We start from the raw sequence: 54,440 nt of genomic DNA, 5'->3' as shown, positions 1-54,440 counted from the left end.
AACCAGTAAACGACGTAGGGCGTGTCGACCATCATAACATTGCCAAGGAAGTCGGTCCGCGTCGGATCCTCAACCTCGAACGAAATGCCAAACAGCATGTTCAGCGTAACCGCAATGAACGCGCCCATCATGAAAAGTGCGCCGTGGGCGAAGTTCACAACACCAAGCGTGCCGAAGATGAGCGTCAGGCCAAGTGCGATCAGCGCATAGGCCGACCCCTTGTCCAATCCGTTCAGCAACTGAAGGATGATCGATTCCATTGTCCCTGGATCCCCAAAAAGCTGCGCTGCACACAAGGCGCGCAGTGTCAGAGTAGATCCGGGCGCAGCATGGCGCCCGGATCGAATGGTTTGATAGCCCTGGGCTTACGCGCCCGGGTTACAGGAGCCGAGCTGGCCCTCGACGAAGTCGGGGTGGTCGACGGCATAGGTGACCTGGTCACGGGCCGTAACTTCCACGATTTCGAGAAGGTCATACTCGTTGTCCGGGTTCTCTTTACCACGCACAACCAGCACGTCTTTGAAGCACTGGTGGTCTTCGGCACGGTAAAGGGTCGGGCCGTTGCCCAGACCGTCGAACTCGAACCCTTCGAGCGCTTCGACAACCGCACAGGGGTTGAACGAACCGGCCCGCGTGACCGCGTCTGCATAAAGCAGCGTCTGCACGTAGCAGGTATGGGCGGCCTGCGACGGCGGGAAGCCGTACGCGGTGCCGAACGAGCGCGTGAAGGCCTGGCTGCCTTCGTCGGGCAGGGACCAGTGCCAGTTGGTCGAACCGTGGATGTTCGCAATCGCGGAGCCGGCACCCTGCGCCATCAGACGCGAGAAGAGCGGAACCACAACAGCGAAGTCCTTGCCGTTGGCCTGCATGTCGCGCAGACCAAACTGCACAGCCTGCGTCAGCGAGTTGACCATGTCGCCACCGTAGTGGTTCAGGATCAGCACGTCGGCGCCCGAGTTCGCGACCGGTGTGAGGTAGGACGAGAAGTCGCCCGCGCCCACGGGCGTGAGGACCGAGTTCACCGTCTCCCAGCCAAGGTTTTCGGTGTAGGTGCGGATCGACCGCTCCTGGCTCCAACCCCAGTTATAGTCGGCGGTCAGGTGGTAGGCGCGACGGTCCGAGCCGTAGAGGCCTTCGAGGATCGGCGCGAGCGCCGAGCCGGTCATCTCCGTGTTGAAGAAGTGACGGAAACCGTTGGCACGGCGGTCCTTACCGGTCGTGTCGTTGGCGTGGGTCAAACCCGCCATGAAGATCACGCCAGCATCCTGACACAGGCCCTGAACGGCCACAGCCACACCAGAGGACGAACCACCAGTGATCATGATCGCGCCATCACGCTCGATCATCGAACGCGCAGATGCACGTGCGGCGTCGGAGTTGGTTTGCGTGTCACCGGTCACAAATTCGACGCGGCGGCCAAGAATGCCGGTGCCGTCGAGGTTGCGCTCGGAGAAGGTGTTCAGCATGCCACCATCGCCTTCACCGTTCAGGTGCTGAACGGCCAGCTGATAAGCGCGCAGTTCGTCCGCACCCTCGTCAGCGTAGGCACCGGTCTGGGGCACGTTAAAGCCCAGAGTAACCGAGCTGTCGCCTGGTGCGTTGGTGAAACCGGTATGGCCGTCGGCCCAAACTGCTCCGGTAAACAGGGTCGGTGCTGCCAAAGCAACACCCGTTGCGGCGCCGGTCTTCATGACCCCGCGACGCGAGACTTTCGAAAAACTCATGTATTCCTCCCATGGTTTAAGCATTTGCGCATCCTCCCGCACAAAGGCTCGCGCAAACCATGGCGGACGAAACTTTTATAATCCACGACGCACCACTCGCGGAAGATCGTTTTGTGACAAAATTTACAAATCAGGGTGCGTGGCTGTAAATTTTCGTTACAGCCTGCCGCTTTTCTGGGCCATTGGACGGTGGGCCCTTTGAAGCTCCGCTCAAGTCTGGGTGAGCCACTTGGTTTTGCCTACAACCGCCTCGCTCACACAGAAAACCGAGGGTATCATCATAGGCAAAGTGGCCTGCGTTCGCGCGAAACAATGCATGCGCAAGCGGTTTGCAATGAATACGGCTTAGCGTGTTTGCGAAATTCACAATGCCAAAAAGCTTCAGATGTTACAGGGAAAATTGGCTCCGGCGGTAAAACGCATTTTTCTATCCGATCCGGTTTCAATAGGAACGATACCGTCCAAAATCACACATTATTTTCAATGTTCTGTAGTCCGCATTGGTAGCCATTAGTCCAAACTCGTGTTGACCGGTCCAAACCCAAAAGGTAGCCAAGAAAAGGTAGCCAAATTGCCTGAAAGGTAGCCAAGATGAAGCCCCGGAACTTGTTGCACGCAGTAGCTTTGAAGCACTTGCCGGACGGCAATCACCATGACGGCGGGGGCCTCTACTTCCGGCGGCGCGGCAATTCCGCATCATGGGTGCTGCGCTACACAAGCCCGACCACGAAGAAGCGGGCATGGCACTCGCTGGGCACGTTTCCCGATCTAGGCTTAAACGAAGCCCGCACGGCGGCAGGGCAACAGCGGGCCATCTTGATCGGCGGCGAAGACATTGCGGAGGTAAAGCGCGAGCAAGTTGCGCACTTTGCCCGGATCAACGTGACCTTCGAAGAACTGGCGTTGGATTTTTTCGAAAAGAACAAGGCCGGTTGGTCGAAGAAGAACCGGGAAGGTCGATGGCTGACGGAATTGAAGAACCACGTCTTTCCCAAAATCGGCCGCATGGCGCCGAAGGACGTGACGGCGGCAATTATACACGACACTCTGGCACCGATTTGGAACGAGATGCACCCAACTGCGGAAAAGGCGCTCACCAAGACTGGCATGGTGTTGCGGCACGGCGAAGCGCATCGCCTCGAATGCAGCCAACGGGAAGCGCAGTTGGCCCGTGACCTTCTGGGCGCACCGGATCATTTTGAACGCCAACACGCTTCCATGGCATTTTGGGACGTCCCTAAATTCTACGCAACGCTGGGCGACTCGATCACGCATTTGGGATTGCGGTTCCTGATCCTCACGCTCGGTGGTCGTGCAAGCAACGTTCGGTTGGCCACATGGGACCAGATCAAAGGCGACACTTGGGAAATCCCGCGCACTGCCATGAAGACAAAGAAACGCCGCACCCGTGGGAAGACCGCTCCGCACGTCATTCCTCTGTCTGACCATGCACAAGAGGTTTTGGACATGGCCGCGCGTTGGCGCACAGATGAAAGCAATCTGATTTTTCCGCGTCGGTCTCAGTATCGTCTTCGTGGTGAATTCCGCGTTATCCCAATCTCGGATGGCACGTGGTCCAAATTCATTCGCGACAACGGTTGGCTTGAAGAACGCAACCCGGATGAAACAGCGATGGACCTTGATATTCGCGCGCCGACGCCGCACGGATTTAGACACACGTTCGCAAATTGGTGCGGCAACGGAAAAATTCATGACCGCTTCCTTGCCGAGACATTGCTGGATCATGTGGTGCGCGGTGGCGACATGGGCACCTACTGGACCAGCCAAATTGCCGACCAACTTCGTCCGTTGTTGGACGATTGGGGTGCGTTTGTAAGCGGTGGAGAACCCGCTTCCAACGTGACGCGCTTGCCGATTGTAAATAGCAATTAATCCACAACTTTCTGTAACGCACCGCATTGAACCTTCCCGGCCTAAACGGCACGCTGGTCGGGAAGGGGCAGAACCTGTAACCCCAGCGCAAAAGAAAACTGTAGGTGGCCAAAGGCGTCGGGTGGGGAACTATCCGCACACCAGTGTTTGGGCGCGAACGAACACTTTCCTAACATAGCTAGTTTGAATGCACGCGTGCGCGTGTTGGAGGAGGTTCCGCCATGAACGATATTAACCCCAACGACCGTTACATTGATCTGCGTGGCCTGTCGGCGATGCTGGGCGGTCGCGCAAAGAGCACGATCTACAACGATCTGCGTCAGGGTAATCTGCCCCAGCCATTCAGGATCGGGCGCTCAGTCATGTGGCGCGAAAAGGAAATCCACGATTTTCTTGCGCAGCGCCGTGACAGCCAAGGGGTGCGCAGTGATGGCTGACGGCAAGTATTTGATTGGGCGCTACGGCTTTCGTGTCACCACCATTTTGGCGGCTGCGCTCAACAGTGTGACCAAGCGGAAGCTGAAAAAAGGTTATGGCCCGCGCCTCCAGGCCATGGCGCACCCTCAAAATCAAGAACTGATGGACGATGCCATGGACCTTTACAGCAAGGTTGAGCCTGAAACACGACAAGAGCGCGCGGCAGGGGTCAAAATCGTGCGTGATTTCATGCGGAAGATGGATGGAAGCAACTGTGCCCAGCGAATCGCTGGCCGCGCTGTAAACGGACAGCAGGCCATTGACGAAGCGCGCGAGTCGGGCGACGTCGCAGTCCTTCGTCACCCCGTGGAAGCATTCCGTGAGGCCGTGGAAGCCGTAGAAAATGGGCACACAAAAGCCCTGCACCATGACATTGTGCTATGGCTGAGTGGTTGGGCGGATGAACACGGCATTCCAGTATCGGACAGCAATGGGTCGGTCTTCGTGACGGCCCTTGCCGGTCTATACGAGGTGTATGACGTCGAAACGCAGGCCGAAAGCGGCGCTCGTTGGATTGTCAGGCAGCGCTGGGACAAAAGCGCCTAAAAAAACCGTGTTTTGTCCCGGTGACAGGGGGCAAAATATGCACATGCTAGGGGGCAACCTTTTGACCACAGGGTTGCCACGATGCCTGCCAAAGACCCCGAAATTGAAATCTGGAACGCCGCCGATCTGGCGCGGCTTCTGGGCGTGTCCGTGGCCACGATCAACCGCTACGTCGACTCGGGAAGTTTGCCGAAGCCCTTGAAGCTGGGACGGGACCGACTGTGGATCAAGTCTGAGGTGATTGCCCACATTCTGGCCAAGGCCAAGCGCGATGAAGAGTGAGGTTGTCCTTCACCCTGCCGCCACGGCCTTCAACGACGCGCTCGTCCGCTGGAAGTGGTGCGAACTGCGCGACGTTTTGGAAGCCGATCTGACGGAAGATCAGCGTGGCCTGTTGCTGACGGCCACGGCGCTACGGTGCCACCCGGATACAGTCCAAACCGTCATTGGCGCGATTGAGGAAGGGGTTTGTGGGCCTCTGCCCGTCTTGTGGGACCGTATGGGCGAGTTTCGGTGGTGGGCGTCCACAGCGTCCCGTCAGGACTTGAAGGCGTGCGCCGCCGCCTGTGCCGAGCATCTGACCCGAAAGGACCGCGACGGTCTCTCCAATTATCTGCGGAAACTTGGCCATGACCAACTTTGAGATTGAACGCGCGGCGCATTACTGGCCCGCCGTTGTGGATCGGGCCAAGCCCGGATGGGAACGCGATTTCGCCACCGGCATGGCGCAACAACTGCGCCGCCGGAATTGGCGTCCTTCGCCCCGCCAATGGGAAGTGATGGAACGCATGGTGGCCGAGGTGGCCCCGTGCATGGACGACGAAGCGTCCCTTATCGAAGACTGGTTTTAGAAGGCGTGACCCCGCGCACGTAACGCGGGGCCAAACTGGTGGACGGCAGCTTTAGCGGGCGAACGGTGGCACCAGTGAGGAAAGGCCTACCACGGGGTGGGACCACAGGCCAAGCGCAGACCGAAAGAGCGAAGCGCGGTCCCTAGGGCACGATCCAGCCCGAAAAGTAGCGCTCAACTCTGACGGCCAAGGATCACACGACCGGCACGTCAGAGGCCCAAAAGCGGGGGCTGGCTCCGAAGAGCAGGTCAACATGCGGCGGGTATAGGGTCTAGCCTCTGGCGTTCCACGTGAATTGCCGGGGGTTAGTCGACCTATGCCCGTCCACAAGGGCTTCACCAAAGAGCAGATACAAGGGTTACTTCATGCGAGACGACACTGGAAACGATTACCCGGCTGACACGATCATGCAGACGTTGGTCGTTATGGCCTGCGCAAAGGCGAACTTCGTGGCGGCGCAGCGTCTCGGTGACCCCACCATGATCCAGCGCACGCGTGAGCATCTGGATTACGTGGAACAGGCGCGCGCGCTTCACACCCCCAACGTCCCGGCCTTGGGTGCCTTGGAGGGATGGGACACCTTGAAGGTGGACGCATGAGCCGGGGCTGGGGACGGGATACGCACAAGGTCTACGGCACGGCCAAGTGGCAGAGGCTACGGCGCTACAAGCGCAGCCTCAACCCGCTGTGCCAACTGTGTGAGCGGCGTGGGATATGGGAAGCGGCCACGCAGGTGGACCACCTCATTCCGTTGTCCAAAAGTGGAGGCTGGTATCCGCATCCTGACCAGCTTCTAAGCCTTTGCAACGCCTGCCACGCGGACAAGACAGCACGTGAGCGCAGCGGTGATAGCACACGGTCCAACTTCCGTGGGTCTGACGTCTCAGGTGCGCCTCTGGACCCGCACGACCCGTGGAATTCTGACCCGCCGTGACCAAGGGGGGCTTCGCATCACCGGCCTCGACGCGGCTACAGCGACCACACCCACTCTCCACAGATTTATTTAACCAAAAGGTGAAATACTTATGGCTCAACGCGGCGCAGGCGCATTGTCACGGGAAGCCCGCGCGGAACTGCGCGCGGAAGCCCCGGACGTGTTTGCGTGGCAGGCCGAAGGGCTTTCACGAGCCGAGCGTGTCATCGCGTTTCTTGAAGAACTGCCGATTTCGCAAGGATCGCTGGCCGGGTCCACCCTTTGGCTGCGGGATTGGCAACGGGAATGGATTGAAACGGTCTATCGCACCGATGACGACGGCCACAGGCCCGTGCGAACGGCGCTTCTGTCAGTGGCGCGGAAGAATGGGAAAACCCAACTCTGCGCAGGTTTGGCGTTGTGTCACCTTTTGGGGCCGGAAGCCGAAACCCGTGGCGAGGTCTACAGCGCGGCCAACGACGTGGCCCAGGCGGGCAAGCTGTTTTCCGAAATGGAAGCAATCATTCGGCTGCGCCCGGACATGCAGTGGCGCACGAACGTCACCCGGTTCCGGCGTATGATCGAGGTTATGGAAGGGTACGGCGCGGGAAGCGTCTTCGCGGCCCTGTCGGCAGACGCCACCACGAAGCACGGTCTCAGCCCGTCATTCTGCGTTGTGGACGAATACGGACAGGCCAAGGGGTCGGCACTCTTTGAAGCCTTGGACACGGCCATGGGCGCACGTGACGAGCCGCTAATGGTGGTTATCAGCACACAGGCCGCGTCTGACGTCGCCCCTATGTCTCAGCTTGTGGACTACTGCGAAAAGATCAACGCGAGTGAGGTGGTGGACCCGTCATTCGCTGGGGCGGTCTACAGCGCGCCTCTGGACGCAGACATTTACGACCCTGTGACATGGGCCATGGCCAACCCTGCGCTGGGGGACTTCCGGTCTCTCTCGGACGTGGAACGGCAGGCGGAACAAGCGCGGCGGATACCGGCGAAGGAACACGCGTTCCGTAACCTTTTGCTCAATCAACGGGTGGACGCGCACGTGCGCTTCCTCTCGGCCAGCGAATGGGACGCAAATGGGGGGGAGATCGACGCAGCCCTTGGCGGCAAATGCTTCGCAGCACTGGACCTGTCCGCGAGCCGTGACCTTACGGCCTTCGTGATGGTCTTCCCGGACCAGTCGGGCGGCTTTGACGTCCTGAGCCGGTTCTTCCTGCCCGAGGCCAACCTGCGTGAGAGGGCCGAACAAGACCGGGTTCCCTATGACGTCTGGGCGCGTGAGGGGCACCTGACAGCCATTCCCGGCCCGGTGGTTGATCCCGCCTTCGTGGCCGAGGCCATGGCAGAGGCAGCGGACGACTATGACATTCAATTGGTGGCCTATGACCGGTGGCGCATGGACCTGTTGCAGAAGGAACTGGACGCGATTGGCGTTAGGCTCACTCTCGAACCGTACGGGCAGGGTTTCAGGGATATGGCACCGGCGGTGGACACTCTGGAACGGCTGGTGGTGGAACGGAAGTTGCGCCACGGGATGAACCCCGTTCTTCGCATGTGCGCCGCCAACGCAGTGGTCACAACGGACCCGGCGGGCAACCGGAAGCTGGACAAGTCGAAGGCCAACGGGCGCATTGACGGGCTTGTTGCGTTGGCCATGGCGCTGGCCGTCGCGGATCGGGCAAAGCCGAAACCGGAACCCAAACTCTATATCCTTTGATGCACTGGGTAGTCGTTTTCTTTCAATGCGTTGCAGTATTTTCCTCATGTTCTAAATGAACACGAAATCTCTATCCTGTCTGGCACATTTTCAAATGAAAGGTTGCCAGTATGGGCATTCACGACACCATGGAACAGCGGAACGCCCTGCTAAGCGATATGCAGGCGATCCTCGACAAGGCCGATAGCGAAAAGCGCGATCTGAACCCGGAAGAGAAATCCCGGTTCGACAAGCTGGACGGCGATATGAAGACGTTGGATGAGCGCCGGGTCCGCGAACAGCGCGTGCGCGAATATGAACGCCGCACCGAAGAGGCCGAACACGTTACCGGCCCCCGCACGGACCAGCCCGAACTGCGCGGCTATTCGTTGGCCAAGGCAATCCGTCAGGGCAAGGACGAAAAGCTGGACGGTTTGGAAGCCGAATGGCACCAGCACCTTGTGGAAGAGCGCGGCGGTTCCAATGGCGTCATGGTTCCGACTGAATACTTGCTCGGCGGTGAAACCCGCGCTGTAACCACCACGACCCCCGGCACCGGCCCAGGTTCCAACATGGTGGCCACCGATTTGGCAGCTATGACCGACCGCCGCCGTCCCGCGCTGCGCGTTCAACAGCTTGGCGCGTCCGTTCTTCGCAATCTCAACGGCGATATGGACCTTCCACGTCTTGCCGGGTCCGGCACCTCCCACTGGGTAAGCGAACACAACAACACTACGCGTTCCGATGCCTCTTTCTCGAAGAAGACGGCCAGCCCCAAGACCGTGAGCGGCGAATACGAAATGTCCCGCCGCATGATCCTGCAAAGCCAACAGGCGATTGAGCCGATTTTGCAGCGCGATCTGGCCCTTATCCTTGCTCAGGCCGTGGACGCGGCTGCAATCAAGGGCGGTGGAGCGAACGAGCCGACCGGCATTCTTGTGGACGGTGACGTGACCGCAACGGCTAGCGCAGGTGCAGACATTGGCACGGATACGTCCTTGCTAATGCAAGAGTTGGAAATTGATGACGTCTTTGACGAGGCGGCGTTCCTGACCAACCCCAAAATCGCCCATGAAGCGCGCGTGACCCGTGACACCACCGGCCAGCCTCTTCCGACCGGATGGTTCTGGCACGGACGCCCCTTCGCCCTGTCTTCGCAGGTGGGCGATACCGGCACCGCCAACGAGTATCCGATCATTTACGGCGCGTGGTCCAACCTGTTCCTGTCCTACTGGTCGGGCGTGGACATTCTGCAAAACCCGTATCACGCGGACGTCTCTTCCAAGGGCGGTCTTCTGTTGCAGGCGTTCCTTGATATGGACGTGACCGTGCGCCACCCGGAAGCCTTTGCCTACGTCAATCGGGCGCTCTAATGGAACGCCGGGACGCCCCACTAGAAGTCCGCGCCAAGGACCGCAAGCTGGAAGGTTATGCGGCGGTCTTCAACGTGGAAGCCCGTATTCAACCGGGCATGATCGAGCGCATTGCGCCGGGGGCGTTCACGTCAACTCTTTCGCGGGGGCGGGACGTTCTTGCCCTTGCGGACCACGACCCCAAACAGGTCTTGGGTCGGACTAAATCCGGCACCCTGCGCCTCGGCCAAGATACGCATGGGCTGGCGTTTGAACTGGACGTGCCCAACACGCGCACTGGCCGGGACATTCTGGAACTAAGTGAGCGCGGCGATCTGGGCGGCATGTCTTTCGGTTTCAGCGTGGTCGATGACGATTGGCAAGACGAACTGCGCGAGGTGCGCGACGTCATCCTGCATGAAATCAGCGTGGTCTCGTCCTTCCCGGCATACGCACAGACCACTGTGACCAGCCGCGCCGCCTTTGATCTGGCCGAACGCCGGTTGCGGCTTCTGAGGTTGCGCGCATGAGTTTCTTTGACCGCTTCCGCCGGGGCGAAAAACGCCGCGCCGTGAAAGCCTCTGACCCATACCTTCACCAGTTTCTCGGCAATCGTGGCGGCATGGTGAGCCACGTCGATGCCAGCCGGGCGTCCGGGCTGGCCGTGGCGCACGCCTGCATTTCGCTGATTTCCCAAAACCTCTCGGCGGTCCCGTTGAACGTCTACCGGACGGGCCGGGATGGGGGCCGGGAACTGGCCACGGAACACCCCGTTTACAGCCTGTTGCAGAATGAAGCCTGCGACGGGATGACGGCATACGAAGCGCGCGAGGCGTTGATTGCGGACCTACTCATTCACGGGAACGCCTACGCCAAGCTGCAATGGAACGGGCGCGGTCAAGTGGTCACCCTGACACCGCTCGCACCCGGTAGCGTTGCTATCCAACGTCTGACGTCCCGAGACGGGCTACGCTACCGGGTGACCCATCCAGACGGACGCACGGAAACGCTATTGAACGACGAGATCCTGCACATTCGCTACCGGCTGGACCATGAACGCATTCTCGGCCTGTCACCGCTGGCAATCGCCCGTGAGACGTTCAACGTGGCGCTGGAACAATCCCGCCAAGCCTACAAACAGGCGCAGCACTCTATGCGGTCTGAGGGTGTCCTTACGTTTGAACACGAAATGGCCGACGACGCGATTGATCGGGCAATTGCCCAAGCCTCTGCCACCATCGACAACGCCAGCAGCGGTCGCCCAGGTATCATGGTGTTTTCAGGCTCGGGCAAATACAGCCCCATGAGTTTCAGCCCCAAGGACGCGGAATTTCTGGAAAGCCGGAAGCTGACCAATCTGGACGTCTGCCGGGTCTTCAACGTCCCGCCTTCGTCAGTCGGCATTCCCGACTCGATGACCTACAGCAACGCCGCCGAAGAGGGGCGCACGCTGGTGAGCCGGTGTTTCTCACCTATGGCCCGCCGGGTGGAAGCCGCCATGAACAACGCGCTTCTGACAGCCACAGGTCGCAAGACCTTCCACATTGAACACGACATGTCCGGTCTCATGCGCGGCGATCTGCAAGCGCGGTATGAAGCGTTCGGTCTGGCCCGGACCAACGGTTGGCTATCGGTCAACGAAATCCGCGAACTGGAAGGCTACGGACGGATTGAGGGCGGCGACCGCTACCTTGAACCGCTCAACATGACGGGGGCAGGTGAAGCCGATGCCAATTCGCTGGAATGAGGTCGACAACCGATGGGAAGGCGATGGGAAGACGGACGCAATCGTCGTTCTGACTTACGCGGACCTACCGAGCCCCACTACTGTGGAACCCGGAACGCTGGCCTTTGTGGTTTCTGACCCGGTGGAGGGCTTGAACGGCCCCACACGGCGCTTGGGCGCGCGCTTGGCGGATCGGCGCAGTATTGGCGTGGCACCTGAGTTGGAAGTGCTGTTTCTCTATGCGGTCTGCGCGTGGGCCGTCTGGGCCACGCTTTGAAGAATAAGCCACTGGGCACGTGACCGGTGGCGAATGGGCAACCCAAGGGCTGCGTTTGAATTGGACGCGTAAGGGTTCTCGGCCACTGCCCGCCGCTGGCCCCGTTCATGTAACCGGCCCATGACTGGGGGCGGGGCCGGTGGTAACCGACGTCAATCTAGGTCGCGTAAATCCGTCATGATGTAGGAAACGCTTATTGTTCCGTCAGGCTTTCGTATCGTCGCGATATCAAGGCTGGCCATGAATTTGTTGCCCAGCACTATGCCGTCTCGCTGTTCAATTCTTTCGAGATAGTCTTGGCTGATCTGTTCGCCGAACTTGCCGGTCACTACAGAGGCGTCGCCGGTCCGGCGGAATTCAAACGTTCTCTTGATCGGTGACAATCCGACCAAAACGCCAGTCCAAACCTCTTCATCGACTTGGACGTTAGCGTTCGCGATGCGCTCTCTCGCCCTCTTTATTGCCTGTTGTCCGAAGCTGAGTGATTTGTCTGGCAGATTGGTCTTAAAGGTCGCGTCGTTCTTGCCTAGGAGGTCAAAGAATTTGCCAACAGCATTGAACACGCGCGGATCAACCCGCTCAATGTCGACAAGAAACTCGTCATCGTCGGCTTGCGTAAGTTCCTCGAACAATGACGTCGCTTGATCCAAGACTTCGCGAAGCTGCGTCTTCACCACGCTTGCCTGACTTGCATTCTGTTCTTCCAAGACAAACCCAAACGAGCCGGTCGCAAGCCCGCGAACGTTCAAGCTGGCATATTCTGCATCCCGGACCTTACCACGCGCCTTCAAAGCGCCTTTTCCAGCGGCAAAGAGTCCTGTCACGATTGCTTGGAACCTGATCAACGCCTTTCCCGCGAATTCGGCGTCGATTGCTTCAGTTCCGACTACTGGTCCGCCGTCAAAAAGAACGGCCACCTCTGCAACATGCGTGTCTGCCTCTTCGGCAAGCTTGAGTTGTGCGCTGACGTCATCAAGGCGCGCGGCAAAGCTCAGGCTTCTCCAACGACGTCGTCGTCTTCGCGCGCCTCAACCACCAGCGTCTTCAATTCGGCCTGTTGGCGACGGAGAAACGCAATATCCATGATGTCAGACATCAAACAGCCTCCGTATTTCAGCCTCAACAGCGGCAAATTCCATTGGGTCAGTTGCTAGAGGGATATCAAGCAATCCTTTCTTTTCGGTGGATCGCTTGATGTCGCTAAACAGCCCAAACCAATACGTCACGCCACGCACAATGGTACGTGCAACAGCGTCTAGGTCTATAGCATATGTGTCGCAACCGAACTGGGCTTTCATTAGATCGGCGCGAAAGTAGGTGGGTTCAAGCTTAGATCGATAGTCGGCTTTCCACTGGTCAGGTTTGTTTGAGTAAGCCATTGGGCGGTTAAACAAAGTGACAATGTCGATGTCGCTAGGTGGACGTCCACGGGTCACTTCGGCGTGTTCGACGAAACTACCATCCAACCATTGTGATCCGGACACAAAGCCGCCATCGAAAAGGTGTTTCCTGTAGGCATTTAGTCCCAGTAGCAGTCGGGCGCGTTCGCTGGATGTGCAAAATCGTTCTACAACATCCGACATTTCCGCGCGGTACGGTGAACGCGCTGACGGTAGGGTCGGATCGTCACCAACGAACGGTGGCAAGGTCCCGTTCGAAGCAAATGGTGGGATTCGCATTGATAATCCTAGCTTTTTCCCAACGTGGCCGCGCTTTGGTTACGAATTCAAGCCAGTTGCCCGGAATTTCACGTTTTTTTGCGAAGTTTGGTCGCACACCATCCACTGGGAAGTGAAATTCTGGTATCCAAAGTGGTATCCAAAAAATCCTACGGATGGGCAAGCAATTGAAATTGCGTCATAAATTAGGATTGTTTGGCTCCGGCGGTAGGGATCGAACCTACGACCAATTGATTAACAGTCAACTGCTCTACCGCTGAGCTACGCCGGAACTGAGGGCGCGTATAGCAAGGCGATTTTGGGCCGTCCAGTAGGTGAAACCGGAAAATTTCACTCGCGCGTAAAAGTGGTGTCCGCGGCGATGGGACCGTCACTTGCGATCAAGGAGCGTTCGGAAAGATCGATCAGGTGTGCAAGGACGTTTCGGGCTGCGGCAGGCAAGAGGGCGGGAGCCACGTCGGTGTAGATGTGCGCGGCGAGGGTTTGGGCATTTGACGGACCTATCTCCGACAACGCTGCGAGAATCTGCGCCTCCCGGCCCTTGCGGTGCGTCATCAACTCTTTGCAGCGGGCAATCGGGTCCAAGATCGGGTCGCCGTGGCCCGGATAGTAGACCGTGTCGCCCTCCCGCATGATGAGCCGTTTCAAGGACCCCATGAATTGGGTCATGTCGCCGTCCGGGGGCGAAACAAGCGATGTTGACCACCCCATCACCAAATCACCTGAAAACAACGCACCGTCCCAGGCGAAACTCAAATGGTTGGCCATGTGCCCGGGCGTTGGGATCACGTCGATCCGGCCCCACGGCCCATCAATCTCGCTCCAGGCTGCGAGCGGCTCATCAGGTGCAAATGAAAGGTCCACGCCTTCTCCACCGCCAACAAGCCCCCCATCGGCAAGCCCCTGCATCACCGGGCTGCGCCCCCAGTCGGAGGGGCCAGCCGCATAGATCGGCGCGCCGGTTGTCTCGGACAGAGGGCGTGCCAGCGGTGAATGATCCAGGTGCGAATGGGTGACAAGGACCTGCACGATCCGCTCTCCCGGGGATAATGCAGCAAGAATTGCATCGTGATGGGCCGGGATGGCCGGGCCGGGGTCAATGACCACCACGTCGCCCTCGCCAACCAAATAGGTTTGTGTGCCGGTATATGTCATGGGCGACGGGTTCGGTGCCGTGACGCGACGCAAACCGGGCTTCAAGCGATCATGGGGCAGGGGCCGGGCCTCCGGTCTGATGGGCGGGAACGCCGTTTCGGACGACTATATTGGTGCGGTCGGGCGCGTCAAACCTGTCACGTCCTGCACAGACCGGTTATAGGCAAGCCATGCGGATTGAGCGTTGGATCAAACAGTTTCTGCCCCGTGGCCTTTATGGGCGCGCGGCGCTCATCCTGATCGTCCCTGTTGTTACCATTCAGCTTGTCGTCAGCTCCGTCTTCTTGCAGCGCCATTTCGAAGATGTGGCCGAGCAATTGTCGCGCGCGCTCAGCCTTGATCTGAACCTCATTTTGCAGACCTGGGACAGCCAGGGGCCCGATGCCGCAGCGGACGTGGCCGAGGCCTTGGAGATTGAGATCGGAGAGCCGCGTTTTGAGGGCGGCACCCAGCGGTATTTCTACGATATCTCAGGGATAACCGTGGGTGACGTGATAGAGGCCATGGTGCCGGGAACGGTTGGGATCGACCTGCGCAGCAATCAAAGCGAAGTGCAGATCCTCGTCGATCGCGGTGCTGCCGCGCCTGTCGCGTTTACCACAGCACGGCGGCGGGCATCATCCCCGGCGCCACACCAATTGCTGGTGATCATGGTGGCAACCGGCATCTTGATGACGCTTGTGGCCTACTTGTTCTTGCGCAACCAGTTGCGACCGATCCGAAGGCTTTCCGGGGCGGCGGAAGCGTTCGGCAAGGGACGGTCGGTTGATTATCACCCCTCCGGCGCGACCGAAGTACGCTCTGCCGGTCATGCGTTTCTTGACATGCGCGCCCGCATCGAAGGGCATATGGAACAGCGTACGTTGATGTTGTCTGGCGTCAGCCATGATCTGCGCACCCCTCTGACCCGCATGCGCCTCGCATTGGGCATGATGGAGGAGGGGCCTGACCGCGAAGATCTGATCCAGGACGTTGAAGAGATGGAGGCACTGCTCAACACCTTCCTCGATTTCGTTCGGGGTGAGGCACTGGATGACCCGGAGCCGAGCGACCCTGTCGCTGTTGCAACAAAGGTCGTCGAAAATGCGCGCCGCGGTGGGAATGAGGTGGACTTTGCGGCGTCTGAAGACGCGCAGACCGTACTGATGCGCCCGATGGCCGTTCAACGTGCGCTGATGAACCTCGTCTCCAACGCATTGCGCTATGGAAACCGTGCTAAAGTGGGAGTGACGCTTCTGGACCGCGCATTACAATTCACGGTGGAGGATGACGGCCCTGGTATCCCCGAAGAACGCCGCGCCGACGCCTTGCGACCCTTCATTCGCCTCGATGAAGCGCGCAACCAAAACAAAGGCTCTGGGGTTGGTTTGGGGCTTGCGATTGCCGACGATATTGCACGCAGGCACGGCGGTCGGCTTGCTCTCGGCCAGAGCGCGTCCATGGGCGGGCTGAAGGTGGAGCTGACGCTGCCGCGCTGACCTATCCTTTTCGCTATGCTTTCTGCGCAGCACCCTTGCGGTCCCAATGGCAATCGCACGGATGCCCTTGACGCATCTGCTCAAAACTCTCGACTATTCAATCTGTTACCTGCTCACACGCTTCGCAAAAGGAAATTTGGAATGCACATCAAGACCCTTGCTCTTGCCTCATTGGTCACGCTGGCCGGAACGGTCGCCGCTTCGGCGCAGCAATGCCCCGCCCTCGGGTCCACCGGCAGTGTCGTGGACGTGGATGGATCGTCGTTGAACCGTGGCATCCGCACCGAAGTGATCGCTGGCACGCAAATCGACGCTTGGGACTGTGAAGCGTTCTATATGGTGGGCTACGTGAACGTGGCGCCGACCCTGACCCTGCGTCTGACCAATGCGGCGGCTCGCGGGTTGGAAGTGGTTGCGGAAAGCGATTGTGATCCGACCCTGTTGATCGAGCTTCCAACAGGCCAGATCGCATTCGATGATGACAATTCCACCATAGGACGCGGCCTTGACCCAGCGATCCCGCTTCCAGCGATGGATGATGGCACGTACAACATCTGGGTAGGCTCGTACCGCAACAGCTATTGCCTGACGACGCTGCGCATTCGCTACCGCTGAGAACGAAAGCGGACGCGCCGGACAGCCCTAGGTTCGGCGCGTTTGCAGTAAGGCGCGCGTGGCCTCAGCGGCCAATCTCTCGTGCGCGTCGGCCCGCGCGCGGCGGGTTTCGCCGCCAATCCAATCCGCGCCCGCACGATCAACCGCCCGTGCGGAGGCATGGTTGAGCATGAATAAGAAAAGCTTCAATCGATCCATCGGCACCCTCTTGGTGACGTGAGGGTCGTTCAACGAGCTTAATTTTCGGTGAAAGTCCAAGCGCCGTCTACAATTTTCTCCAAGCGATCGAGCGTCAGTTTTTTTGTCATGCACCGAAAGAGGGGAGGTTTGGTAGGCCCGGCAGGACTTGAACCCGCAACCAAAGCGTTATGAGCGCTCTGCTCTAACCAATTGAGCTACAGGCCCCCTGATATGGTCGAACTGGTAGCAGAGCATTTCTCGGGTTGGAAGCGGCTGTGTGACCGGCCGCGCACCCGTTCGGATCAGTTCAATCTGCACTCGCCGCAGCCGCAGCTTTCTGTGCGTCTTCTCGCATCGCCCAAAGGTGATGTTTCATGCGCTTTCGTTTCGCAATTGCGCCGAACACTTCCAGGAATTCTTCAGGCGCGCCCGGACCGCGCATGGCGACCAGCCGGTCGAGCGCCTGCCGCCCGTGGTGTTGGTGCGCCCACAAAATGCCCAGGCGATGATAGTGTACAATGCTCTGCCGCTCCCCTTCGCCTTGTCCAAAGCTTTGAATGTTGAAGTTCATGTGCTTCGGCAGGCTCTTGACGGGGTCATCACGCAGATAGCCGAGGATGGGCAGCGTGAACTGGTCGATATTGGGCCGCGAATAGTCCCGCTTCACCTCGCGTTCAAAGTGCAAGGCAGCGTCCAACCAGTCAGAGCCGACATTGGTTGGCGTCCCGTCATCTTCGCGTTCCCGAAACAGGATCACGCCCGCATTGTAGTAGGGAAATGAGGTGATCCTACGCCCGGCATTGTACTGGACACGGTCGGTCGTGGGCTCCATCCCGAAGGCCGCGTAGTAGGCGGCCCAATCCTCGTCACTGCCGGCGGAGGCTGCATAATCCGAAACACAGGCTGCAATCAGCGCATCACCCAATTCGGCCTCAAAATCCACTGGGGCTGCCAGCACGGTGTCTGTATCGATGAACACCGAGATATCGCATTCACGCGGAGCGGCGGCTGCCAGGATCTTGTTGCCATGGGGGTAGGGCGCGCGCCATGGCGAATGACCGCCATCGGTGTTCGGGATCGATCGCAATTCGATGCTGGACGCCTCCAGTATCTCCTTGGTCAATTGGCACAGCTGATCCCGGTAATCCTCACGCACATAGGCAACGCCTGTCTGATGAGGCGCGAGATTCCCTTTCAGACTGGGTGCCAAAAGGCAGGCCTGAGCCTCCAGCCGCTGGCCATCGACGATGAAGAACAGCTCGGTCTTGCGTTTGGTCGCCATCTGGTGCCTCGGGACGTCTTTTTCTGCTTGCCCCATGCTATGCACGTTTTTTGTCCAAAATACGATGCGGTTTGCGAAACCGGCAGGGTGGCGCATGGACCTCTTGCCGAGGTCCTGCTAACGCACGCCCAAAGGCTGCTACGTAGGGATCCTTGGCCATGACCGACAACAGCAAATCCGCGCTGACCTATGCGCAGGCAGGCGTAGACATTGATGCCGGCAATGCGCTGGTGGATCGGATCAAGCCTGCAGCGGCGGCCACAAATCGCTCCGGCGTGATGGCAGGTTTGGGGGGTTCGGCGCGTTGTTCGATCTCAAAGCCGCGGGATACGACGATCCGATCCTGGTGGCCGCGACAGACGGTGTCGGCACCAAGCTCAAGATCGCCATCGATACCGGACATTTCGACACGATCGGTGTCGACCTTGTCGCCATGTGCGTGAACGATCTGGTCTGCCAGGGGGCGGAGCCCTTGTTTTTCCTGGACTATTTCGCCACCGGCAAGCTTGAGGTCGAAGCGGCCGCAACCATTGTGGAAGGCATCGCCAAAGGCTGCGCGGACAGCGGCTGTGCCCTGATCGGCGGCGAAACGGCTGAGATGCCGGGCATGTATGCCCCCGGCGATTTCGATCTGGCGGGCTTTGCGGTTGGTGCGTTGGATCGGGGTGCGGCGTTGCCCGCAGGGGTGACCGAGGGGGACGTTTTGCTTGGGCTTGGGTCCGACGGCGTGCATTCCAATGGCTATTCCCTTGTACGTCGTGTGGTGGAGCGGACGGGCCTGGGTTGGGACGCACCTGCGCCCTTTGCGCAGGCCTCTCTTGGTGCGGCGCTGCTTGCGCCGACGCGGCTCTATGTCAAACCGGCACTCACCGCGATCCGCAGCGGTGGGGTGCACGCCTTGGCCCACATCACGGGCGGCGGGCTGACCGAGAATGTGCCGCGCATTCTGCCGGATGGATTAGGGGTCGACATAGATCTGGACGCTTGGCCTTTGCCCCCGGTTTTCGGCTGGCTCGCACAAGAAGGTGCGCTGGATCAGGCCGAACTGCTCAAGACGTTCAACGCGGGCATCGGTATGGTGTTGGTTGTGGCTGCAGATCGGGCAGATGCCCTGGCCGCAGAGCTGACAGATGCGGGCGAGAGCGTTCACCGCATCGGTACCGTCTCAGAGGGTGAAGGCGTGCGCTATTCTGGGCAGCTTGCGTGAGCAAACGGGTCGCAATCCTGATTTCAGGGGGCGGCTCCAATATGGTGGCGCTAGCCCAATCCATGACGGGCGATCACCCGGCGCGGCCTTGCGTTGTGGTGTCGAACCGACCTGATGCCAAGGGATTGCAGCGCGCTGAAACGCTTGGAATTCCAGCAGTTTGCGTGGATCATCGTCCCTTTGTCGGGGACCGCGCCGCGTTCGAGGCTGCGCTTCACAAAACGCTCGATACCCACGCTCCTGACATCTTGTGCCTTGCCGGGTTCATGCGCATCTTAACCGCTGAGTTCGTTGGCAAATGGGCCGGACGCATGCTCAACATCCACCCCTCGCTGCTTCCAAAATACAAGGGCCTCAACACCCATGCGCGCGCGATCGAAGCAGGCGATGCGGAGGCAGGGTGTACGGTGCACGAGGTCACGGCAGAGCTTGATGACGGCCCGATCTTGGGTCAGGCCCGCGTGCCAATCTTGCCTGGTGACACGCCAGATCGTCTGGCGAAGCGGATTCTCCCGTATGAACACCAACTCTACCGTGAGGCCTTGCGGCGGTTCGTGATGGGCGACCGAACACCGGTTTTGCTTCCGAAATAGCCGGCCCGCGACGCAACGACCGGGATTTTACACCAAAGTCATGGGCGTGCCGCCACACTCTTGGCCGCGTTCACGCCCGCTCTCTTCCCTTCCGGATGATCCTCCTCTATCACCGCGCAACGGCTCCCCTTCGCAAAGAAACATATAAAACGCCCGTGCCCACAACACTGACCACCACCGATGAACTCGCAGCCTTCTGCGCCCGCGCGGCCGAGGTTCCATACGTCACCGTAGACACCGAATTCCTGCGCGAACGGACCTATTTCGCACAGCTCTGTCTGGTGCAGGTCGCGCTGCCGGGCGATGATGAAAGCGATGCGGTTCTGATCGACCCGCTGGCCGACGGAATGTCGCTGGACCCGCTCTATGAGCTGTTCAAAAACACCAATGTTGTCAAAGTTTTCCACGCCGCGCGGCAAGATCTTGAGATCTTTCACGTTGAAGGCAATGTGGTCCCGACCCCTCTGTTTGACACCCAGGTTGCGGCGATGGTCTGCGGCTTTGGCGACCAGGTCGGGTACGAAACGCTGGTGCGCAAGATTGCGAAGGCGTCGCTTGATAAATCGAGCCGCTTTACCGATTGGTCGCGCCGTCCGCTGAGCGATGCGCAGAAGACCTACGCCATCGCGGATGTCACGCATCTGCGGCAGATCTACGAATACCTGTCTGCCGAACTGGCGAAAACCGGGCGCACCCATTGGCTGGAAGAGGAGCTCGCACAGCTCACCGATGCCGCGAATTATGTGGTGAAACCAGAAGAGGCGTGGCGTCGATTGAAGCTGCGTTCCAACTCCGGTCGCATGGTTGCCATCGCGCGCGAATTGGCCGCGTTCCGGGAGACTTACGCGCAAGAGCGCAACATCCCGCGCAACCGCGTTCTGAAAGACGACGCTCTGATGGAGATTGCGGGGACGAAACCCAAGTCTCTGAAAGACCTAGGAAAATCGCGACTTCTGCTGCGCGATGCGCGCAAAGGTGCGATTGCTGAGGGCTTGATTGATGCCGTTGCACGTGGCCTTGCAGTGCCGAATTCCGACGTGCCGAAACCGGTGCAAGGCAAGGATCGGTCCAACCTGAACCCGGCGCTGGCCGACCTTTTGCGCGTTCTTCTGAAAGCCAAGGCGGAAGAGGCCGGTGTTGCCCCCAAATTGATCGCATCGTCCAGTGATTTGGATGATATCGCCTCGGGTCATACGGAGGGCGTCTGGTCCTCGGGATGGCGGCACGAGGTGTTTGGGGCCGATGCGGAGCGGTTGCTGAACAGCGAAATTGCGCTGTCGGCAAAGGGCCAAAAGGTCAAGATCGTAGCGGTCTAATCTCTATTTAAATCAGTCTGTTGCGCGTCGTTGTTCAAGTTAGCGGCGCGACACCGAGCGGCGGTTTTGCGCAGCGATCACCGTAATAGTGCGCACGCCGGCAAGCTCTCCATTCGTCAACGTGACGCCTGCGACGATGGTCTGCAGGCCGGGCGTGGGTTGCCCGACCGGCGGCGCCGCGCGAAATTCGAACACGATGGATCCATTGTTGATTTCGGCCAGCACCAGTTCGGCGTCGAAATAGCCCTGTGCAGGGGTCACAGCGGTGGCGCGCAGGATCGCGCCGGAGGTCGTTTGTTCAACAGAAAGTTGTGTGATTTCAGCGACTAAGCTGCGTGGATCTGCCGGAGTGCCGGCGACCGCATTCGGGTCAACGCTCACACGTTGTTCGCGATCATTTCCAAACCAGTTGAACGGGTTCAAGCGGCTGTCACCACAGGCCGCGACGGAAAAAGTCAGCGTAATCAGTAGTATGGCGCGAAAAAGCATCAAGTGACCCTTTGGGCAGTCGGTTTCACCCCTGCCTAGCGGATCAGGTGCGGCTTGAAAAGCAAAGCCACCCGGTCGCGGGCCTTTACCTTGCCGGGTGCAGCCCCTAGGTCACGGGTGACACAGCGCGCAGGAGCATTGGCATGGCCAGCGAAGCCTTTGAAGAAATCGCGGAAACCTTTGAATTCCTTGACGATTGGGAAGAGCGCTACCGCCATGTGATTGAGCTTGGCAAGGCGATGGAACCGCTGGATGACGCGGTGAAAGTGCCTGCGACAAAGGTCGATGGATGTGCGAGCCAGGTCTGGATTTTGCCCAGGATTGACGGTGAAACCTTTGATTTTCAAGGGGATAGCGATGCGATCATCGTGCGCGGGCTGATTGCAGTTCTCCACGCGCTCTATGGTGGGTTGCAAAAAGGCGAGGTTTTACAAGTGGATGCGGCGGCTGAGCTGGGTCGGTTGGGCCTGGACGAGCATCTGTCATCGCAGCGGTCAAATGGCGTCCGCGCGATGGTCGAACGCATCCGTCTGCTGGCCTCTGACGCGGCCTGAACTCTGACCAGATGGTCACAGTTGTGACCAGATGAACGGGTTTTTCCGCAAAAAAGCGTCCAGATGGTCACTTTTTTCAGCTGACACAAAAAATGCGCCCAGATGGGCGCATTTTGCGTTCTGGTGGATGGGGGTCAGCGTTTGTCGATTGGGACGTAGTCGCGCATCGTCTCGCCCATGTAGAGCTGACGTGGGCGGCCGATCTTGAGTGCTGGATCTGCCAACTGCTCTTTCCACTGCGAAATCCAGCCGACGGTCCGCGAGAGCGCGAAAATCGGCGTGAACATCGAGGTGGGGAAGCCCATCGCCTCAAGAATGATGCCGGAATAGAAATCGACATTCGGGAACAGCTTCTTGTCCGCGAAATACGGATCGTCCAGCGCGGCTTTTTCGAGCGCTTTGGCGACCTGCAGCTTGGGGTTATTCTCGATCCCCAGCAGGTTCAGCACATCGTCCGCAGATTTCTTCATCACCGTCGCGCGGGGATCGAAGTTCTTGTAGACGCGGTGGCCAAAGCCCATCAGGCGGTAATCGTCGTTCTTGTCTTTCGCACGGGCGATGAACTCGGGGATGCGATCTACGGTCCCGATTTCTTCCAGCATCTCAAGGCAAGCCTGGTTCGCGCCACCATGGGCGGGGCCCCAGAGGCAGGCGATGCCGGCGGCGATGCAGGCGAATGGGTTGGCACCGGACGAGGAGGCGAGGCGCACGGTCGAGGTGGAGGCGTTTTGTTCGTGGTCCGCATGCAGCGTGAAGATGCGGTCCATCGCTGTCTCGAGCACCGGATCGACGACATATTCCTCGGCCGGGACGGCAAAGCACATGCGCAGGAAATTGGCGGCATAGGACATGTCGTTGCGCGGATACACGAAGGGCTGCCCGATGGTGTATTTGTAGGCCCAGGCCGCGATGGTGGGCATCTTGGCGATCAGGCGGTGCGAGGCGATCTCGCGTTGGCGGGGATCGTTGATGTCCGTCGAGTCGTGGTAGAACGCGCTCATCGCGCCCACGACACCGACCATTACGGCCATCGGGTGCGCATCACGGCGGAAGCCCCGGAAGAAATTCGCCATCTGTTCGTGCAGCATCGTGTGGCGCGTGATGGTGTATTCGAATTCCTCGTATTCGGCCTTGGACGGCAGGTAGCCGTAGAGCAGCAGGAAGCAGACCTCGATATAATTCGATTGCTCAGCCAGCTGGTCGATGGGGTAGCCGCGATGCAGAAGCTCGCCCTTGCCACCGTCGATGAAGGTGATGGAGGATTCACACGCCGAGGTGGATGTGAAGCCCGGATCGTGGGTGAACACACCGGCCTGGCCATAGAGTTTGCCGATGTCCACGACATCGGGGCCTGCGGTAGGGGAATGCATCGGCAGATCGTAAGATGTGCCGTCAATCGTCAAGGTGGCGGTTCTGGTCTGGTTCTCGGCCATGAGCGTCCCTTCGTGCAACTGGCGGCCAGCACAGGGCTGGCGTGGGTGCCCGCCCTCGATCACGTGTCGAGGGAGGCGGCGTCTGTCAGTCGGGCGAGGGTTTCTTCGCGCCCCAAGACAAGCATCATATCGAACACAGAGGGAGAGACGGTTCGCCCAGAGAGAGCCGCGCGCAGCGGTCCGGCAAGCTTGCCGAATTTCAACCCATGGGAGTCCGCAGCGGTGTTGAGTACACCCTCCAGCGTGTCACGGGTCCAGCTAGCATTCTGCAACTGCGCAGTCAATTCATTCAGTATACCACGGGATACCGGATCGAGGCTGTTCACGGCCTTTTCATCCAACGCGAGCGGGCGGTTTTCCAATACAAACCGGGCCTTATCGAGAATATCTGGCAGGTTTTTCGCGCGGTCCTTGAGGCAATACATCGCGGCTTTCAGCCCATCTTGCTGCGCCTGCGAAAGGCCGGGCTGGTTTGTGAGGGCAAGGAAGGCGTTGATCTCAGTGACAAGATCCGCGTCCTCGGTGTTGGCGATGTGCCAGCCGGTGACATTGGCCAGTTTCTTCATATCGAGGCGGGCGGGTGATTTGCCGATGCCTTTGAGGTCGAACCAATCGCGGGCCTGAGCATCGGTGAAAAGCTCATCATCGCCGTGGCTCCAACCCAGCCGGGTCAGGTAGTTGCGCATGGCGCTCGCCGGAATGCCCATTTCGGCATATTCCATCACGCCGGTCGCGCCGTGGCGTTTGGACAGCTTCTTGCCGTCTTCGCCGTGGATCAGGGGGATATGCGCCCAGACGGGCTCGGGCCAGTTGTTTGCCCGGTAGACCTGGATTTGGCGGGCGGCGTTGTTGAGGTGGTCGTCGCCCCGGATCACGTGTGTGACGCCCATATCGTGGTCGTCGACCACAACGGCATGCATGTAGGTTGGCGTACCGTCCGAGCGGAGCAGGATCATATCGTCGAGCGTGGCGTTCTGGATCGTGACGTCGCCTTGGACCTGATCGGCGATCACGGTGGCCCCTTCGCGCGGCGCCTTGAGGCGGATCACGTAAGGTGCGTCGGGGTGGTCGGTGCGGTCGCGCCAGGGGCTGAGAAACAGCGTGCTTTCGCCTTTTTCGCGCGCGGCGTCGCGGAAGGCGGCGATTTCTTCCTGTGTCGAGAAGCACTTATACGCGGTGCCGTTTGCGAGCATGGCTTCGGCCACTTCGCGGTGACGGGGGGCGCGTTCGAACTGGCTGATGGCGTCGCCGTCATGGTCGAGGCCAAGCCAGGCCATGCCATCGAGGATCGCTTGCGTCGCTTCGGGGTGGAGCGGGTGCGGTCGGTATCCTCGATCCTGAGCAGGAACTTGCCGCCATGCCGGCGCGCGAAGAGCCAGTTGAACAGCCCCGTGCGCGCGGTGCCGATATGCATCATCCCCGTCGGCGAGGGCGCGATGCGGGTGACGATTTGAGCCTCGTTGGACATGCGGAACCTTTCCAGCGGGTTACGTGTGAGCCCGTGCGTTAACCATTCTTAAACCACATCGTGGCAGCCTTGCGGGGTAGCTAAACCTGTTGCGGAGGGGCGACAAGGGTGAAGGCCGGGACGATATTCGGCGCGGTGAACGCGGTCCAGCAAGGCCAGCGCGGGGCGCTGATGCCGTGGGCGGCGGTGTGCCTGGGCCTGGGCGTGGGGATCTACTTTGCGCTGCCGGTGGAGCCGGGGGCTTTGGGCTACGCGCTGGCGGCCTTTGCGGGGGGATTGGCGCGGTTTTGGGGCTGTGGCGGCGCGAGGTTTTGGGCCCTGTCGGTATCGGGCTGGCGCTGGTGGCCCTTGGGGTCGGCGTGGCTGGCTGGCGCGCGCATCAGGTGGCGGGTCCGGTGATGGAATTCCGCTATTACGGCCCGGTCGAGGGGCGGATTGTGGGCATAGACCGGTCGGCCAGCGACGCGGTGCGGCTGACGCTGGACCGGGTGCGGCTGGACGATGTGCGCGCGGTGCCGCGCCGCGTGCGGGTCTCGCTCCATGGCGATCAGGGCTATCTGGATCCGGTTCCGGGCGCGGTCGTGATGATGACGGGCCATCTGAGCCCGCCCGGCGGTGCGGCGGAGCCCGGCGGCTTCGATTTCCAGCGCCATGCCTGGTTCCAGTCACTAGGCGGCGTTGGCTATACCCGGGTGCCCGCGCTTCTGCTGGAGGCACCCGCGCCGGGCGATCAGCGGCTGTTTTCGCTGCGCATGCGGATGTCGGCGGCGGTGCAGGCGGCGATCCCGGGCCAGCCGGGCGCGTTTGCGGCGGCGGTTTTGACCGGCGATCGTTCGGGGTTGGAGCAGGGACCGATCCAGGACATGCGCGACAGCAATATCGCGCATTTGCTGGCCATCTCAGGCCTGCACATGGGGCTGTTGACGGGCTTCGTCTACGCTGCGCTGCGCCTGGGCCTCGCCCTGATCCCCGCGCTCGCCCTGCGCTATCCGATCCGCAAATGGGCCGCTGTGGGCGCGCTGGTCTCGGGCGCGTTCTACCTGGCTCTGTCGGGCGGCAATGTCGCCACGGAACGCGCGTTCATTCAGGTCGCCGTGATGTTCACCGCTGTCTTGCTGGACCGGCGCGCGATCACCCTGCGCTCGGTCGCCATCGCGGCGATCATCGTGCTGCTCAGACGGCCCGAGACGCTGATGTCGCCGGGCTTCCAGATGTCGTTCGCCGCCACAACGGCGCTCGTCGCGGTCTTCAACGGGCTGCAGGGCGCCGCTTTCCTGCGCAACTGGCCGGGATGGGCCAAGGGCGTTTGGGCGCTGGTCGTCTCGTCCGCTGTGGCGGGGGCCGCGACGGCACCGTTTGCGGCAGCGCATTTCAACAGGCTGGCGGTCTATGGACTGATCGCCAACCTGCTGACGGTGCCCGTCATGGGCTCCGTTGTGATCCCCTTTGCGGTGCTCGCACTTTTGCTTGCGCCGTTTGGCCTTTCCTGGCTGGCCTTCTCGATCATGGATAGGGCGCTGCAATGGATCCTGGGCGTCGCGGCGCGAGTGGCGGATCTGCCCGGCGCGGTGGAGATGGTGCCGAGCCCGCCGCAACCGGTGCTGGCCCTGATTGCCATTGGCGGCATCGGCCTGTGCCTTTGGAAAGGCAGGGGGCGGTGGGCCATGGTGGCCCCGATCGTCGTGGCAATGCTGATCTGGACGGGGGCGGAGCGGCCCTCTGTCCTGATCTCGGAAAGTGGCGGGCTGGTGGGGCAAAGGGTGGGCCATGGACCGCGCGCGCTGAGCCGGGCGCGCGGCGACGGGTTTGTCGCGGGCATCTGGCTGGAAAATGACGGCGATCCGGCGGATCAGGAGGGCGCCGCATCGCGCGCCGGGTGGGCTGAGGACGGGGCAGGGCAGGTCGCGTCGCTTGGCACGCTGAGCCTTTGGCACGGCGCTGGCCGGGCGGCGGCGCGCGAAGCGGTTGAGGCCTGCGCCCGGCACGCGGTGGTGGTCGTCAATGCCTGGCCCGAGGACCCGCCTGCGCGCCTGCTGGAAGCAGAAGCGCAAACACGCGCGCGGCTGAGCGCGCCGGGCGTGCCAGCAGGGGCAGCTAATGCGCAGGTCGCTGCGGACTGCCTGTTGCTGAGCCCGTCGGTCCTGTCGCGGACGGGGGCCGTGGCGCTCGGCGCAACTGAGGAGGGGCTTCAGATCGACACGGCGCGCGCGCGGCAGGGCAATCGCCTTTGGTCGCCCGCGCCGTGAGGGCTTTCATGGGCGTTCAGCGTGCTGACCCGCCCCTCTTTGTTCCATGAAAATGCAAATCCCGCCCTCTCGACACGGCGCCGTGCCTGCCTATCTGGTGCGCCATGGCCAAGATGCGCAAGAAATCCGACCTGCCGCAAAAGACTGCGCCACCTGCGGGCGGCCCTTTGCCTGGCGCAAGAAGTGGGCAAAGGTCTGGGACGAGGTGCGGTATTGCTCGGACAAATGCCGCGCGCAACGCCCGGCACAATCACAGGATGATCGGTAAAACATTCTGACCAATCTTGTTGCCTACGGACCCCTTTTTGCCTAATCGATCCGGGATACAACGGCATACCAGCAGGAGAATGCGGCATGGTGGAACGGGTCGAACGGAACGGTTTGCAGGTTGCAGCGGAGCTCTCGGACTTTCTGGAGGCGCACGCGCTCCCTGGGACAGGCGTGGACGTGGCAGGTTTCTGGCAGGCCTTTTCCGACCTTCTGCATGATCTGGCCCCGCAAAACGCGGCCCTCCTGGCAAAGCGCGAGGATTTGCAGCGCCAGATCGACGAATGGCACATTGCGCGCCGCGAGCAGCCGCACGACCCTGATGCCTACAAGGCCTTTCTGGAAGAGATCGGTTATCTGATCCCCGAGAGCGAGGATTTCCGGATCGAGACCAGCAAGATCGACCCGGAGATTGCGACGGTCGCTGGCCCGCAGCTTGTGGTGCCGATCACCAATGCGCGCTTTGCCCTGAACGCCGCGAATGCACGTTGGGGCAGCCTTTACGATGCGTTTTACGGCACGGATGCGATGGGCAGCGTGCCCGCGCCGGGCGGGTATGACCGGGGGCGCGGCGCGCGCGTCGTGGCCCGGGCGCGGGTTTTCCTTGATGATACCTTTCCGATTGAGGGCGCCTCGCACGCGGATGTGCGGCGTTACTACGTGGATCAGGGCGCGCTCTTGGTGGATGACAAGCCGCTGGCCAACCCCGCGCAATTCGCGGGCTATACGGGCCGCGCCAAAGCGCCGGATTCGGTGCTTTTGGTCAACAACGGCCTGCATGTGGAGCTGGTCTTTGACCGGGCCCATGCCATCGGTGCGCGGGATCAGGCGGGGCTGGCGGATGTGCGGATGGAATCGGCGGTGTCGGCCATCATGGATTGCGAGGATTCCGTGGCCTGTGTGGACGCCGAGGACAAGGTGCTGGCCTATTCCAACTGGCTTGGCCTGATGAAGGGCGATCTGGAGGAAACGTTCGAGAAGAACGGCGCGCAGATGACGCGCAAATTGGCGGACGACAAGAGCTTCAAGGCGCCCGACGGCTCAAAAGTCACCATTGCGGGCCGCGCGCTGATGTTGGTGCGCAATGTGGGGCATTTGATGACGAACCCCGCGATCCTGCTGCGCGATGGTGCGGAGGCTTATGAGGGGCTGATGGATGCCATGATCACGGCGCTGATTGCCAAGCATGATCTGGGGCGTCCGGGGGGCAATTCGGTCGCCGGGTCGGTCTACGTGGTCAAGCCCAAGATGCACGGGCCGGAAGAAGTCGCCTTCAGCGATGAAATCTTCACCCGGGTCGAGGCGGCTTTGGGGCTGGAGCGGTACACGGTGAAGCTCGGCATTATGGACGAGGAACGGCGCACGTCGGTGAACCTGAAGGAATGTATCCGGGCAGCGAAGCATCGGGTTGCGTTCATCAACACCGGTTTCCTCGACCGGACGGGTGATGAAATTCACACCTCGATGGAGGCGGGTCCGTTTTCCCGCAAGGATTTCATCAAACGCAAGTCGTGGATCGGCGCTTACGAGAACCAGAATGTCGATATTGGCCTGGAATGTGGGCTGCGGGGGCACGCGCAGATCGGCAAGGGCATGTGGGCGAAACCCGATGCCATGGCCGAGATGGTCGAGGTCAAGATCGAGCATCCGCGCGCGGGTGCGAATTGCGCTTGGGTGCCGTCACCCACAGCGGCAACGCTGCACGCGCTGCATTACCACAAGGTCAACGTGGCCGCGGTGCAGGAAAAGCTGGAGCAGGGCGGGCGGCGCGCCTATGTGACTGCGCTTCTGGATATTCCGCTGGCCTCGTATCGGCGCTGGACGCGCGATCAGGTGATCCGCGAGGTGGAGAACAACGCACAAGGTATTTTGGGCTACGTGGTGCGCTGGGTGGATCAGGGTGTGGGCTGTTCCAAGGTGCCGGATCTGAGCGGCGTTGGCCTGATGGAGGATCGCGCGACCTGTCGGATCTCGGCTCAACATATCGCCAATTGGCTGCACCACGGTGTCGTGACCGAGGCGGATGTTGGCGAGGTGTTCCGCCGCATGGCCGAGGTGGTGGATCACCAGAACGCGGCGGACCCGGCCTATCGCCCGATGGCGCCGGGTTTCAACGGGATCGCCTATGCGGCCGCGCTGGACCTGGTTTTGAAGGGGCGTGCGCAGCCGTCCGGCTATACGGAGCCGGTCCTGCATGCGCGCCGGTTGGAGTGGAAGGCGGCCTAGCCGCCCGGGCCAAACCCGTCTTCGATGGCGCGCATGTTCGCGATTGCGCGGCGCAATCGTTCGCCCGCCTCGGGCGGGCATGTGCTGCCCTTAATCACTTGGGGGGCGGGCAGGGTTTTGGCCTCCGCCAGGTAGCTGTCGAGCGCATCTTCGAGAATCCGCGATGTGGCCACAAAGCGCTGGTTATGGAGCGCGTTGCACAAATGGTAGAGAAGGTCGAACGCGCGGTCGGCGGAGATGCTGTGTGCGACGTCCCGTTCGGCGCGCGCAAATTGCGCGATGTTCAACTGTTGCATGGCGGGGCCTTGATCTGACGTTTCGGCGATGGTTCTGCCGCTGCGAGATGAAGGAATGATGAAGATGTGAAGGCCGCATCCACGCCGTTTGGCACGTTTTTTCTGGAAACCTTCGCAATCTCAGACCAGCATGGGGCAACGCGCGCCAGGAGAGACAGGACATGCCCCTTACCAATTCCACCTCAGGCTATGGCAGCCTGACCAAGCTGTTCCATTGGCTGATCGTGATCCTGTTTGCGGCGCAGTATATCGGCGGCAACATCATGGTCGCCATCGGCTTCAATGCGGAGTTCGCGGGCATCGGCACGAACACCTACTACAATTGGCACAAATCCCTGGGGCTGGTGGCCTTGGCTGTCGCGGTGCTGCGCATCCTGAACCGCCGGGTGGGAGAGTTGCCGCCCTGGGCGCCAACGCTGAGCACAGGCGAGCAGAAGTTCATCCACCGCGTTGAGCAGGTCTTTTACGCGGCGATGCTGATCATGCCGATCACCGGCTGGCTCTACGTGATGTACGGCCATTACGGCGTGAACCTGTTTGGCGTCTGGGAGATGCCGCGCCCGCTGCCGCGCAACGACACGCTGCGCGACGTGTTCAAATGGGCGCATATCGTGGCCGGTTGGGTCTTGTTGGCAGCGATGGTAGGCCACATCGGGCTTGTCCTGTGGCACACCGCCGTGAAGAAGGACGGGCTGCTGAAGCGGATGCTTTAGCCCGGCGGTGTGAAGCGGAGCGACAGGCAGGACATACCGCCATCAAGCTTCGCGGCCTCAGAATTTCCGATCTGAACGATGGTGTACCCGGCCTTGTCGAGCGCCTCAGCCGTGCGCGGGAAGCCTGCGGGCATAATGACGCTGTCGTTGAAGCGGATGGCGTTTGCGCAGGCCTCCTCCCCATCGGCGGTGTAGATCAGGTTGTAGCCGCTGAAGCAGTCTGAGGCGGCCAGACGGCGGGTGGTCAGCATCGTCTCTTCATCCAGAAGGCTGCAATCGGTCTTGAAATGCAAGACGTCGGGTGGCGTCTGAAGCTCTCTCACAACATAGCCCCAGTCGGACACGATGGTGCGGAGTTCGGCCACGCCGGCGGCATCGGTGCGGGCGGATTTGCCGACGAGGATTTCGCGTTCGGTGACGAGGATATCGCCGCCTTCGATGAAGCCCGGCCCGGTTATCTGGGCAATTTCGCCGTAGGCGGCTCGGATATGGGGGGCCATTTCAGCGGCCTCTCCCAGACGGGAGGGCGCACCGGGGCGCATCGCGATAGCCCCTTTGGGCAGGCAAAGGGCGGCGTCTTCGACGAAGACGGAATCGGGGAAGGTCTCAAGCGGGTCGAGCACTGTGACCTCTGCCCCCGTTGCGCGAAGGGCGGCGACATAGGCGGCGTGGTGCTGGCGAAACAGATCAAGATCCGGTGTGCCGGTATCCACAGCGCGCAACCCGTCGACGATGGAGTTCGAGGGCGCCCGGCAGATGGCATGGGTAAAGGTGTAGGATTGCGACATCACAGGCGGCCTTTTCGTGGAACACGCGGTCCACGTGACGCTAGAGCACTTCGGGTTTGATTTGAACTGGAACACGCTGCCTTGCGCATATGGCGCGCACGCGGAACGCGATAAGAGTGCCTCAGATAAAACGCAAAGCGCTATAGCCAAACAATGCACATGCCGCGAGGCATGGGGTCAGTCCACTGCGCCGCGCCTGAGCAGGGCCGCGAAGTCGGCGGCGGGCATGGGGCGTTGCAACGCGTAGCCTTGCAACACATCGCAATCGAGGTAGCGGGTGGCGGCCAGCAACATGCCGTTTTCCATCCCCTCAATGACCGTTTTCGCCTGCGCCAGGCGCGCGATCCGGCAGAGCGCACGCAGGGTCATCATCTGGCGTGGGTTTTGCTCTAGCGGGGCGACGAGGCTGCGGTCGATCTTGGCCTGATGGGGCTTGATTGCCTGCAGGGCCGCAACCGAGGAATGGCCCGAGCCGAAATCATCAAGGTCAATGCGAATGCCGCGTTCGCGGATCTTGTCGAGATTGTCCTGCGTTTCTTTGTCGATCTCATCCAGGAAGGCCGTTTCCAACAGTTCGACGGCGATCTTGTGATGGGGGCGCAGGACCTGATCCACGGCGGGCACAAATTCGGGTGCGCGCAAGCGGTTGGCGGAGGTGTTCAGCGCGATGGTTGGATAATCCAAGCCCTCTTCATGCCAGCGGGTTTGCTGCTTGGCGACATGTCGGAAGACATGGTCATCGATATCCTCGATCAGGTTCATCTCGGCGGCGGCTTGCAGGAAGCGTGCCGGGGGCAGCAGGCCGCGTTGCGGGCAGTTCCAGCGCACCAATGCCTCCGCCCCCACAATCGACAGCGTTTCGGCATCGAATTGCGGCTGGTAGTGGCAGATGAATTCGTCGTTGGCCAAGGCGTTGAGCAGATCGCGGCGTGTGTTTGTCGCGGCGGCAGGCTTGAGGTCGAATTCCCGGCGATAGGCGCGATAACCGCTGCGCCCATTGCGCTTGGCCTCATAAAGGGCGGCGTCCGCCTCGGAGAATATCGTTGATGGGTTCTTGGGCGGGCCGACGCCAAAAGCGTAGCCAATGCTGGCCCCGATATAGCAATCCTCGCCCTGGAACGTCATCGGAGAGCCGACGAGGTAGACGAGCGCCTCGCACAGCGTGATCATGTCTTCGTCGCTGGGGGCGGTGGGGAAGAAGATCGCAAATTCATCGCCACCCACCCGGAAGGCGGTGCCGGGTATATCGAATTTCTCGACCGTTGAGCGCAGGATTTCGCCCACGGATGTCAGGATGAAGTCGCCGGCCAGATGGCCGAGTGAATCGTTGACCTCCTTGAAATGATCGAGGTCGATCAGGACGAGGCAGAACTTGTCGCGCTGGCCCATGAGGCTGAACGCCTCCATCGTGACCTCATCCAGGGCGCGGCGATTGCCGAGACCGGTCAGCGCGTCGTGGCGGGCATCGTGTTGCAGCTTGGTTTGCGCGCGCTTGAGTTCGTCGGCGCGGCGGTAATCCTCGGTCACGTCGATGTTGACGCCGACCAGTTTGCTTGGCTCACCCGGGGCGGAAATGTTGCGAGCCAGGCTGCGGATGTAGCGCACTTTGCCATCTTCACGGATGATGCGGTAGTCGCGCTTGAAATCCTTGTTTTCGCGGCGGCATTCCTCGGAATAGGCGATCATGTCGTCGATATCGTCGGGGTGGATATGGCGTTCCCAGAAATCATCGGGGCGTTTGTTCATGCCATCGGTGATCCCGTAGATTTCCAGCATCCGATCGTCCCAATGGACGCTATTGGTCGCCTCATCATATTCCCACACGCCCATTTGAGAGGCCGCAACTGCCAATTGCAGTTTGCCGATGACTTTCAACAGGTCTTCGCTTTCGGCGAGCATGTCGCGGTCTACGTGCTTCACGGACCCTCTCCGGCGGGTTGGATTCATCGGGAGGACCTTATGGCCAGTGCATCTTCATAGAATTAAGATTTTCAATTCGATTTTTGCGGAATGAAGAAAAAGCCCCGCCGGGTAAGGGCAGGGCTTGAAGGGTTCGGCTTAGGCCGGTGGGGGTGGCGGAGGCGGCGGCATGACCGTGAAGAGCTGCGCAAGCTCGGTCACGTCGCCTGCGGTCTTCCAGCCATCCTGGCCTGCGGTCCAGACCATGGTTTCGCGGGTCAGCGACCCGTCCGAGACCATGCGGCCCAGATCAGCCTTGGAGAACGGGCCTTTGGTCGCGCCGTTTTCTGCCACGTGCCAGACATGTTCGACCGGCGGGGGCGGGGGCTGCGTGGGCGGCCTGATGGGGCTGCTGCTGGCCTGCGTTCATGTTGTTGGCCATCTGGTTGGCCATCGCCATGCCCATACCCATGCCAAGGCCTTCGCCCATTCCCCCACCGGGGGTGGAGGCGGCGGCGGCCATCGCTTCGGCCGTCTGGAACTGGGTGTATTTGTTGAGATCACCGACAACGCCCATCGACGTCCGCTTGTCGAGCGCCTCTTCCACCGCGGGCGGCAGGGAGATGTTCTCGATATAAAGCTCAGGCAGAGTCAGGCCGTAGGAGGCGATGGTCTCAGAGATCTTCTGAGCGACCAGATCGCCCATCTGGCCCGTGTTCGCGGCCATATCGAGCACCGGAATGCCGGAGCCCGCCATCGCCTGGCTGAACTGCTGGACGATGATGTTGCGGATCTGGTGGGTGACTTCGTCGGTGGTGAATTCACCGTCGGTGCCCACGATTTCGGTCATGAAGAGGCCGGCGTCGGCGACCTTCACCGTGTAGGTGCCGAAGGCGCGCACGCGGGTGGGCCCGAAATCGCTGTCGCGGATCATGATCGGGTTCTTCGTGCCCCACTTCAGATCGGTGAAGCGGTTGGTGTTGACGAAGTAGATCTCGGATTTGAACGGGGAGCTGGAAGCCATGGTCCCAATGCTGGAGGGACGTCATGATCGGCATGTTGTTCGTTTCGAGCATGTAGAGGCCCGGGGTGAACACATCGGCCAGCTGGCCTTCATGGATGAAGACGGCAACCTGGCCTTCGCGCACGGTCAGCTTGGCGCCGTACTTGATCTCATGTCCGTAGCGCTCAAAGCGGTAGACCATGGTGTCGCGGCTGTCATCGGTCCATTCGATGACGTCGATGAACTGGCCTTTGAGAAAATCCATAATGGGCATGGCTGTCGCGGTCCCCCTGCTGAAAATTGGGTTTGTTTCAGGGAATCATATAGGGACGAAGCCCGTGTCGCCATAGGTTTGTGACCGGGGGAAAACCGGAGGTTTTTTCACCCACGGCTCAGCTTATCGGCGCGGTGCAGGGCGGAAGATCAGGCCCGTTGCGGATATCGAGGCCGAAAAGACCGGCGAGTGCCGTGATCTCGCCTGCGGCGCCGTAGAACGCGTAGAGGGGGAAATCGCCCTCAAACCCCACCCAGGCGATGGGAAACCGGACCTCATCAGACAGCTCAAACAGGGTGGCGGCTGCGGGGCCGACGGGATCGCCGGTGATGTTGGCCGGGTCTTCGCCTGTTTCAGCAAGATGCGCGCCGTAAGTGGCAAGGGCCAGGGCATCGGATGCGGTCAGGAAGGCCGCGAAACTGGTGTCGAGCAGGAAGGTCCCGACCTCTTCCGCACAAGTGACGGGCGCGTCTGAGAAGATCAGTGCGAGGACGTCTGTTGCCCCGGTCTGTGGCGATTGGCGGGTGGCGACAAACGGGGTTTGATGCGGGACGGGCAGGCCTGCGGTTTCGACGTCCGGAAGAACAAAGAAATCAGCGGGGGCGACGATTGGGTGATCAAGGGACCAGGTGCCAAGGCTATGGGCGTTTGGACCCGTAAGACCGAGATGCGCGCCTGCATCCTCGGCCAGTACAGGGCCTATGCCACTGAAAGCGGCGGTTGCCAGAGCGGCAACGAAAGCCTTGGTTTTCAAGAGCTTTCTGACCCGCAAGGGGCGGCAGAAGCCATTCCTCGGATCCGCCGATGAATTGGGTGTAGAGGGCGACCATATTGCCGTCAGCGTCGTAGAGGCTGGCCACCGGGTAGCCGCCATCGCCCCAGCCCGAGCCCGAGACAGGGAAGGTCGCGCCAGAGGGCAGGCGCGCGATGAACGGGATGGTCGGAATGGCCGCTTCGAGTTGGTCGGCATACGTGCCGGTGTAGAGGTCGCCCGCGCTTGCCGCATAGGCATCGAGCGCGCGGACATTGGCGGGTGTCACGAAGCCCGCGAGGCCGGTATCGACGCCGATTGTGCTGAGATCTTCGCCGCAGACGACCTCGGCATTGGACCAGATCAGCGCCATGAGCGCCGCGCGGCCCTGATCCCGTTCCAACAGGCCAATCAGGCGGGCGGGCGCGTCGGGCACGGACAGCGTTGCCCCTTCGGTCTGCCACAATGTCAGCGGATCGGTTGCGTAAAGCTCGCCGCCGCGCGGACGCCACATATCCGAGACATGCAGATCGGTGGGCATGCCGATGCCTTGGCGTAGCCAGTTCGTGGCGTCCTGCGCCTGTGCCGTGCCTGCGCACAGGAAAGCGGCAAGGACAGTCGCAGGCTGGAGGAGAGGCCGTAGAAGGATCACGATGGCCCGCCGAGAAGCTCATTCGCGATCAACTCAACCGTTGGGCGCGCCTCTTCGGGCGTGAGGCCGGGGGTCAGGCGCGGGTCGTAGAGCATTTGCAGCAGCAGCTCATCATGCCGGGTGAGCAGCGCGAATTCCTCATCATCGTTGAAGATGGTGGGGCGCGCGGCCGGGCTGTCATTGGGCAGGCCTAGGCCTTGGGCGACTTCTTCGTGCACACAGGACCGGCGCAGCAGGTCGGGATGTTCATCCCGGATCACGGCAATCGCGGCGATATAGTCCGAGCTGCCCGCCGCACTAAAGGCGTAGACCGAGCAGAAGGTGAAACGGCCCAACGTCTCGATCTCGCGCACGGTGGCGTCGGAGATGCCCGGCACAAGCTGGCGCAGGAGCGGGCCGGAATTCGAAAGACTGTCGGTGTTCATATAGAGGACATGGAAGTTGCCACCGGACGACACGCTGCGCACTGAATGGCCGGTCGCGCGCGCCAGGCGCGTGGCGTAGGTGCCGAGAACAGAGCGATCTTCGGCTTGTTGCGCCTCATCCACCGTGGGTCCGAAATGCGCCTGCAAGCGCACAGGGCCTGCCCATCGGCGCAGGCGCGCCTGGGTCTGACGCTCAACAAATCGTCCGTTTTCGAGGGTATATTCGTCGTAGAGCGCAATCCGTTCGAAGTTCTGCGCCAATTGACGGGCCGAGAAAGGCGTATCCGGCCCGCCGCCATCGGTGCGCAGCAGGCCGTTCCCGATCAGGCGGGCCTGCGTGTTTTCGTAGTAGCGGGCGAAGGCAATGCTTTCGGCAGACGGCTCCACCACCTCTGGCGGGGCTTCCACCCGGACTTCCGGGCGAGGGGAGCTTTCCGGGGCCGCCGTGACGCAGGCGGCCAAGGCCAGCGTCACGGTTGGGACCACAAAGCGGAAGGGGTTTCGCACCAAGACCCCTCCGACGCCTAGGCTTGCGGGGCAGCAGGCGGTGTGTCGCCCTCTGCCGGTGCTGGACGCCGCGCGGAGGCGGAGGCCAGCGTGTCGCGCAGTTCGGCTTCCATCTTCGCCATCTCTTCCTCGGCCTCGGCGCGCTTGCGCTTGCCTTCATCGGCAATCTCGAGGCTTTCGTTGATCGTGGCGATCAGGTCGGCATTGGCCTTTTTGACCGCTTCGATGTCGAAGACGCCGCGCTCCATCTCTTCGCGGACCAGCTTGTTACTCTCGCGCAGGTTGGCCGCGTTCTGCGTCAGAAGCTGGTTGGTGAGGTCCGTGGCTTCCTTGACGGCCTTGGCCGCCGCGGTCGAGCGCTGGATCGTGACCGCTTGGGCCAGCTGGGTTTCCCACAGCGGCACGGTGTTCACGAGGGTCGAGTTGATCTTGGTGACGAGGCTTTTGTCGTTTTCCTGCACCAGACGGATCGAGGGCAGGGACTGCATCGTCACCTGACGGGTCAGTTTGAGGTCGTGGACGCGGCGTTCCAGATCGTCACGCGCGGCGCGCAGATCGCGCAGCTCCTGCGCCTTGATGACCTGATCATCTTCGGGCGCTGCGTTGACCTCAGCCTCTTTGGCGGGGATGACGTTTTCGTCGATATCTTTCAGCTTCTCTTCGCCGGCGGCAATGTAAAGCGCCAGTTCGTCGTAGAAATCGAGGGTCTTTTCATAGAGCTTGTCGAGCGATTTGATGTCTTTCATCAACGTGTGCTCATGCTCCAGCAGGTTGTCGGTGATCTTGTCGATCTGTTCCTGCACGTCTTCGTATTTCGCCAGGAAATCGTGGACGGGCTTGGCTTTGGAGAAGAGGCGCTCCCACCAGGACCGCTTGCGGTTGGGGTCCAGCTCATCCACCGAGAAGCCGCGGATGGTGCCCACGATTTCACGCAAGCTGTCACCGGCCGGGCCGACATCGTCATTCTTCACGCCCGCCAGCATCGCCTGGGAGATCTGCTGCAATTCCGCCTGAGCGGCCGATCCGAAGGACACAATGGAATTGGTGTCACCCATGTCGAGTTCCGCCATGCGGGTGCGGATTTCTTCCGCGGTGGGCTCATCTGCGGCGGGCAGGGGCACCAGATCGGCGGAGGGTTCGGGCAGGACCACGGCGTTCAGCTCATCCACCAGAGCTTCGACTTCCTTGGCCTGTTCATGTGTTTTGGTTTCCATTGATACTATCCCTGTCGTTCTAGGTATTGCGTTTCACGGCGCAGACGGTCCTGCAGGACCTCGATCTCCACGTCGAAATTGGTGCGGTCGTCGATCAGCAGCGTCTCTTTGCGGGAGGCGAAGTTCTGTTCGAGATCGTCAAGAAAAGCGATGTAGTCGGTGCGCAGCTGGTCTTCACGCTTGTTGGCGTAGAGCGTTGCGAACTGGACCGTCGCGTCGCGGGCGCCTTGCAGGTAGACGCCGAGGTAGCGACGCGCGGCGTTGAGGTCCCGGGGGTCTTCTTCGACCTGCCGGAAGAGCTGCCGCACGGTGGTCTGGAACTGATCCACGCGCGCCTCCAGCTGGCGGTCGCGGGCGCGCAGAATGGCGTCCTTTTGCTGGGTCAGCAGGGCCTCGGCCTCTTCGATCTTTCGGGCCACCCGGTCATTGGTGAAGGTGTCGACGCCTTCCATGCCCTTGTTCTTCAACGGGTCGAGGCCGAAGCTGAACAGATGCAGGCCAGCGGCGAGGAAGCCCACGACGTTGGCGGCCACAATCTCGGACACGCCAAAGGACGAGCCGCCGAGGATCAGGAAACCCACGCCCATGCCGGTGCCGATCGCGCCGAAGATCTTGCGGGGGATGGCCGGTTTGCGCGCAACCTTGCGTTCATTATAGGCGTCTTCGGCCCGCACGCCGTCGCGCGTCAGCCAGGCACCCAGCAGCAAGAGTGCGCCGCCCACCAGATCGAGCGCCATTTGCGTGACGCCGCCGCCGCCAAAGAAGGCGGGAAAGATCGTCAGCAGCGGAAGAAGGAACAGGATGTTGATCTTTGCGCCATGGCGCATGGGCTTGCGACCCTTGAAGGGGGCAACCTCCATCCGTTCATGGGTGACCATTTCGCGGGGCGCGTCGCCGTCGCGTGCCTGCCCTGTGGGGCTGAATTCTCCGCCAAAGCGTTTCGACATGGATCAGAGCGCCCCGAAGCCGCCGAAAATCGCGCCGATGATGACAAGGCTCAGCACAAAAAAGCTGACGCCTTGAAGAAAGCTGGATGACATTTTTGTCCGCACCCCGTTTCGTTTCGCCCTGCCTGCCACATCGGGCGGGCCGTGTCATGTGCAACGATATGCAGGTTTTCCTGCAAAAACCAGCCATTGACGCATGGGGCGGCAAGGGTTGGCCGTTGTCCCTCAACATCGGGGCCGCAACGCGCCTTCACAAGGGGGAAGCGGGCGGTTTGGTTCCCCAGATGTGACGGCAGGTGCCTTGACGCTGCACTGCGGCAGGCGTAAGCCAATCCCCGTGGCGATTTGTGAACCGGATTGCGGGCCACGTTAAACATTCCGCTAAAGAGGTCGAGGGCGCAGGCACTTGCGCACCCCCGACCATCAATTTGGCCCTTTGGCCTACGGATTGGAGTATGGGGCATGAAAGATACCGCCCAAAAAACGCAATGGTCGAAACGCACCCGTGCGGTGCATGCCGGCACGCGCCGCAGCCAATATGGTGAGCTGTCGGAGGCGATGTTCCTGACACAGGGCTTCGTTTATCCCACCGCCGAGGCGGCGGAGCAGCGCTTTATCGAAAGCGGGCCGGACGAGTTCATCTACGCCCGGTATGGCAACCCCACGGTTGCGATGTTCGAAGACCGGATCGCGGCGCTGGAAGGCGCCGAGGCGGCCTTTGCCACCGCGTCGGGCATGGCGGCGGTCAACGGCGCTTTGGTGTCGATGCTGCGGGCGGGGATCATGTGGTCTCGTCCCGGGCGCTCTTTGGGTCGTGTCATTATATCCTGGACGAAGTGCTGACGCGTTATGGGGTCGAAGTCACTTTCGTGGACGGCACCAACCTCGACGAATGGCGCGCCGCCGTGCGCGAGGGCACCAAGGCCGTGTTCTTCGAAAGCCTGTCAAACCCGACGCTGGAATTGATCGACATCCCCGCCGTGGCCGAGATTGCCCATGCGGTTGGGGCCACGGTGATTTGCGACAACGTCTTTGCGACGCCCGTCTACTCGGACGCCATCGCGCAGGGTGTGGATGTGGTTGTTTACTCAGCGACCAAGCACATTGACGGGCAGGGGCGCTGTCTGGGCGGCGTGATCCTTGGGACGGAGCAGTTCATTCGTAAGACAGTGGAGCCCTACCTGAAGCATACCGGTGGCGCGATGAGCCCGTTCAACGCCTGGGTCATGCTGAAATCGCTGGAGACGATGGATTTGCGCGTGCGCGCGCAAGCGGCGACGGCTGTGGCTGTGGCAGAGGCGCTGGATGGTGCGCCGGGGCTTGAGAAGGTGATCTTCCCTGGCTTGACCTCCCATCCGCAACGGGCGCTGGCGGAGCAATTGATGGAACAGCCCGGCACCATGGTGGCGCTTGAAGTCACTGGCGGGCAGGCGGGGGCGTTTCGGTTCCTGAATGCGTTGGAGATTGTGAAAATCTCGAACAATCTGGGGGATGCGAAATCGATTGCGACACACCCCGCGACGACAACGCACCAGCGCCTGAGTAACGAACAGCGGGCCGAGGCGGGCATCTCAAGCGGTCTGGTGCGGCTGTCGATTGGGCTGGAAGACCCGGCTGATCTGATCGCGGACCTCAAAGGGGCATTGGCGCAGGTATGAATGGTTTGATCATCAGACCTTATCGACCTTCCGACGCCATCGGCCTTGCCACGCTATTCCACCGCGCGGTGCAGGAGGGGACGGCAAAGCACTACTCGCCCGAGCAACGCGAGGCCTGGTGTGACCGTCCGCCAACCTCGGCCGGGTGGCGTGCGCGCGTTGAGGAGGCCGAAACGATTGTGGCCGAACGGGACGGCGCACATCTGGGATTCATGACGATGGACATGGACACGGGCTACCTCGATTTCGCCTATGTCGCGCCCGAGGCGATGGGCAAGGGCGTGGCCGATGCGCTTTACGCGGTGATCGAGGGGCGCGCGAAGGTGCAGGGTTTGTTGCGACTTGAGACGGAGGCGAGCCTGTTGGCGCAGCCATTCTTCAAACGGCGCGGCTGGCGCTTGGTGAAGCCGCAAGAGATCGAGCGCGGCGGTGTGAAGATCCCCAACGCGGTCATGGAAAAGCGCCTTGTGCGGCGGTTTGCGGCCGCATGAGCAAGTTTCTGATCCTGCAATTGCGCCCCGAGGATGAAGCGGCGGACGAAGAATTCGACGCCTTTCTGGGGCGCGGCGGATTGGCTGAGGATCAGGTGGAGCGGATCCGGTTGGATCAGGCGCCTTTGCGGGCGGTGTCGCTGGAGGAGTATGCGGGCGTGATCGTCGGCGGCGGGCCCGGCTGTGTCAGCGATGATCCCGCAGACAAGGATCCGCTGGAGGCCAGGATCGAGGCCGACATCATGGCGTTGATGCCTGAGATTTTGGCCCGCGACATGCCCTATCTGGGCTGTTGCTATGGGATGGGAATTCTGGGGGCGGCCCTGGGCGCGCCCGTCGGCAAGGGACGGTACGGCGAGGCGATTGGCGGCGTCGATTGCAACGTGACCGAAGCGGGCGCCCGCGACCCGCTATTGGCGGGGTTGCCGGGGCAGTTCCGGGCGCTGGTGGGCCACAAGGAGGCGGTCGAAGACCTGCCCGAGGGCGCGGTGCATCTTGTGGCCTCCGCCCCCTGTCCATTTCAGATGATCCGGGCGGGTGAAAACGTCTATGCGACGCAATTCCACCCCGAAGCGCGGGGTGAGAATTTCGCGCAGCGTATCGAGATCTACAAGCATCGCGGCTATTTCGCGCCGCAGGATGCAGCGGCTTTGAGCGAAACCGTGCTGGCCGAGGCGATCACGGTACCGGAGCGCATATTGCACACCTTCGTGAGCCGCTACGGTGCGTAATCGCACCATTCTGCCTTAACGCGCTGAAAATTCGGTGAAAACTGATCCAGGGCCGAGGCGCTAGCGTAGAACAATTGCAAAACAAGACTTTAGATATTCTCCGTTTGCCCCATATTGGAGGCTCGGAACAGGAAATGGGAAGGGGTGGCACATGAATGTGCATGTTAAGACCGCCGGAGAATTGCCAAGCGATGCGGATGCGCAAGAGGCGCTGGCACTTCTGACGCAATGGGCGAGTGCAGCTGGCCGGGGCCGGATGGAGGCGCTTGATCCAGACATGGCGCGCCTTGTACGGGCGCGCAGCTACCCTGAATTCGCACGCGACTATCCTGCGGATTTCAAGGTGGATGAGGCGTACAAAGCCACGCTGCCGGATTTGCAGAATGGGCCGTCGAGCCTGATCAAGGGTGAGAACCGCCGCATTCAGCATGTGGGTATCTCAAACTTCCGCCTGCCGATCCGCTATTCGGTGCAAGGCGGCGGTGAGACGCTGCTGGAGACATCGGTGACCGGGACTGTCAGCCTTGAGGCCGACAAGAAGGGCATCAATATGAGCCGCATCATGCGGTCGTTCTACAAGCATGCGGATGAGAAGTTCGGCTTTGACGTGATCGAGGCGGCTTTGGATGACTACAAGGCGGACCTGGAGTCGTTTGATGCGCGCATTCAGATGCGACTGAGCTACCCGATGAAGGTCGATAGCCTGCGCTCTGGCCTGTCTGGCTGGCAGTATTACGATATTGCGCTGGAGTTGGTTGAAACGGACGGCGTGCGGCAGCGGATCGTGCACCTCGACTATGTCTACTCGTCGACCTGCCCGTGCTCGCTGGAACTGTCTGAGCATGCCCGTGCGACGCGCGGCCAATTGGCGACGCCGCATTCGCAGCGCTCCGTCGCGCGGCTGTCGGTTGAACTGAAGGGCGAGGGGGTCTGGTTTGAAAATCTGATCGAAATGGCGCGTAAGGGCGTGCCGACCGAGACCCAGGTGATGGTGAAGCGCGAGGATGAGCAGGCCTTTGCAGAGCTGAACGCGGCCAATCCGATCTTCGTGGAAGATGCCGCGCGGCTCTTTGCCGAGCAGCTTCAGGCGAATGAAGGTGTTGGAGATTTCCGCGTGATGGCGAGCCATCAGGAAAGCCTGCACAGCCATGACGCCGTCAGCCTGCTGACGGAAGGCGACACATTCGCCGATGTCAGCCTGGATCCGAAGCTGTTCCCGTCGCTTATCCACGTTGGATGAGCGTCAGGCGATAAGCCATTGTTCAAAATGAAGAAAGCCCCGCATTGGCGGGGCTTTTTCTGTTTCTCTGATCTTTAGTTTCCGGGGCCGCGACCCTGCCCGCCGGGATCGTAGATCGGGCCATTGTCGCGATCCGTGAAGCCCGTGTAGCTGTAGCGCAAGCCACCGCGCCCGAAACCGCCCGGATCAATGATCGGGCCATTGTCTGCGTCCGTGATGCCGGTGCCAAAGCCCGGCCCTGCAGGAACGACGACGCAACCGGAGACGCCAGCTGCCCCCGCAGCGAGGCCTGCAATGCCTGCCGTGCGCAGCATTGCCCGGCGATCCATGCGCGTGCTTTTGATGTCACCCGCTTCAAGTGTCTTTGTCTTCTTGTCCGTCATCGAAAACACCTTTCAAGTGACATGGTGCGGCGCCGACATGCTGCCGGGGCCGCGTTCAGGTTGGTTATCAGTAATAGGGGCGTCCGCGACCACGGCCGATCGGGTCGGTGATGTTGCCACCAAAGTCGGCGTCGGTAATGCCCGAGCGATAGGCGATCGGGGCACCACGGCCCGCACCGATTGGATCGGTGATATTGCCGTTGTCTACGTCGGTCACGCCATAGGCGACACAGCCCGACACACCCATCGCGCCAGCCCCGAGGCCGGCCAGACCGACGGAACGCAGAACCGTCCGGCGATCAACGCGCTTCGATTTGATCTGATCTTCGGTCAAAGGCTTCCCGGCAGAGGGGGCCTTCTTCTTCTTGTCGTGGTTGTTGTCGTCCATCTTATGGTCTCCCTTGCTGGAAATGGCTGGGTGAGAAAATGTCATCAGCGCACGCGAATGCGCCGGTCGTGCTAATCCTTATCGGTGTGAGCCTGGGCATCCGCATCGGTTGGCGCGGTTGCCACGACATCATGGTCGGTTGCGACCGCATCTGCATCGGTATGCGCATGGGCATCGACATCTGTGCCGGCCCCGCCAGCAGCGGGGCCGCCGCGGCGCGCATATGTGGAAATATCGCCGTCGCTGAGCGATTTTGTGGCTTTGGTTTTCGCGCCATCACTGGCCATATCATCCATCCCCTATCCCGGTCTTGGTGTCGTTTGCGCAATTGGCAGGCGCATCCGGGTTGTCGTTAAGTGTCACGGTAGACAGGAAGATACCTCAAATCAATAATTTAGTGGCCCTCGATCTTTGTGCGTTTCGGTGGTCGGGGCCGACACGTTCTTGACAGCGCGCAAGTGGCGGGCCAACGCTCCGCCCCATGTTCGATCTGCGCCCGGTGGGCTACGTTCTGGGCCTGTTGGTCCTGACCCTTGGGGTCACGATGCTGGTGCCGTTGGTGGCCGACATTCTGGCGGCCAATGGCCATTGGGGGGCCTTTGCCGAGGCCTGCGCCATCACGGTTCTGACTGGCCTCTTCGTGACGCTGGCTTGCGCCAATGGCGTCAGCAAGGGGCTGACGATCCAGCAGACCTTCATTCTGACCACGGGCGTCTGGTTGGTCTTGCCGCTGTTCGGCGCACTCCCCTTCATCTTGGGCGACAGCCAGTTGCGCGTGGTGGACGGCTTTTTTGAGGCGATGTCGGGCCTGACGACAACGGGCGCCACGATTATCACGGACATCGACACGCTGCCGGTGGGGCTGAACCTGTGGCGGGGCCTGATGCAATGGTTCGGCGGCATCGGGATCATCGTTGTGGCGATGGTGTTTCTGCCCGAACTGCGCGTGGGTGGCATGCAGATCTTCCGATCCGAGGGCTTTGACACCTTCGGAAAAATCCTGCCCCGCGCCGGTGAGATCGCCAGCCGGATTTCCGTGATCTACGTCGCGCTGACCGTCATGTGCGCTTTGACCTATTCCGCCCTGGGCATGGCGCCCTTTGACGCGGTCATGCATGCCTTCACCACGATCTCCACCGGCGGCTTTTCGAACTACAACGCCTCTTTCGGAGTGTTCCAAGGGCCGTTGGAATATGCGGGCGCGTTTTTCATGCTGCTCGCGAGTTTGCCGTTCGTGCGCTATATCCAGCTGGTCGCGGGCACGGCCCGTCCGATCCTGATCGACAGCCAGATCCGCGCCTATCTGGCGACCATCCTGACCATCGTGGCGGGGCTTGCGCTCTACCGGATCTTTGCCAATGGAACTGGTCCTGAGACGGCGCTGCGCGAAGGGCTGTTCAACGTCATCTCGATCGTGTCCGGCACCGGCTATGCCAGCACAGACTATCAGGTTTGGGGGGCGGTTGCGGTGCCTGCCTTCTTCTTCATGGGGCTGATCGGAGGCTGTGCAGGCTCGACTTCTTGCTCAATCAAGGTGTTCCGGTACCAGTTGCTCTTCGCCGCCGTGGCCACGCAGGTGCGCCGGCTTTACGCGCCCCACGGCATTTTCGAGCCCCGGTTCGAGGGGCGCCCGGTGGCCGAAGAGGTGCTGTCGTCGGTCATGGCGTTCTTTGTGCTGTTTTTTGTGACCCTGGGCATCACGGCGGTATTGCTCGGGCTGACCGGGCTGGATGTGGTCACGTCCGTGTCTGGTGCGGCTGCGGCGTTGGGCAATATCGGCCCCGGCCTGGGGGACATGATCGGGCCAGACGGCACCTATGCGGCAGTCAATGATCCGGCAAAGTGGATCCTGTCGGCCGCGATGTTGATCGGGCGGCTGGAGTTGATGGCGGTAATGGTTCTGTTCACGGCGGCCTTCTGGCGGGCCTGAGCGACCTGATCTGGCGGAGCGGCTGCGCCGCGCGCCTTTGCCTCGTTTGGCCGCGAGACGCGGCCTGCTCTCAGGCGGGGGCGCTGCCCCTTGCGCGGCTTTTCCCGCAGGGAAGAACCGCTGACCCCCGAGGTATTTTTGAAACAAGGAAGACCGGCTGCGCGGAGGGCCGAGAGGCCCGAGGCGGGGCGAGGGTCAGGCGGCGCGGATGGCGCGGCCTGCGGCGACGGCGGAGCTCCACGCCCATTGGAAGTTATAGCCGCCGAGCCAGCCTGTGACATCCACCGCTTCGCCAATGGCGTAGAGGCCGGGCTGGTTTTGGCTTTCCATTGTCTTTGACGACAGAGCGTCGGTGGCGATGCCGCCCAGAGTGACCTCTGCCGTGCGATAGCCTTCGGACGATGTTGGGGTGACGTGCCATGCCGTCAGTTGGTCTGTCAGCGCAGCCAGGGCATTGTCGGACTGATCGGCAAGGTTGCCCTGCATGGGAACGGCGTCGGCCAGGTGCTGAACCAAGGCCTTGGGCAGGAGTTCGGACAAGACTGTCCTCAACGCCTTGCCACCGCTGGTCTGGCGGCGGGTGCGCAGGTTGTCCATCAGGTTCAGGTCCGGGCGCAGGTGCAGTGACAGGCTCTCACCTTCGCGCCAGTAGGACGAGATTTGCAGAATGGACGGTCCGGACAGGCCGCGATGGGTGAAGAGCATGCCTTCGTCAAAGCTGGTGCCGTTGCACGACACGCGGGCCGGGACCGAGGTGCCGGACAGGGCCGCGAACTGTTGCTTGGCGGGGCCATCAAAGGTGAGGGGGACAAGGGCGGGGCGGGTTTCCGTATTGCGGTGGCCGAATTGTTCGGCCAAGCGATAGGCGAGGCCGGTCGCCCCCATTTTCGGGATCGACTTGCCCCCGGTGGCGAGCACCAGGTTGCGGGCAGTCACAGTCGTGGATTTGCTGTCGCGGGCGAGGTGCGCGTGAAAGTGGCTGCCATCATGGGTGATCTCCCCGATCTCGGTTTGCAGCCAAAGCTCTGAAGGGTGCATTTCGGCCAGCAGCATCGCAATGATGTCCTTGGCGGAATGGTCGCAAAAGAGCTGGCCCAAGGTCTTTTCGTGCCAGGCTATTTTGTGGCGGTCGACGAGGTCTATGAAATCCCACTGCGTGTAGCGGTTGAGTGCGGATTTGGCGAAATGCTTGTTCTCGCTGAGAAAATTCTCAGGTCCGGCGTGGAGATTGGTGAAGTTGCAGCGCCCCCCGCCGGAAATGCGGATTTTCTCGCCCGGGGATTTGGCGTGGTCCACGACCAGCGTGTCAGGGCCTGCATGGGCTGCACACATCAGGCCAGCGGCGCCTGCGCCGAGGATCAGAGTGTTGACGTGCTTTACCATAGGGGCGGGTTAGGGTGCGGCGCGGCTCAGGGCAAGGGGCTCAGGTCGACTGCGCAACACCGAAGACCTGCCCGATGCTATCCGTACCTGCCGGTGGCGGCTGATCCATGAGGTAGAGATCTCCGTCTCGCCAATCGGGCATCAATTGCGGCAGGTAGGTCTCGCCCTGCACATGGAACAGGAACCGCCAGCCCTCAACCGGACCGAGCGCGCCGCCGGTGAGGTGGTCGATCTCAGCGGGAACATTGTCTTGTACCGGGATCGGATGGCCGCCCAGTTGGTCGCCGTGAAAGGCGATGCCGGCGGCGTAGTCGGAGACGGTTGCATCTTCGAGACCGGACAGGTGCGCCTCTCTGAGCGCGTGCAAAATGTCGCGCGTGCGTTGGGGGGCCTGCCAGGCACGGTCATGGGGCAGGCTGATTGCGTCAACGGCGTCCAGCCGTTCGCAATCGGCGGTCTCCGACCAGGGCGCTTCCGGGCCGCCGTAATACTGGTTCTGCTGCAACAGGATGCTGGTGCTCCAATGCTCTATCACGGCCGAGGGCGTTGCATGGCGGATGATCTGGTCGCGTGGCGTTGCGTCGTGGATCACCTGTACCCATTGGGCTGCGGCCATGGCGTCAGCGCTGTGATGACCGGACGGATCCGTAAAAAGCAGCAGGCGCCCCATCGACGGAAGCGCCGGATCAAAGCCCGGGCGGGACGATAGGGTGTCGAGGTCGAATTGCGCAATAAAGCCCAGAGGTGCAGGCGCTGAGTTGTAGGCAATATAGGCATTGATCCATTCGGCGCTGTAAACGTTGCGCAGAGCTTCGGGCCAGTTTGCCACGGCTTCAGCCACGCCCTCATAAGGCGCGCGGATGGGCCAGGGCAGATCTGCGCCCATATCGGGGCGACCGCCGATCTTGGACGCTCCAAGAGGGACGTCGCCCTCTGGTGTGATGCGGCGGCGGAAGGTGAGGGCCGGGCGCGCACGGGCCACGAACTGGCCGATTTCAGCCTCTGTCAGGTTCGTATGTTGCCGTAGCGCACGGATGGAAGTGGCGTGGTCGGCAAACAGTCCCATGTCCTCAATCCGCGAAGTTCCGAGAGACCTTGAGCTGATCCCAGGCCCAGACAACCTCTTGCAGCCGGTCTTCGTCAGAGCGGTCGCCACCGTTCATGTCGGGGTGCAACACCTTGATCAGCGCCTTATAGGCTTTGCGGATCTCGGGCTTGGTGGCGTTGTCGTTGACCTCGAGGATCTCGACAGCGCGGCGTTCGGTGGGCGGGAGCCGACGGCCTTTGGTGCCCCCCGGCGCGGCCCGGATTTTGCGTCGCGTTCTGGCCCAGAACCTGATGCGGATCCTCGATGCCAAGGCGCGCCCAGGCCTTTTCCTCTGCTGACTGCTTGAAGGGTTTCGTGGGCCTGTCCCAGACGCGGTCACGATCCATCTGGGCGTTCATCTCGGCCTCTGTCGTGCCTTCGAAGAAGTTCCATTTCAGGTTGTACTCCCGCACATGGTCGCGGCAGAACCAGCGGAATTCTTCAAGGTTATCAGGGCCTTTGGGCGCGCGGTATTGGCCCTGTTCCTCACAGCCGGGATGCTCGCAGACCCGCTGCGACGTCTCGAACGCGCCGGACATGCCGCGCCGACCAGTGCGGCGCTTCTTCTTATCCGTGGAAACGCGGAGGTCAAAGTTGAACGGGTCTTTGTCGGTCATGTGCGTGCCCTTCTCGACTCGGAGAGAGCAGTTTAGGGTTTTGACGGGCGAGGGAAAGATGGGAAGGGCAGAAAAGATGTCACGGGCAGAGAAAATCGAGACTGCGTTACGGGGGGCATTTGCGCCAAGCGTGTTGGAGGTGGTCGATGAAAGCGAAGCGCATCGTGGCCATGCGGGCTTTCAGGAGGGCGGTGAGAGCCATTTTAACGTGACTATTCAAAGCGATAGTTTCGCCGGCATGAGCCGGATCGCAAAGCATCGTGCGGTGCATGCAGCATTGGGCAAGGAGCTGATGTCAGAGATCCACGCCCTTGCGCTCACGGTGCGGGAATAGCGCGCCGCCGAGATCGGTTTCATCTTTGGTCTCTGTGTCTTGCCAGAGGTTTTCAACCTCGTCTTCTTCCGCCTCGACGGGCTCAGGTTCCGGGGTCATTTCAGGGGCAGGAACGGGGTGTGGCACAGCCGCCTCAGGCGCAATTTCACGCTGAAAAACCAACAGGTTACGGTAGGTTGTGGTTTTCGATGTTAGGCCCGCGCGTTCCTCTTGAGGAAGGGTGTCGGCGCGCACGTACTGCCAGCCGTCAGCGCCCAATTCATTCATCGCCTCCTCCAGTGCGTGGGCAAAGAGGGCGGGGCCTTTCAAGCCCCTGACTTTGCGGGCCTTTTCGGGCGCTGGGATGACTTTGTATTCGTAGCTTGGCATGGGAGTTTCCGCGTCTTGACCTGCCCGCTTTATGGCGAGTGAGGGGCAGGGCGGCAAGTGGGACGGAGGGCGCTGAGCCGGTGTCGTGAACCTGTCCTGAAACTGTAGTTATTCTGTAACTACGGGGTTTTCGCACTGAATTGGCGGAAATAGCAAGGTTTGGTGCGCCAAACCGGTATGGTCAATCCTGGGGATCGGACAATAGAAACGGCCTGTGTTGAAGGCGTGCAGGGATGCACATCACATTTGGGGGTGGTTTTGATACGCTTTGCTTTTTTGCGGGAATGCTGTGCGTTGCGCCGACATTTGGATCTGCACAGCAGGTGGATCTTATTGGCGGCATTGATCTGGGTTTGAGCTTTTCGGATCGCGGCGGCAACGCGCTCAACTCTTCCGGTTTGCCGGACGAGGTGGATCGGTTCAATGCCCTGACGCTGGATGGTTTCGCCACGGCGAATTTTGGGGTGGGTCTGCAGGCCCAGATCGAGGGGTTGGTCGAGCAGACCGATGTGGCGGAAACAGTGGACGGCGTCCCTGCCGACGATAGCGCAACCGATAACCGCCAGATTGCCGTGCAATTTGGATATGGAATGGACACGTGGCGGGTTGGGGCATTTCTTGCCGCAGGAGATGTGAGCTTTACGGCCGATGATCGGGATCAGGACGCTGAATTCACGGCCTTTGGATTGAGCGGTGCTTACCATGCGCCGGACTATTCCTTGGCGGTGCAGGTCGGGCGATTAGATGCCACCGCAGACAATCTGGAAGTGCTCGACGACTTTTCCTTTGGCCGGGTGACGGGCCGGTATTTCCTGAACAATGGCCAATCTGCTTTTGGTGCGCGCGTGGGGTACGGGCGCGGTCTTCAGGATGGCGATGATGTCATCGCCAATGATGCGGCGCTGCGGGAGACGGCCTTTTGGTTCGAGCAAGCGCTTTCACGCCCCGTCCTTGGCGGGCAGGCCAGCCTGCGCGCAGGCTTGAGCAATGTGCTGCTGGATGAACAAAGCACGTCAGGGGCGGTGGACCGGGTTAGCGAAGTGCGGCTGGAGCTTGGTGTGCGCGTGCTGTTCGGGGCGACGACCCCGCAAGATCGTGTCCGTTCCAGTGCGGAGCGGTTGCCGGCCTTTGGGCGGTGGCACGGACTGGCGCCGGTTGTGGACTGACATGTTTGGGATGGGGTGGACGCGCGCTTCCAGCGACGCCCCACCCGCCATCCCGCAAGGATCAGCCGTTCAACTTCTGCGCGACCAGTTGGTTGACGGCCTTGGGGTTCGCCTTGCCGCCCGTCGCCTTCATGACCTGACCCACGAACCAGCCAGCAAGCTTCGGGTTCTCTTTCGCCTTGGCGACTTGGTCAGGATTGGCGGCGATGATTTCATCCACTGCAGCCTCGATGGCGCCGGTATCGGTTACCTGTTTCAGGCCCTCGGTCTCGACGATTTCTTCGGGGTCGCGGCCTGACGTGTAGCTGATTTCGAACACGTCCTTGGCGATTTTACCGGAAATGGTGTCCGCCTCGATCAGGGCGATCAGCGACGAGAGCTGATCGGGGGTGACGGGGCTGTCCTCGATCTCGCGGTCGTCCTTCTTGAGGCGGCCGAAGAGTTCGTTGATGACCCAGTTGGCGGCGAGTTTGCCGTTGGTCTTCGCGGCCACGGCCTCAAAGTAAGCGGCGGCGTCGAGATCGGCGGTCAGGACCGAAGCGTCGTAATCGGCCAGGCCGAAATCGCCCATGAAGCGGGCCTTCTTGGCGTCGGGGAGCTCGGGGAGGTGGGCGGCGATGTCGTCGACCCAGGCCTGTTCGATCTCCAACGGCAGGAGGTCGGGATCAGGGAAATAGCGGTAATCGTGCGCTTCTTCCTTGGAGCGCATGGAGCGGGTTTCGCCCTTGTCGACATCGTAGAGGCGGGTTTCCTGATCGATGGAGCCGCCCGCTTCGAGGATGGCGATCTGGCGCTTGGCCTCCACCTCGATGGCCTGCTGGATGAAGCGGGTGGAGTTCATGTTCTTGATCTCACACCTTGTGCCGAGATGGGAGAAATCCTGCGTTTCCTGATAGCGCTCATAGGCGCCGGGCAGGCAGACGGAGACGTTCACGTCCGCGCGCAGGTTGCCGTTTTGCATATTGCCGTCACAGGTGCCGAGATAGAGCATGATCTGGCGGAGTTTCAGCAGGTAGGCGGCGGCTTCTTCCGGGCCACGGATGTCGGGGCGGGAGACGATCTCCATCAACGCGACGCCGGTGCGGTTGAGGTCCACGAAGGAAAGCGCGGGGTCCATGTCGTGGATCGATTTGCCCGCGTCCTGTTCGAGATGGATGCGTTCGATGCGGACCATGCGCGCGGTGCCGTCACCCAGTTCGACCAGCACTTCGCCTTCGCCGACGATAGGGTGGTAGAGCTGGGAAATCTGGTAGCCCTGCGGCAGGTCGGGGTAGAAGTAGTTCTTGCGGTCGAAGGCGGAGTTGAGGTGGATTTCCGCCTTGAGGCCAAGGCCGGTGCGCACGGCCTGGGCGACGCAGGCCTCGTTGATGACGGGCAACATGCCGGGCATGCCGGCATCCACGAAGGCGACGTTGGAGTTCGGCTCCGCGCCGAAAGTGGTGGAGGCGCCGGAGAAGAGCTTGGCATTGGTGGCGACCTGGGCGTGGACCTCCATCCCGATCACAAGCTCCCAATCGTGCTTGGCACCGGCGATGACTTTGGGTTTTGGGGTTTCGTAGGTCAGGTCGAGCATTTTGGCCTCCGCATTTGCGCGAGGCCGGGTTTAGGGCAGGGCGCGGGGGCGGGCAAGCGCCTACTCACATGGCGCGCACGGGCGGCTTTGGTCAGCGCCGGAAAATCCGCTGCAAATCGTGCAGGGCATCGCGTTGGCTGTCGGTCAGCCCACCGGTGGCTAAGGCGACATCGTTAATGACATTGAGCGGCGCGTCGAGGCCGTGGGACCCGGTCAGCTTCATCAACCGCTTGCCGAGCCGCGTGACAGCGGGGGCAGGGCCGTTGCATTCGTTGACCATCCAATGGCCCATCACGAGGATTTCCTCGGCTTCCGACTTGTCGATGGCGAAGTGGGATTGAAGCGCCAGGAGGTGCTTGGTGCGCAGCTCTTCGGTCTGCGTCGTGCCGAGGTCGAGAAAGGCCACGGTCAGCGCACCGGCAGCGAGCGTGTTATCCTCAATGCAATCAACCGGGTGCATATCGTGGCGGCGGCGAAAGCCGAACCGACGCACGGCGCCTGCCATGGTGCCCGCAATATCGGCGAGTTCAGAGGCCGCATTCGCAGCCATCCGTGCGCGCCAGACCCAGAAAAGGATGCCGCCCACGAGCGTCGCGAGGCCGATGAGGATGTGCATGATGGGCTCCGTACTCTTGCGTCGATGCGAGGCAGATTAGGCGCAACCAGGGGCCGATCAAACACCCGTTTTCCCTACCTGTGCGGCACAGACTGTTTCGCAAAACGCCGCGTCTGCGGGTGCATCAGAGGCCGAGAGAAAGCTGCGCGTCGGGTGATTTGGCTTTTTTCGTTTCGGGGCACGGTCATTGACAAAGTGCCGCCCCGCGCCGCCATCCTTGCGGGAGGCGTGCTTTTCAACGATCTGCGCGGCTTGCGCGCGGAACGCGTCGCCGCGGCGCACGGCCCAGACGCGGTCGCGGGCGGCTTTCGCCGCCTCTTTCACGTCCACAATCGGGGCGGGGTAACGTTTGCCGAGCAGCTGGCCCGCGCCTTCCCATGTCCACGGGGTTTGCAGATGCGCGTCGGGCACGTCGCGCAATTCGGGGCACCATTGGCGGGTAAACGCGCCGGTCGGGTCCTGATCCATGCCTTGTTTGACGGGGTTGTAGATGCGGATCGTGTTCATGCCGGTGGTGCCCGATTGCATTTGGACCTGTGGCCAGTGGATGCCGGGTTCATAATCCGTGAATTGGCGGGCGAGATGCGGGCCGGTCGCGCGCCAGTCGAGCCACAGGTGGTAGGACGCCACCGCCACCAGCATCGCGCGCATGCGGAAGTTGAGCCAACCGGTGGTGTTGAGCGAGCGCATGCAGGCGTCGACGAATGGGATGCCGGATCTCGCCCTGTTCCCATGCGTGTAGGCGGGTGGCGTCGGGCGTGGCCGGGCGCAGGCCCTCATAGGCCGTGTGCAGGCAGCGGGTTTCAATGCTTGGCTGATCTTCGAGCTTCTGCATGAAATGGTCACGCCAGGCGAGGCGGGCCTCGAAACTCTTGAGCGAGCCGAGCCAGCCCGACCGGGTGCCTTTCAGCACGGCCCGGCGGGCGGCATTGGCGTGGACGGCTTCGCGGGGGAGAGGGTTCCGAAGGCGAGATGGGGCGAAAGGCGGGAGCAGGCGGTCGCGCCCTCAAGCGGCGAGGACATGGCGCGGCGATAGTCTTGCCCGCGCTCTGTCAGGAACGAGCCGAGCGTGGACAGTGCCATTTTACGACCGCCCCGTTGGCGACCGGGGCAGGGGTCGAAGGCAAGGCCGAGGTCGCGGGCGTCTGGGATTGCGCCCGGATCTTCGGGAAAGCCGCTCAGTGTGTCGGGCGTGTCGACCTGTGGCAGGCGCATGGCCTTTTCGCGGGTCTTGGCCCATTCGTCGCGGGAGGGCAGGCGGCGGTGCACGCCCATCTGCGGCACTTCCGTCCAGCGGATGCCAGCGGCACGCGCCCATGCGGCAACCTTTCGGTCGCGGGCATAGGACCA

The 54,440-nt window shown here is 61.3% G+C and carries 55 protein-coding genes, 2 tRNA genes, 6 pseudogenes and 1 riboswitch (2 of these 64 running past the window's edge); of the genes and pseudogenes, 31 read left to right on the top strand and 32 right to left on the bottom strand.

Annotated features, from left to right (window positions below; translation table 11 throughout):
* Both ACZ1HK_RS03885 and ACZ1HK_RS03880 read right to left on the bottom strand, forming a co-directional pair.
* Positions 1–260 carry the 5' end (the start) of a branched-chain amino acid ABC transporter permease gene (locus tag ACZ1HK_RS03885; RefSeq protein WP_472627544.1) on the bottom strand. It extends 772 nt beyond the left edge of the window, so 260 of the gene's 1,032 nt are visible here — the first part of the coding sequence; it begins with the start codon at positions 258–260; its stop codon lies beyond the left edge, outside the window.
* 105 nt (positions 261–365) lie between these two features.
* Positions 366–1,724 (bottom strand): substrate-binding protein, encoded by a 1,359-nt coding sequence (locus ACZ1HK_RS03880; protein WP_472627880.1) that lies wholly within the window; start codon positions 1,722–1,724, stop codon positions 366–368.
* A gap of 591 nt (positions 1,725–2,315) precedes the next feature.
* Here ACZ1HK_RS03880 and ACZ1HK_RS03875 point away from each other — a divergent pair.
* The 13 genes from ACZ1HK_RS03875 to ACZ1HK_RS03815 all read left to right on the top strand — a co-directional run bounded on the left by ACZ1HK_RS03875 (position 2,316) and on the right by ACZ1HK_RS03815 (position 11,467).
* The gene (locus tag ACZ1HK_RS03875) at positions 2,316–3,617 is read left to right on the top strand and encodes a tyrosine-type recombinase/integrase (protein ID WP_472627543.1); all 1,302 of its coding nucleotides are present in this window, start codon (positions 2,316–2,318) and stop codon (positions 3,615–3,617) included.
* Positions 3,618–3,838: 221 nt separating this feature from the next.
* Positions 3,839–4,054, top strand: a complete 216-nt coding sequence (locus ACZ1HK_RS03870; RefSeq protein ID WP_472627542.1) for a helix-turn-helix transcriptional regulator — start codon at positions 3,839–3,841, stop codon at positions 4,052–4,054.
* Positions 4,047–4,640, top strand: a complete 594-nt coding sequence (locus tag ACZ1HK_RS03865) for a hypothetical protein (protein WP_472627541.1) — start codon at positions 4,047–4,049, stop codon at positions 4,638–4,640. The genes ACZ1HK_RS03870 and ACZ1HK_RS03865 overlap by 8 nt, the downstream gene beginning before the upstream one ends.
* Positions 4,641–4,721: 81 nt before the next feature.
* Positions 4,722–4,922, top strand: coding sequence for a helix-turn-helix transcriptional regulator (locus ACZ1HK_RS03860; RefSeq protein ID WP_472627540.1), 201 nt, complete (start codon positions 4,722–4,724; stop codon positions 4,920–4,922).
* Positions 4,912–5,283, top strand: a complete 372-nt coding sequence (locus tag ACZ1HK_RS03855; protein ID WP_472627539.1) for a hypothetical protein — start codon at positions 4,912–4,914, stop codon at positions 5,281–5,283. Before ACZ1HK_RS03860 ends, ACZ1HK_RS03855 begins: the two co-directional genes overlap by 11 nt.
* Complete coding sequence (locus ACZ1HK_RS03850; RefSeq protein ID WP_472627538.1) at positions 5,270–5,491, top strand: hypothetical protein; 222 nt, start codon at positions 5,270–5,272, stop codon at positions 5,489–5,491. Before ACZ1HK_RS03855 ends, ACZ1HK_RS03850 begins: the two co-directional genes overlap by 14 nt.
* A 365-nt stretch (positions 5,492–5,856) precedes the next feature.
* Positions 5,857–6,090 (top strand): hypothetical protein, encoded by a 234-nt coding sequence (locus ACZ1HK_RS03845; protein WP_472627537.1) that lies wholly within the window; start codon positions 5,857–5,859, stop codon positions 6,088–6,090.
* Positions 6,087–6,425: an HNH endonuclease gene (locus tag ACZ1HK_RS03840; protein ID WP_472627536.1), complete on the top strand. Its 339-nt coding sequence runs from the start codon at positions 6,087–6,089 to the stop codon at positions 6,423–6,425. Before ACZ1HK_RS03845 ends, ACZ1HK_RS03840 begins: the two co-directional genes overlap by 4 nt.
* Before the next feature lie 91 nt (positions 6,426–6,516).
* Positions 6,517–8,133 (top strand): terminase large subunit, encoded by a 1,617-nt coding sequence (locus ACZ1HK_RS03835; protein WP_472627535.1) that lies wholly within the window; start codon positions 6,517–6,519, stop codon positions 8,131–8,133.
* A 110-nt stretch (positions 8,134–8,243) separates the two neighbouring features.
* Positions 8,244–9,485, top strand: coding sequence for a phage major capsid protein (locus ACZ1HK_RS03830; RefSeq protein WP_472627534.1), 1,242 nt, complete (start codon positions 8,244–8,246; stop codon positions 9,483–9,485).
* A complete protein-coding gene (locus ACZ1HK_RS03825; RefSeq protein WP_472627533.1) occupies positions 9,485–9,994 on the top strand; it encodes an HK97 family phage prohead protease in 510 nt (169 codons plus the stop codon). The genes ACZ1HK_RS03830 and ACZ1HK_RS03825 overlap by 1 nt, the downstream gene beginning before the upstream one ends.
* Positions 9,991–11,211, top strand: a complete 1,221-nt coding sequence (locus ACZ1HK_RS03820) for a phage portal protein (RefSeq protein ID WP_472627532.1) — start codon at positions 9,991–9,993, stop codon at positions 11,209–11,211. Before ACZ1HK_RS03825 ends, ACZ1HK_RS03820 begins: the two co-directional genes overlap by 4 nt.
* Entirely contained in the window at positions 11,192–11,467 is a 276-nt protein-coding gene (locus ACZ1HK_RS03815; protein ID WP_472627531.1) for a hypothetical protein, read from the top strand. Before ACZ1HK_RS03820 ends, ACZ1HK_RS03815 begins: the two co-directional genes overlap by 20 nt.
* A gap of 152 nt (positions 11,468–11,619) precedes the next feature.
* Here the strand turns inward: ACZ1HK_RS03815 and ACZ1HK_RS03810 are convergent, their stop codons facing one another.
* The 4 genes from ACZ1HK_RS03810 to ACZ1HK_RS03795 form a co-directional block, all read right to left on the bottom strand.
* Positions 11,620–12,384: a hypothetical protein gene (locus ACZ1HK_RS03810; RefSeq protein ID WP_472627530.1), complete on the bottom strand. Its 765-nt coding sequence runs from the start codon at positions 12,382–12,384 to the stop codon at positions 11,620–11,622.
* Positions 12,385–12,555: 171 nt separating this feature from the next.
* Positions 12,556–13,146, bottom strand: a complete 591-nt coding sequence (locus ACZ1HK_RS03805; protein ID WP_472627529.1) for a DUF6932 family protein — start codon at positions 13,144–13,146, stop codon at positions 12,556–12,558.
* Positions 13,147–13,342: 196 nt separating this feature from the next.
* A tRNA-Asn gene (locus ACZ1HK_RS03800) sits at positions 13,343–13,417 on the bottom strand.
* Between the two features lie 59 nt (positions 13,418–13,476).
* On the bottom strand, positions 13,477–14,301 hold the full coding sequence (locus ACZ1HK_RS03795; RefSeq protein WP_472627528.1) for an MBL fold metallo-hydrolase: 825 nt from the start codon (positions 14,299–14,301) through the stop codon (positions 13,477–13,479).
* Between the two features lie 170 nt (positions 14,302–14,471).
* Between ACZ1HK_RS03795 and ACZ1HK_RS03790 the strand changes: the two genes are divergently transcribed.
* Both ACZ1HK_RS03790 and ACZ1HK_RS03785 read left to right on the top strand, forming a co-directional pair.
* Positions 14,472–15,779: an ATP-binding protein gene (locus tag ACZ1HK_RS03790; protein WP_472627527.1), complete on the top strand. Its 1,308-nt coding sequence runs from the start codon at positions 14,472–14,474 to the stop codon at positions 15,777–15,779.
* A 141-nt stretch (positions 15,780–15,920) separates the two neighbouring features.
* Entirely contained in the window at positions 15,921–16,394 is a 474-nt protein-coding gene (locus tag ACZ1HK_RS03785; RefSeq protein ID WP_472627526.1) for a hypothetical protein, read from the top strand.
* Positions 16,395–16,421: 27 nt separating this feature from the next.
* Here the strand turns inward: ACZ1HK_RS03785 and ACZ1HK_RS03780 are convergent, their stop codons facing one another.
* From ACZ1HK_RS03780 to ACZ1HK_RS03770, 3 genes are all read right to left on the bottom strand, one after another.
* The gene (locus ACZ1HK_RS03780) at positions 16,422–16,583 is read right to left on the bottom strand and encodes a hypothetical protein (protein WP_472627525.1); all 162 of its coding nucleotides are present in this window, start codon (positions 16,581–16,583) and stop codon (positions 16,422–16,424) included.
* 139 nt (positions 16,584–16,722) lie between these two features.
* Positions 16,723–16,799, bottom strand: a tRNA-Ile gene (locus ACZ1HK_RS03775).
* An 82-nt stretch (positions 16,800–16,881) separates the two neighbouring features.
* On the bottom strand, positions 16,882–17,856 hold the full coding sequence (locus ACZ1HK_RS03770; protein WP_472627524.1) for a hypothetical protein: 975 nt from the start codon (positions 17,854–17,856) through the stop codon (positions 16,882–16,884).
* 158 nt (positions 17,857–18,014) lie between these two features.
* Between ACZ1HK_RS03770 and purM the strand changes: the two are divergent.
* The 3 genes and pseudogenes from purM to rnd all read left to right on the top strand — a co-directional run bounded on the left by purM (position 18,015) and on the right by rnd (position 20,972).
* A pseudogene (gene purM / locus ACZ1HK_RS03765) lies at positions 18,015–19,063 on the top strand (phosphoribosylformylglycinamidine cyclo-ligase).
* A complete protein-coding gene (gene purN, locus ACZ1HK_RS03760; RefSeq protein WP_472627523.1) occupies positions 19,060–19,656 on the top strand; it encodes a phosphoribosylglycinamide formyltransferase in 597 nt (198 codons plus the stop codon). The pseudogene purM and the gene purN overlap by 4 nt, the downstream one beginning before the upstream one ends.
* A gap of 155 nt (positions 19,657–19,811) precedes the next feature.
* On the top strand, positions 19,812–20,972 hold the full coding sequence (gene rnd / locus ACZ1HK_RS03755) for a ribonuclease D (protein ID WP_472627522.1): 1,161 nt from the start codon (positions 19,812–19,814) through the stop codon (positions 20,970–20,972).
* A 39-nt stretch (positions 20,973–21,011) separates the two neighbouring features.
* Here rnd and ACZ1HK_RS03750 read toward each other — a convergent pair whose 3' ends face one another.
* On the bottom strand, positions 21,012–21,461 hold the full coding sequence (locus tag ACZ1HK_RS03750; RefSeq protein WP_472627521.1) for a hypothetical protein: 450 nt from the start codon (positions 21,459–21,461) through the stop codon (positions 21,012–21,014).
* Between the two features lie 143 nt (positions 21,462–21,604).
* Between ACZ1HK_RS03750 and ACZ1HK_RS03745 the strand changes: the two genes are divergently transcribed.
* Positions 21,605–22,015, top strand: coding sequence for a SufE family protein (locus ACZ1HK_RS03745; protein WP_472627520.1), 411 nt, complete (start codon positions 21,605–21,607; stop codon positions 22,013–22,015).
* A gap of 134 nt (positions 22,016–22,149) precedes the next feature.
* Here ACZ1HK_RS03745 and gltA read toward each other — a convergent pair whose 3' ends face one another.
* The gene (gltA, locus tag ACZ1HK_RS03740) at positions 22,150–23,448 is read right to left on the bottom strand and encodes a citrate synthase (protein ID WP_472627519.1); all 1,299 of its coding nucleotides are present in this window, start codon (positions 23,446–23,448) and stop codon (positions 22,150–22,152) included.
* Positions 23,449–23,507: 59 nt separating this feature from the next.
* Positions 23,508–24,916 (bottom strand): annotated as a pseudogene (gene gltX, locus ACZ1HK_RS03735) (glutamate--tRNA ligase).
* A gap of 108 nt (positions 24,917–25,024) precedes the next feature.
* Between gltX and ACZ1HK_RS03730 the strand changes: the two are divergent.
* From ACZ1HK_RS03730 to ACZ1HK_RS03715, 4 genes and pseudogenes are all read left to right on the top strand, one after another.
* Entirely contained in the window at positions 25,025–25,315 is a 291-nt protein-coding gene (locus ACZ1HK_RS03730) for a hypothetical protein (protein WP_472627518.1), read from the top strand.
* Positions 25,228–27,162, top strand: coding sequence for a ComEC/Rec2 family competence protein (locus tag ACZ1HK_RS03725; protein WP_472627517.1), 1,935 nt, complete (start codon positions 25,228–25,230; stop codon positions 27,160–27,162). Before ACZ1HK_RS03730 ends, ACZ1HK_RS03725 begins: the two co-directional genes overlap by 88 nt.
* 104 nt (positions 27,163–27,266) lie before the next feature.
* Positions 27,267–27,430, top strand: a pseudogene (locus ACZ1HK_RS03720) (DUF2256 domain-containing protein).
* Between the two features lie 86 nt (positions 27,431–27,516).
* Complete coding sequence (locus ACZ1HK_RS03715) at positions 27,517–29,655, top strand: malate synthase G (protein WP_472627516.1); 2,139 nt, start codon at positions 27,517–27,519, stop codon at positions 29,653–29,655.
* Here the strand turns inward: ACZ1HK_RS03715 and ACZ1HK_RS03710 are convergent.
* The gene (locus tag ACZ1HK_RS03710) at positions 29,652–29,951 is read right to left on the bottom strand and encodes a hypothetical protein (RefSeq protein ID WP_472627515.1); all 300 of its coding nucleotides are present in this window, start codon (positions 29,949–29,951) and stop codon (positions 29,652–29,654) included. The two genes, ACZ1HK_RS03715 and ACZ1HK_RS03710, sit on opposite strands and share 4 nt — an antisense overlap.
* Positions 29,952–30,112: 161 nt before the next feature.
* Between ACZ1HK_RS03710 and ACZ1HK_RS03705 the strand changes: the two genes are divergently transcribed.
* Entirely contained in the window at positions 30,113–30,664 is a 552-nt protein-coding gene (locus tag ACZ1HK_RS03705) for a cytochrome b (RefSeq protein WP_472627514.1), read from the top strand.
* Here the strand turns inward: ACZ1HK_RS03705 and ACZ1HK_RS03700 are convergent.
* From ACZ1HK_RS03700 to ACZ1HK_RS03665, 8 genes and pseudogenes are all read right to left on the bottom strand, one after another.
* Complete coding sequence (locus ACZ1HK_RS03700; RefSeq protein WP_472627513.1) at positions 30,661–31,452, bottom strand: dimethylarginine dimethylaminohydrolase family protein; 792 nt, start codon at positions 31,450–31,452, stop codon at positions 30,661–30,663. The genes ACZ1HK_RS03705 and ACZ1HK_RS03700 overlap by 4 nt on opposite strands.
* 177 nt (positions 31,453–31,629) lie before the next feature.
* Entirely contained in the window at positions 31,630–33,372 is a 1,743-nt protein-coding gene (locus tag ACZ1HK_RS03695; RefSeq protein ID WP_472627512.1) for a putative bifunctional diguanylate cyclase/phosphodiesterase, read from the bottom strand.
* A gap of 138 nt (positions 33,373–33,510) precedes the next feature.
* Positions 33,511–34,628, bottom strand: a pseudogene (locus ACZ1HK_RS03690) (SPFH domain-containing protein).
* A 118-nt stretch (positions 34,629–34,746) separates the two neighbouring features.
* The gene (locus ACZ1HK_RS03685; RefSeq protein ID WP_472627511.1) at positions 34,747–35,382 is read right to left on the bottom strand and encodes a hypothetical protein; all 636 of its coding nucleotides are present in this window, start codon (positions 35,380–35,382) and stop codon (positions 34,747–34,749) included.
* Positions 35,267–36,031, bottom strand: coding sequence for a DUF4241 domain-containing protein (locus ACZ1HK_RS03680; protein ID WP_472627510.1), 765 nt, complete (start codon positions 36,029–36,031; stop codon positions 35,267–35,269). The genes ACZ1HK_RS03685 and ACZ1HK_RS03680 overlap by 116 nt, the downstream gene beginning before the upstream one ends.
* A complete protein-coding gene (locus ACZ1HK_RS03675; RefSeq protein WP_472627509.1) occupies positions 36,028–36,963 on the bottom strand; it encodes a DUF2927 domain-containing protein in 936 nt (311 codons plus the stop codon). The genes ACZ1HK_RS03680 and ACZ1HK_RS03675 overlap by 4 nt, the downstream gene beginning before the upstream one ends.
* Positions 36,964–36,980: 17 nt before the next feature.
* Positions 36,981–38,177: a toxic anion resistance protein gene (locus tag ACZ1HK_RS03670; protein WP_472627508.1), complete on the bottom strand. Its 1,197-nt coding sequence runs from the start codon at positions 38,175–38,177 to the stop codon at positions 36,981–36,983.
* 5 nt (positions 38,178–38,182) lie between these two features.
* Positions 38,183–39,124 (bottom strand): 5-bromo-4-chloroindolyl phosphate hydrolysis family protein, encoded by a 942-nt coding sequence (locus tag ACZ1HK_RS03665; RefSeq protein WP_472627507.1) that lies wholly within the window; start codon positions 39,122–39,124, stop codon positions 38,183–38,185.
* A 327-nt stretch (positions 39,125–39,451) separates the two neighbouring features.
* Positions 39,452–39,530: riboswitch (SAM riboswitch) on the top strand.
* Between the two features lie 56 nt (positions 39,531–39,586).
* On the opposite strand from ACZ1HK_RS03665, the pseudogene metZ reads away from it, so the two are divergent.
* From metZ to folE2, 4 genes and pseudogenes are all read left to right on the top strand, one after another.
* A pseudogene (gene metZ, locus ACZ1HK_RS03660) lies at positions 39,587–40,782 on the top strand (O-succinylhomoserine sulfhydrylase).
* Positions 40,779–41,273: a GNAT family N-acetyltransferase gene (locus tag ACZ1HK_RS03655; RefSeq protein WP_472627506.1), complete on the top strand. Its 495-nt coding sequence runs from the start codon at positions 40,779–40,781 to the stop codon at positions 41,271–41,273. The pseudogene metZ and the gene ACZ1HK_RS03655 overlap by 4 nt, the downstream one beginning before the upstream one ends.
* Complete coding sequence (locus tag ACZ1HK_RS03650; protein ID WP_472627505.1) at positions 41,270–42,004, top strand: glutamine amidotransferase; 735 nt, start codon at positions 41,270–41,272, stop codon at positions 42,002–42,004. Before ACZ1HK_RS03655 ends, ACZ1HK_RS03650 begins: the two co-directional genes overlap by 4 nt.
* Positions 42,005–42,155: 151 nt before the next feature.
* Positions 42,156–43,244: a GTP cyclohydrolase FolE2 gene (folE2, locus tag ACZ1HK_RS03645; RefSeq protein ID WP_472627504.1), complete on the top strand. Its 1,089-nt coding sequence runs from the start codon at positions 42,156–42,158 to the stop codon at positions 43,242–43,244.
* 74 nt (positions 43,245–43,318) lie between these two features.
* On the opposite strand, the gene ACZ1HK_RS03640 is transcribed toward folE2, so the two are convergent.
* From ACZ1HK_RS03640 to ACZ1HK_RS03630, 3 genes are all read right to left on the bottom strand, one after another.
* Positions 43,319–43,627: a hypothetical protein gene (locus tag ACZ1HK_RS03640; RefSeq protein WP_472627503.1), complete on the bottom strand. Its 309-nt coding sequence runs from the start codon at positions 43,625–43,627 to the stop codon at positions 43,319–43,321.
* Between the two features lie 67 nt (positions 43,628–43,694).
* Entirely contained in the window at positions 43,695–44,015 is a 321-nt protein-coding gene (locus ACZ1HK_RS03635; RefSeq protein WP_472627502.1) for a hypothetical protein, read from the bottom strand.
* Between the two features lie 71 nt (positions 44,016–44,086).
* Positions 44,087–44,302: a hypothetical protein gene (locus ACZ1HK_RS03630; RefSeq protein WP_472627501.1), complete on the bottom strand. Its 216-nt coding sequence runs from the start codon at positions 44,300–44,302 to the stop codon at positions 44,087–44,089.
* A 194-nt stretch (positions 44,303–44,496) separates the two neighbouring features.
* Here ACZ1HK_RS03630 and ACZ1HK_RS03625 point away from each other — a divergent pair, with 194 nt between their 5' ends.
* Positions 44,497–45,945, top strand: a complete 1,449-nt coding sequence (locus ACZ1HK_RS03625) for a TrkH family potassium uptake protein (RefSeq protein ID WP_472627500.1) — start codon at positions 44,497–44,499, stop codon at positions 45,943–45,945.
* A gap of 195 nt (positions 45,946–46,140) precedes the next feature.
* On the opposite strand, the gene ACZ1HK_RS03620 is transcribed toward ACZ1HK_RS03625, so the two are convergent.
* The 3 genes and pseudogenes from ACZ1HK_RS03620 to ACZ1HK_RS03610 all read right to left on the bottom strand — a co-directional run bounded on the left by ACZ1HK_RS03620 (position 46,141) and on the right by ACZ1HK_RS03610 (position 49,032).
* The gene (locus ACZ1HK_RS03620) at positions 46,141–47,328 is read right to left on the bottom strand and encodes a BaiN/RdsA family NAD(P)/FAD-dependent oxidoreductase (protein ID WP_472627499.1); all 1,188 of its coding nucleotides are present in this window, start codon (positions 47,326–47,328) and stop codon (positions 46,141–46,143) included.
* Between the two features lie 40 nt (positions 47,329–47,368).
* Positions 47,369–48,394, bottom strand: a complete 1,026-nt coding sequence (locus ACZ1HK_RS03615; RefSeq protein WP_472627498.1) for a DUF1963 domain-containing protein — start codon at positions 48,392–48,394, stop codon at positions 47,369–47,371.
* A 4-nt stretch (positions 48,395–48,398) separates the two neighbouring features.
* Positions 48,399–49,032 (bottom strand): annotated as a pseudogene (locus ACZ1HK_RS03610) (J domain-containing protein).
* A 76-nt stretch (positions 49,033–49,108) separates the two neighbouring features.
* Here ACZ1HK_RS03610 and ACZ1HK_RS03605 point away from each other — a divergent pair.
* Positions 49,109–49,366, top strand: a complete 258-nt coding sequence (locus ACZ1HK_RS03605; protein WP_472627497.1) for a BolA family protein — start codon at positions 49,109–49,111, stop codon at positions 49,364–49,366.
* Here the strand turns inward: ACZ1HK_RS03605 and ACZ1HK_RS03600 are convergent.
* Positions 49,328–49,735, bottom strand: a complete 408-nt coding sequence (locus ACZ1HK_RS03600; protein ID WP_472627496.1) for a DUF4177 domain-containing protein — start codon at positions 49,733–49,735, stop codon at positions 49,328–49,330. The genes ACZ1HK_RS03605 and ACZ1HK_RS03600 overlap by 39 nt on opposite strands.
* Before the next feature lie 233 nt (positions 49,736–49,968).
* Between ACZ1HK_RS03600 and ACZ1HK_RS03595 the strand changes: the two genes are divergently transcribed.
* Positions 49,969–50,901 (top strand): hypothetical protein, encoded by a 933-nt coding sequence (locus tag ACZ1HK_RS03595; RefSeq protein WP_472627495.1) that lies wholly within the window; start codon positions 49,969–49,971, stop codon positions 50,899–50,901.
* A gap of 61 nt (positions 50,902–50,962) precedes the next feature.
* Here the strand turns inward: ACZ1HK_RS03595 and gatB are convergent, their stop codons facing one another.
* The 4 genes from gatB to ACZ1HK_RS03575 all read right to left on the bottom strand — a co-directional run.
* Positions 50,963–52,474, bottom strand: a complete 1,512-nt coding sequence (gatB, locus tag ACZ1HK_RS03590) for an Asp-tRNA(Asn)/Glu-tRNA(Gln) amidotransferase subunit GatB (RefSeq protein ID WP_472627494.1) — start codon at positions 52,472–52,474, stop codon at positions 50,963–50,965.
* A 91-nt stretch (positions 52,475–52,565) separates the two neighbouring features.
* Positions 52,566–53,090, bottom strand: a complete 525-nt coding sequence (locus tag ACZ1HK_RS03585) for a hypothetical protein (protein WP_472627493.1) — start codon at positions 53,088–53,090, stop codon at positions 52,566–52,568.
* Positions 53,091–53,147: 57 nt separating this feature from the next.
* Positions 53,148–53,780: an FAD-binding domain-containing protein gene (locus ACZ1HK_RS03580; RefSeq protein WP_472627492.1), complete on the bottom strand. Its 633-nt coding sequence runs from the start codon at positions 53,778–53,780 to the stop codon at positions 53,148–53,150.
* Positions 53,781–53,996: 216 nt separating this feature from the next.
* A protein-coding gene (locus ACZ1HK_RS03575; protein ID WP_472627491.1) for a deoxyribodipyrimidine photo-lyase crosses the window boundary here: on the bottom strand, positions 53,997–54,440 show its 3' portion. Its footprint extends 312 nt past the window's final position; 444 of the gene's 756 nt are visible here — the last part of the coding sequence; its start codon lies beyond the right edge, outside the window; it ends in the stop codon at positions 53,997–53,999.

This window comes from Gymnodinialimonas sp. JB5-7 (assembly GCF_055693405.1).
Note: the sequence above shows the minus strand (reverse complement) of the source record. Positions and strands in the feature narration are given on the sequence as shown.

Excerpts from the sequence above, each read along its gene's own strand:
- ACZ1HK_RS03880 (WP_472627880.1), bottom strand. The coding sequence starts at position 1,724 with ATGAGTTTTTCGAAAGTCTCGCGTCGCGGGGTCATGAAGACCGGCGCC.
- ACZ1HK_RS03875 (WP_472627543.1), top strand. The coding sequence starts at position 2,316 with ATGAAGCCCCGGAACTTGTTGCACGCAGTAGCTTTGAAGCACTTGCCG.
- ACZ1HK_RS03870 (WP_472627542.1), top strand. The coding sequence starts at position 3,839 with ATGAACGATATTAACCCCAACGACCGTTACATTGATCTGCGTGGCCTG.
- ACZ1HK_RS03865 (WP_472627541.1), top strand. The coding sequence starts at position 4,047 with ATGGCTGACGGCAAGTATTTGATTGGGCGCTACGGCTTTCGTGTCACC.
- ACZ1HK_RS03860 (WP_472627540.1), top strand. The coding sequence starts at position 4,722 with ATGCCTGCCAAAGACCCCGAAATTGAAATCTGGAACGCCGCCGATCTG.
- ACZ1HK_RS03855 (WP_472627539.1), top strand. The coding sequence starts at position 4,912 with ATGAAGAGTGAGGTTGTCCTTCACCCTGCCGCCACGGCCTTCAACGAC.
- ACZ1HK_RS03850 (WP_472627538.1), top strand. The coding sequence starts at position 5,270 with ATGACCAACTTTGAGATTGAACGCGCGGCGCATTACTGGCCCGCCGTT.
- ACZ1HK_RS03845 (WP_472627537.1), top strand. The coding sequence starts at position 5,857 with ATGCGAGACGACACTGGAAACGATTACCCGGCTGACACGATCATGCAG.
- ACZ1HK_RS03840 (WP_472627536.1), top strand. The coding sequence starts at position 6,087 with ATGAGCCGGGGCTGGGGACGGGATACGCACAAGGTCTACGGCACGGCC.
- ACZ1HK_RS03835 (WP_472627535.1), top strand. The coding sequence starts at position 6,517 with ATGGCTCAACGCGGCGCAGGCGCATTGTCACGGGAAGCCCGCGCGGAA.
- ACZ1HK_RS03830 (WP_472627534.1), top strand. The coding sequence starts at position 8,244 with ATGGGCATTCACGACACCATGGAACAGCGGAACGCCCTGCTAAGCGAT.
- ACZ1HK_RS03825 (WP_472627533.1), top strand. The coding sequence starts at position 9,485 with ATGGAACGCCGGGACGCCCCACTAGAAGTCCGCGCCAAGGACCGCAAG.
- ACZ1HK_RS03820 (WP_472627532.1), top strand. The coding sequence starts at position 9,991 with ATGAGTTTCTTTGACCGCTTCCGCCGGGGCGAAAAACGCCGCGCCGTG.
- ACZ1HK_RS03815 (WP_472627531.1), top strand. The coding sequence starts at position 11,192 with ATGCCAATTCGCTGGAATGAGGTCGACAACCGATGGGAAGGCGATGGG.
- ACZ1HK_RS03805 (WP_472627529.1), bottom strand. The coding sequence starts at position 13,146 with ATGCGAATCCCACCATTTGCTTCGAACGGGACCTTGCCACCGTTCGTT.
- ACZ1HK_RS03795 (WP_472627528.1), bottom strand. The coding sequence starts at position 14,301 with ATGACATATACCGGCACACAAACCTATTTGGTTGGCGAGGGCGACGTG.
- ACZ1HK_RS03790 (WP_472627527.1), top strand. The coding sequence starts at position 14,472 with ATGCGGATTGAGCGTTGGATCAAACAGTTTCTGCCCCGTGGCCTTTAT.
- ACZ1HK_RS03785 (WP_472627526.1), top strand. The coding sequence starts at position 15,921 with ATGCACATCAAGACCCTTGCTCTTGCCTCATTGGTCACGCTGGCCGGA.
- ACZ1HK_RS03770 (WP_472627524.1), bottom strand. The coding sequence starts at position 17,856 with ATGGCGACCAAACGCAAGACCGAGCTGTTCTTCATCGTCGATGGCCAG.
- ACZ1HK_RS03750 (WP_472627521.1), bottom strand. The coding sequence starts at position 21,461 with ATGCTTTTTCGCGCCATACTACTGATTACGCTGACTTTTTCCGTCGCG.
- ACZ1HK_RS03745 (WP_472627520.1), top strand. The coding sequence starts at position 21,605 with ATGGCCAGCGAAGCCTTTGAAGAAATCGCGGAAACCTTTGAATTCCTT.
- gltA (WP_472627519.1), bottom strand. The coding sequence starts at position 23,448 with ATGGCCGAGAACCAGACCAGAACCGCCACCTTGACGATTGACGGCACA.
- ACZ1HK_RS03715 (WP_472627516.1), top strand. The coding sequence starts at position 27,517 with ATGGTGGAACGGGTCGAACGGAACGGTTTGCAGGTTGCAGCGGAGCTC.
- ACZ1HK_RS03710 (WP_472627515.1), bottom strand. The coding sequence starts at position 29,951 with ATGCAACAGTTGAACATCGCGCAATTTGCGCGCGCCGAACGGGACGTC.
- ACZ1HK_RS03705 (WP_472627514.1), top strand. The coding sequence starts at position 30,113 with ATGCCCCTTACCAATTCCACCTCAGGCTATGGCAGCCTGACCAAGCTG.
- ACZ1HK_RS03700 (WP_472627513.1), bottom strand. The coding sequence starts at position 31,452 with ATGTCGCAATCCTACACCTTTACCCATGCCATCTGCCGGGCGCCCTCG.
- ACZ1HK_RS03670 (WP_472627508.1), bottom strand. The coding sequence starts at position 38,177 with ATGGAAACCAAAACACATGAACAGGCCAAGGAAGTCGAAGCTCTGGTG.
- ACZ1HK_RS03665 (WP_472627507.1), bottom strand. The coding sequence starts at position 39,124 with ATGTCGAAACGCTTTGGCGGAGAATTCAGCCCCACAGGGCAGGCACGC.
- ACZ1HK_RS03655 (WP_472627506.1), top strand. The coding sequence starts at position 40,779 with ATGAATGGTTTGATCATCAGACCTTATCGACCTTCCGACGCCATCGGC.
- ACZ1HK_RS03650 (WP_472627505.1), top strand. The coding sequence starts at position 41,270 with ATGAGCAAGTTTCTGATCCTGCAATTGCGCCCCGAGGATGAAGCGGCG.
- folE2 (WP_472627504.1), top strand. The coding sequence starts at position 42,156 with ATGAATGTGCATGTTAAGACCGCCGGAGAATTGCCAAGCGATGCGGAT.
- ACZ1HK_RS03640 (WP_472627503.1), bottom strand. The coding sequence starts at position 43,627 with ATGACGGACAAGAAGACAAAGACACTTGAAGCGGGTGACATCAAAAGC.
- ACZ1HK_RS03635 (WP_472627502.1), bottom strand. The coding sequence starts at position 44,015 with ATGGACGACAACAACCACGACAAGAAGAAGAAGGCCCCCTCTGCCGGG.
- ACZ1HK_RS03630 (WP_472627501.1), bottom strand. The coding sequence starts at position 44,302 with ATGGCCAGTGATGGCGCGAAAACCAAAGCCACAAAATCGCTCAGCGAC.
- ACZ1HK_RS03625 (WP_472627500.1), top strand. The coding sequence starts at position 44,497 with ATGTTCGATCTGCGCCCGGTGGGCTACGTTCTGGGCCTGTTGGTCCTG.
- ACZ1HK_RS03620 (WP_472627499.1), bottom strand. The coding sequence starts at position 47,328 with ATGGTAAAGCACGTCAACACTCTGATCCTCGGCGCAGGCGCCGCTGGC.
- ACZ1HK_RS03615 (WP_472627498.1), bottom strand. The coding sequence starts at position 48,394 with ATGGGACTGTTTGCCGACCACGCCACTTCCATCCGTGCGCTACGGCAA.
- ACZ1HK_RS03605 (WP_472627497.1), top strand. The coding sequence starts at position 49,109 with ATGTCACGGGCAGAGAAAATCGAGACTGCGTTACGGGGGGCATTTGCG.
- ACZ1HK_RS03600 (WP_472627496.1), bottom strand. The coding sequence starts at position 49,735 with ATGCCAAGCTACGAATACAAAGTCATCCCAGCGCCCGAAAAGGCCCGC.
- ACZ1HK_RS03595 (WP_472627495.1), top strand. The coding sequence starts at position 49,969 with ATGCACATCACATTTGGGGGTGGTTTTGATACGCTTTGCTTTTTTGCG.
- gatB (WP_472627494.1), bottom strand. The coding sequence starts at position 52,474 with ATGCTCGACCTGACCTACGAAACCCCAAAACCCAAAGTCATCGCCGGT.
- ACZ1HK_RS03585 (WP_472627493.1), bottom strand. The coding sequence starts at position 53,090 with ATGCACATCCTCATCGGCCTCGCGACGCTCGTGGGCGGCATCCTTTTC.
- ACZ1HK_RS03580 (WP_472627492.1), bottom strand. The coding sequence starts at position 53,780 with ATGCGCTCGCTCAACACCACCGGTTGGCTCAACTTCCGCATGCGCGCG.